39 protein-coding genes, 1 riboswitch and 1 other annotated feature are annotated in these 41,146 nt (G+C 38.7%); of the genes, 8 read left to right on the top strand and 31 right to left on the bottom strand.

What is annotated here, in order from left to right:
- Positions 1 to 121: 121 nt before the first annotated feature.
- The 11 genes from AC5KOD_RS07885 to AC5KOD_RS07835 form a co-directional block, all read right to left on the bottom strand.
- Positions 122 to 2,527 carry an FtsK/SpoIIIE family DNA translocase gene (locus tag AC5KOD_RS07885; RefSeq protein ID WP_496914001.1) on the bottom strand — a complete coding sequence of 802 codons (2,406 nt, stop codon included), beginning with the start codon at positions 2,525 to 2,527 and terminating at the stop codon, positions 122 to 124.
- A gap of 103 nt (positions 2,528 to 2,630) precedes the next feature.
- Complete coding sequence (locus AC5KOD_RS07880) at positions 2,631 to 4,712, bottom strand: DNA topoisomerase 3 (protein WP_496914000.1); 2,082 nt, start codon at positions 4,710 to 4,712, stop codon at positions 2,631 to 2,633.
- Positions 4,660 to 5,019, bottom strand: coding sequence for a DUF1033 family protein (locus tag AC5KOD_RS07875; protein WP_496913999.1), 360 nt, complete (start codon positions 5,017 to 5,019; stop codon positions 4,660 to 4,662). Before AC5KOD_RS07875 ends, AC5KOD_RS07880 begins: the two co-directional genes overlap by 53 nt.
- A 193-nt stretch (positions 5,020 to 5,212) precedes the next feature.
- Positions 5,213 to 5,341, bottom strand: a complete 129-nt coding sequence (locus AC5KOD_RS07870; RefSeq protein ID WP_496913998.1) for a hypothetical protein — start codon at positions 5,339 to 5,341, stop codon at positions 5,213 to 5,215.
- Between the two features lie 451 nt (positions 5,342 to 5,792).
- Complete coding sequence (locus AC5KOD_RS07865) at positions 5,793 to 6,638, bottom strand: MetQ/NlpA family ABC transporter substrate-binding protein (protein WP_496913997.1); 846 nt, start codon at positions 6,636 to 6,638, stop codon at positions 5,793 to 5,795.
- A 49-nt stretch (positions 6,639 to 6,687) separates the two neighbouring features.
- Positions 6,688 to 7,377, bottom strand: coding sequence for a methionine ABC transporter permease (locus AC5KOD_RS07860; RefSeq protein WP_496913996.1), 690 nt, complete (start codon positions 7,375 to 7,377; stop codon positions 6,688 to 6,690).
- A complete protein-coding gene (locus tag AC5KOD_RS07855) occupies positions 7,374 to 8,405 on the bottom strand; it encodes a methionine ABC transporter ATP-binding protein (protein ID WP_496913995.1) in 1,032 nt (343 codons plus the stop codon). The genes AC5KOD_RS07860 and AC5KOD_RS07855 overlap by 4 nt, the downstream gene beginning before the upstream one ends.
- 72 nt (positions 8,406 to 8,477) lie before the next feature.
- Positions 8,478 to 8,733: a binding site (T-box leader), on the bottom strand.
- A 39-nt stretch (positions 8,734 to 8,772) separates the two neighbouring features.
- Positions 8,773 to 9,105: a glycine cleavage system H family protein gene (locus AC5KOD_RS07850; RefSeq protein WP_496913994.1), complete on the bottom strand. Its 333-nt coding sequence runs from the start codon at positions 9,103 to 9,105 to the stop codon at positions 8,773 to 8,775.
- A 24-nt stretch (positions 9,106 to 9,129) separates the two neighbouring features.
- Positions 9,130 to 9,486 carry an arsenate reductase family protein gene (locus tag AC5KOD_RS07845; RefSeq protein ID WP_496913993.1) on the bottom strand — a complete coding sequence of 119 codons (357 nt, stop codon included), beginning with the start codon at positions 9,484 to 9,486 and terminating at the stop codon, positions 9,130 to 9,132.
- A 101-nt stretch (positions 9,487 to 9,587) separates the two neighbouring features.
- Positions 9,588 to 10,769 carry an FtsW/RodA/SpoVE family cell cycle protein gene (locus AC5KOD_RS07840; protein WP_496913992.1) on the bottom strand — a complete coding sequence of 394 codons (1,182 nt, stop codon included), beginning with the start codon at positions 10,767 to 10,769 and terminating at the stop codon, positions 9,588 to 9,590.
- Between the two features lie 86 nt (positions 10,770 to 10,855).
- A complete protein-coding gene (locus AC5KOD_RS07835) occupies positions 10,856 to 11,848 on the bottom strand; it encodes an alpha/beta hydrolase (protein WP_496913991.1) in 993 nt (330 codons plus the stop codon).
- Positions 11,849 to 12,214: 366 nt separating this feature from the next.
- Between AC5KOD_RS07835 and AC5KOD_RS07830 the strand changes: the two genes are divergently transcribed.
- Positions 12,215 to 12,469, top strand: coding sequence for a double zinc ribbon domain-containing protein (locus tag AC5KOD_RS07830; protein WP_496913990.1), 255 nt, complete (start codon positions 12,215 to 12,217; stop codon positions 12,467 to 12,469).
- A 227-nt stretch (positions 12,470 to 12,696) separates the two neighbouring features.
- The gene (locus AC5KOD_RS07825) at positions 12,697 to 12,924 is read left to right on the top strand and encodes a hypothetical protein (RefSeq protein WP_496913989.1); all 228 of its coding nucleotides are present in this window, start codon (positions 12,697 to 12,699) and stop codon (positions 12,922 to 12,924) included.
- Positions 12,925 to 12,983: 59 nt separating this feature from the next.
- Here AC5KOD_RS07825 and AC5KOD_RS07820 read toward each other — a convergent pair whose 3' ends face one another.
- From AC5KOD_RS07820 to AC5KOD_RS07730, 19 genes are all read right to left on the bottom strand, one after another.
- The gene (locus AC5KOD_RS07820) at positions 12,984 to 13,298 is read right to left on the bottom strand and encodes a DMT family transporter (protein ID WP_496913988.1); all 315 of its coding nucleotides are present in this window, start codon (positions 13,296 to 13,298) and stop codon (positions 12,984 to 12,986) included.
- Positions 13,298 to 13,639 carry a DMT family transporter gene (locus tag AC5KOD_RS07815; protein WP_496913987.1) on the bottom strand — a complete coding sequence of 114 codons (342 nt, stop codon included), beginning with the start codon at positions 13,637 to 13,639 and terminating at the stop codon, positions 13,298 to 13,300. The genes AC5KOD_RS07820 and AC5KOD_RS07815 overlap by 1 nt, the downstream gene beginning before the upstream one ends.
- An 89-nt stretch (positions 13,640 to 13,728) precedes the next feature.
- Positions 13,729 to 13,824, bottom strand: a riboswitch (guanidine-I (ykkC/yxkD leader).
- Positions 13,825 to 13,947: 123 nt separating this feature from the next.
- A complete protein-coding gene (gene upp / locus AC5KOD_RS07810) occupies positions 13,948 to 14,577 on the bottom strand; it encodes a uracil phosphoribosyltransferase (protein ID WP_209530904.1) in 630 nt (209 codons plus the stop codon).
- Positions 14,578 to 14,678: 101 nt separating this feature from the next.
- Entirely contained in the window at positions 14,679 to 15,917 is a 1,239-nt protein-coding gene (glyA, locus tag AC5KOD_RS07805) for a serine hydroxymethyltransferase (protein WP_496913986.1), read from the bottom strand.
- A 187-nt stretch (positions 15,918 to 16,104) separates the two neighbouring features.
- Entirely contained in the window at positions 16,105 to 17,124 is a 1,020-nt protein-coding gene (locus tag AC5KOD_RS07800) for an L-threonylcarbamoyladenylate synthase (RefSeq protein WP_496913985.1), read from the bottom strand.
- A 180-nt stretch (positions 17,125 to 17,304) separates the two neighbouring features.
- Positions 17,305 to 18,150, bottom strand: coding sequence for a peptide chain release factor N(5)-glutamine methyltransferase (prmC, locus tag AC5KOD_RS07795; protein ID WP_496913984.1), 846 nt, complete (start codon positions 18,148 to 18,150; stop codon positions 17,305 to 17,307).
- Positions 18,143 to 19,216: a peptide chain release factor 1 gene (gene prfA / locus AC5KOD_RS07790; protein WP_496913983.1), complete on the bottom strand. Its 1,074-nt coding sequence runs from the start codon at positions 19,214 to 19,216 to the stop codon at positions 18,143 to 18,145. The genes prmC and prfA overlap by 8 nt, the downstream gene beginning before the upstream one ends.
- A gap of 101 nt (positions 19,217 to 19,317) precedes the next feature.
- Entirely contained in the window at positions 19,318 to 19,887 is a 570-nt protein-coding gene (locus tag AC5KOD_RS07785) for a thymidine kinase (RefSeq protein ID WP_496913982.1), read from the bottom strand.
- A 126-nt stretch (positions 19,888 to 20,013) separates the two neighbouring features.
- The gene (locus tag AC5KOD_RS07780) at positions 20,014 to 20,511 is read right to left on the bottom strand and encodes a GNAT family N-acetyltransferase (protein ID WP_496913981.1); all 498 of its coding nucleotides are present in this window, start codon (positions 20,509 to 20,511) and stop codon (positions 20,014 to 20,016) included.
- A gap of 58 nt (positions 20,512 to 20,569) precedes the next feature.
- A complete protein-coding gene (locus AC5KOD_RS07775; protein ID WP_496913980.1) occupies positions 20,570 to 20,953 on the bottom strand; it encodes a DUF488 domain-containing protein in 384 nt (127 codons plus the stop codon).
- A gap of 108 nt (positions 20,954 to 21,061) precedes the next feature.
- On the bottom strand, positions 21,062 to 22,615 hold the full coding sequence (locus tag AC5KOD_RS07770) for a cell division site-positioning protein MapZ family protein (RefSeq protein WP_496913979.1): 1,554 nt from the start codon (positions 22,613 to 22,615) through the stop codon (positions 21,062 to 21,064).
- 184 nt (positions 22,616 to 22,799) lie between these two features.
- Entirely contained in the window at positions 22,800 to 24,275 is a 1,476-nt protein-coding gene (locus tag AC5KOD_RS07765; RefSeq protein WP_496913978.1) for a sensor histidine kinase, read from the bottom strand.
- Positions 24,272 to 24,934, bottom strand: coding sequence for a response regulator transcription factor (locus AC5KOD_RS07760; RefSeq protein ID WP_496913977.1), 663 nt, complete (start codon positions 24,932 to 24,934; stop codon positions 24,272 to 24,274). Before AC5KOD_RS07760 ends, AC5KOD_RS07765 begins: the two co-directional genes overlap by 4 nt.
- Before the next feature lie 98 nt (positions 24,935 to 25,032).
- The gene (locus AC5KOD_RS07755; protein ID WP_496913976.1) at positions 25,033 to 26,415 is read right to left on the bottom strand and encodes a PASTA domain-containing protein; all 1,383 of its coding nucleotides are present in this window, start codon (positions 26,413 to 26,415) and stop codon (positions 25,033 to 25,035) included.
- Positions 26,408 to 27,082: an ABC transporter ATP-binding protein gene (locus tag AC5KOD_RS07750; RefSeq protein ID WP_496913975.1), complete on the bottom strand. Its 675-nt coding sequence runs from the start codon at positions 27,080 to 27,082 to the stop codon at positions 26,408 to 26,410. The genes AC5KOD_RS07755 and AC5KOD_RS07750 overlap by 8 nt, the downstream gene beginning before the upstream one ends.
- Before the next feature lie 16 nt (positions 27,083 to 27,098).
- Positions 27,099 to 28,586, bottom strand: coding sequence for an ABC transporter permease (locus tag AC5KOD_RS07745; RefSeq protein WP_496913974.1), 1,488 nt, complete (start codon positions 28,584 to 28,586; stop codon positions 27,099 to 27,101).
- Positions 28,587 to 29,229: 643 nt separating this feature from the next.
- The gene (locus AC5KOD_RS07740) at positions 29,230 to 30,942 is read right to left on the bottom strand and encodes a DNA-binding protein (RefSeq protein ID WP_496913973.1); all 1,713 of its coding nucleotides are present in this window, start codon (positions 30,940 to 30,942) and stop codon (positions 29,230 to 29,232) included.
- 124 nt (positions 30,943 to 31,066) lie between these two features.
- Positions 31,067 to 31,405, bottom strand: coding sequence for a hypothetical protein (locus tag AC5KOD_RS07735; protein ID WP_496913972.1), 339 nt, complete (start codon positions 31,403 to 31,405; stop codon positions 31,067 to 31,069).
- 21 nt (positions 31,406 to 31,426) lie between these two features.
- Positions 31,427 to 33,802 (bottom strand): ABC transporter ATP-binding protein/permease, encoded by a 2,376-nt coding sequence (locus AC5KOD_RS07730; RefSeq protein WP_496913971.1) that lies wholly within the window; start codon positions 33,800 to 33,802, stop codon positions 31,427 to 31,429.
- A gap of 126 nt (positions 33,803 to 33,928) precedes the next feature.
- Here AC5KOD_RS07730 and AC5KOD_RS07725 point away from each other — a divergent pair, with 126 nt between their 5' ends.
- The 5 genes from AC5KOD_RS07725 (at position 33,929) to AC5KOD_RS07705 (ending at position 39,378) form a co-directional block, all read left to right on the top strand.
- The gene (locus AC5KOD_RS07725) at positions 33,929 to 34,603 is read left to right on the top strand and encodes a response regulator transcription factor (RefSeq protein ID WP_496913970.1); all 675 of its coding nucleotides are present in this window, start codon (positions 33,929 to 33,931) and stop codon (positions 34,601 to 34,603) included.
- Positions 34,600 to 35,667, top strand: a complete 1,068-nt coding sequence (locus AC5KOD_RS07720; protein WP_496913969.1) for a HAMP domain-containing sensor histidine kinase — start codon at positions 34,600 to 34,602, stop codon at positions 35,665 to 35,667. Before AC5KOD_RS07725 ends, AC5KOD_RS07720 begins: the two co-directional genes overlap by 4 nt.
- A 94-nt stretch (positions 35,668 to 35,761) precedes the next feature.
- Entirely contained in the window at positions 35,762 to 37,162 is a 1,401-nt protein-coding gene (locus AC5KOD_RS07715; RefSeq protein WP_496913968.1) for a TrkH family potassium uptake protein, read from the top strand.
- Positions 37,163 to 37,358: 196 nt separating this feature from the next.
- Entirely contained in the window at positions 37,359 to 38,702 is a 1,344-nt protein-coding gene (locus tag AC5KOD_RS07710; RefSeq protein ID WP_496913967.1) for a MurT ligase domain-containing protein, read from the top strand.
- 1 nt (position 38,703) lies between these two features.
- A complete protein-coding gene (locus AC5KOD_RS07705; RefSeq protein WP_496913966.1) occupies positions 38,704 to 39,378 on the top strand; it encodes a type 1 glutamine amidotransferase in 675 nt (224 codons plus the stop codon).
- 65 nt (positions 39,379 to 39,443) lie between these two features.
- On the opposite strand, the gene AC5KOD_RS07700 is transcribed toward AC5KOD_RS07705, so the two are convergent.
- Complete coding sequence (locus AC5KOD_RS07700) at positions 39,444 to 40,319, bottom strand: YitT family protein (RefSeq protein ID WP_496913965.1); 876 nt, start codon at positions 40,317 to 40,319, stop codon at positions 39,444 to 39,446.
- 266 nt (positions 40,320 to 40,585) lie between these two features.
- Here AC5KOD_RS07700 and AC5KOD_RS07695 point away from each other — a divergent pair, with 266 nt between their 5' ends.
- Positions 40,586 to 40,981: an NUDIX domain-containing protein gene (locus tag AC5KOD_RS07695; RefSeq protein WP_496913964.1), complete on the top strand. Its 396-nt coding sequence runs from the start codon at positions 40,586 to 40,588 to the stop codon at positions 40,979 to 40,981.
- The last annotated feature ends 165 nt before the right edge of the window (positions 40,982 to 41,146 follow it).

Raw genomic sequence — 41,146 nt, 5'->3', positions numbered from 1 at the left:
TAAGCGATCAAACAAGACTAATTCTCCCAATAATCTAAAAAACAGAAGACTGAAAATCATTTTTACGATTTTCGGTCTTCTATTTTATTTATCCTGAGACTTATGTCCCAAGCTCTTTTACTTATACATCTAAACTTTCTTGTCCTGTTGGATTTGCAAGTTCATCATCCTCTGGTAAGAATGTTACTAATACCTTCCGTGGTTTACTGCCCTCAGGAGGTCCAACAACTCCCTGCTCTTCCATCTGATCGACAATCCGAGCCGCACGGTTGTAACCTACGCGGAACCGTCTTTGCAGCATAGAAATACTAGCTGTTTCCATTTCAATAACTAACTTAACAGCATCCTCATACAATTCATCGAGAGGCTCTCCACTACCAGCACCGCCACTTGGCTCATCACTCGGCATCATACTTTCTTGGTAGTCAGCACCTTGTTGCTCCGTAACGAAACTAACAATGTCCTCAACTTCTGAATCAGAAATGAAGGCACCTTGAACACGTATTGGCTTATTCTCACCCATCGGCAAGAAGAGCATGTCCCCACGACCAAGTAGTTTTTCTGCGCCGTTACTGTCGATAATGGTTCGTGAGTCTGTCCCACTGGATACCGCGAAAGCAATTCGCGATGGAACATTGGCCTTGATAATCCCTGTAATAACGTCAACACTCGGACGCTGAGTTGCCAAGATCATATGAATCCCTGCAGCACGTGCCATTTGCGCCAAGCGCGTAATCGCATCCTCAACTTCGTTACTTGCAACCATCATCAAATCGGCCAACTCATCAACTATGACCACAATAAAAGGTAAAACTGGTCGATTTTCCCCATCCTCCATATTGTACTGCATCACCAATTGATTGTAGCCTGTCACATTTCTCACTCCACTACCGGCAAACAATTCGTAGCGCCGCTCCATCTCACTTACAACCTTATGGAGAGCTTGTGCTGCTTTACGAGGATTAGTCACAACTGGCGTCAACAGATGAGGAATGCCATTATAAACATTTAATTCCACCATCTTAGGGTCGATCATCATCAACTTCACTTCATGTGGCTTAGCTCGCATTAAAATACTGGTAATAATACCATTAATACAGACTGACTTACCACTCCCAGTAGAACCGGCAATTAGTAAATGCGGCATCTTAGCCAAATCAGCCGAGATGACACTTCCCGAGATATCGCGACCTAAAGGTACCTCTAATAAATTTTCATCATGCTTGGGTTGTGCTTCAATAATATCGCGGAATGAAACTGTACTGACCGCATTATTAGGCACTTCAATCCCAATTAAAGATTTGCCAGGTATTGGCGCCTCCATCCGAATATCCTTAGCTGCTAAAGCCAAGGCCAAATCATCAGTCAATCCAACTATCTTACTGACCTTCACCCCAACTGCTGGCTGAATTTCATATTTTGTGACAGAAGGTCCCAAACTTGCTCGCACGACCTTAGCATCGACGCCAAAACTTTTAAACGTATTTTCAAGTACGGCCACATTTTTTTCGATTGACGAGTATTCCGCACTTTGATCAGTTAGCGGAATTTCATTCAGCAAATCAGAGGGAGGTAATAAATAATCGCGATCCTCTGTCTCCTCAGGAATTTCAAACTCTAATTCTTCATCAGAGGGTTCCCCCTCTTTTTTACTAATCGTTCGCTTAACAGGTTCTTCCACTTCCGATTGGTACTTAGTTTGATAACTATCAATTTCTAGCGCCAATTGCTCTGGCTCATCATGCTTTTCAATAATAGTTTCAGCCGCTTCCGAGCGTGCCAGCTCCTCACCAGGGGAAAGATCTCTGACATCATTTTTCCTAATTTCTTCAGCCGCCGCTGCATCAACTATTTTTTGTTTTTCAGCTTCTTCGGCCTTTTTAGCTGCTTTAATTGAGCGTTTTTCTGCAAGCTTTTCTTGTTGGCTACTCAAACTATCTCCCAGTTTATTTCCACCAATCTTCAAGAAATCGACCACTTGGAACCAATGAATATCGGCAATTAAAAAGATACCTGCCACCATCAACAAGCCCGCAATCAAATATGTTCCTAATTGTGACACTAAGAAATAGCTACTTCCATAAAGGACAGCTCCAATCATTCCGCCACCAACAGACTCTTTGATCACGTTTCCTCTAATTTCAGTGAATAGCTTTTGCCATGTCACACTGATAATATTGACATCTCCTGACACTTGTTTAAAGAGCCAAGCATGAAGGAGCATGAGTAATCCGCAATAAAACATTACACCACCGACTGCCAATTTTTTCTTTTTAAATGATAATTCTTTCCCCATAAACACTAAAAGCAAACCGTATATAATCAGCAGTACACCCAAAAATGGATAGGTGTTGCCCGCAATAAAACGAAACACATTTGCAATTAAAATACCGAGAAAGCCAAGCTTCAACGTACCGAATACCCCAAACAGCACAAACGCAATCCCAATAAACAAATAAATCATTCGTTCATGTTGGGCTTGTTGCTTTTTCGTCTTCTTAGCACGTGTATTTTTCTTCTTCGCCATCTCAAACCTCCTTTTAAGCACTCACTACTTTATTAAGCAGTCACTTCCTTATTATACACGAAAAAGGGGTAGGACAAAAGTCCTCCCCACTACTGCTTTTAGCTTAATTATCTTTCATCGCTGCCTTAAGCGCTAAGGCTAAGGGACTTTCTTCTGGCTCCACTGACTGACTGTATTGCTTGAGAAGTTTTTTCTCTTCATGCTTTGTCATTTTTTTCTTACGTTCTTTGCCAGTTGGAATTTTTTCAGTAATCACACAGAATTTACACTTGAAGAATTCACCATTCTTCCCTTCATGAATTTCCATCTTACGATGACATTGTGGACAACGCTTATTAGACACTTTCGGATCTTTCCGGCGACGATAAGAACAAGTGTCGCTCGTACAAACAAAGAGTTTGCCATCCCGAGTGTTTCGTTCCCTTAAAGGTGAACCACAGTCTGGACATTCTTTCGACGTGATTGAAAAATCCGTGTACTTTTTATCACTAACCTTGATCTCTTTAACAAGTCTCTCAGTATCTCGTTCAATCTCTTTAATAAACTCCTGACTCTTTCGTTTGCCATGAGCAATTTCTTCTAAAGCCTTTTCCCACTTCTCAGTTAAATCAGGAGACACTAATGAAGGATTGACCAATTTAAGAAGTTGCTTACCTTTAGGACTGACCTTTAAGCGACTGTTATTCCGCTCCATTAGTTCTGATTTAATTAATTTTTCGATGATTTCTGCTCTCGTAGCAGGTGTTCCTAAATTATGCTTCTCCATTTGCCCGAGTAACGTCCCTTCATTCAAAGGACTAGATGGAGTCGTCACTTCTTTATTAATAGCAAAGTTAGCTGGCAAAGTCATTCCTTCCTTAAACTCTACCTGCTTGTCACTTTCTTCTTTAGCACTGGTTTTCCAGCCCACTTCTTCAATTTTACTTTGGCGGAAGATAAAACTTTCTTTTCTTACCTTAGCTTCAATTGTCTGTTGATTAGAAACATGAGCATCAGCAAACAAGCCTAAAAATCTCAACGTGATCATTTGATAAATCTTTTGCTCATCATTGTCCATCTTTTCAGCTCGCGGAGCCTGTTCAGTCGGAATCAACGCATGGTGATCTGTAACTTTGCTGTCTTGGAAGACCTTTGTCACTTTAACTTGAGCGCCAGTTCTAAGATATTTTTTTGCCTCCTCAGGGTAATAACTTGCCACAGCTTGAAGTCGTTCTTTCATCGTCACCTTCATATCAGTCGTCAAGTATTTAGAATCCGTCCGGGGATAGGTCACTACCTTATGAATTTCATATAAACTTTGAACAAGGGACAGTGTTTTCTTTGCAGAAAATCCATAACGTTGATTAGCATCTCGCTGAATTTCAGTTAAATCATAGGGCAATGGCGCTGGTTCAGTCTTAGTCTTATTTTTGACACTCACTACTTTTGCGCTTTGACCTTTTAAAGAAGCTAAAAGCTCATCAGCTTGCTCCCGCTCTTTCAGTTGACGGGGATTCTTTAACTGCAAACGTCCCTTAGCACCTTGATAAATCAAATCAATGGTAAAGAAATTCTCTGGACGAAAAGTCTCAATTTTCTCTTCTTGACTGCGTACTAATGCTAAAGTAGGCGTTTGAACCCGACCAGCAGACAAGCTATCTTCATATTTAACTGTTAAAGCACGGGTGACATTCAATCCTACAAGCCAGTCAGCTTCGGCTCTGGCTAAAGCAGAATGATATAAATTGTCATATTTTTGACTCGGCTCTAGCTTTTTAAATCCATCTTTGATTGCCTTAGTCGTTTGAGATGAAATCCACAATCTCTTAACAGGTTTGTTAAAACGAACGTATTCTAATATCCACCGCGCGACCAACTCACCTTCACGTCCAGCATCTGTTGCTATAACCGCTTCTTTAACATCTTTACGTTTTGCTAATTGACTGATAGCTTTTAACTGATGACCTGTTTTTGGCAGAGGTTTTATCCCCACCTGTTTAGGGATCATCGGTAAGGTATCCATCGACCAAGCTGACCATTCTTTGTTGTAATCCTCAGGCATCTTCAAGCCTAATAAATGTCCCAACGCCCACGTCACAATAACGTTTGGCCCTTCAATGTAACATTTGCTCTTTTGGGTTGCCCCAAGTACTTTAGCAAGATCTCTTGCAACACTTGGTTTTTCCGCGATAATTAGTTGTTTCATCAATATCCTTTCCATCCTCTGATAATTTTATGCAATTTTTCAGAAGCATTAACCCTTTATATTGTTGGAGATCCTCATCACAGTCATCGCAATAAGCAAATTCTCCGTCATTCCAGAAAGCCGTCAAAAAATCTGACTTCTCTCTCATCATACTATATTCTTGCTTTAATTGGGAAAATTTTTCTTGATAGGCATCTTTAGCAGCTGTTAACGTATCAAATACTTCCTCTTCAACAATGCCCTCTTCCCAATCATCAAAAAACCACCAAGGCTCATTTTCACTATACGTTGTAATTACTTGATACATTTAGTTTCATCCTATTCTCATTTTATTCACTGTTAATAGTCTAGTCTCTTTTGGTCATTTCTGCAAACTTTTGAATTGAAAAAAGCCTCACGTATTAAGAATAGCATGACTTAACTGACAACATTAATGTATTTTAGTGTTAAAGCATTGAAAAATAATCGTCATTGTCAAACCTGCCATAACCAACTTCTACTTAGATGCCATCTAAAACTGCCCCTTCCTTGAGAGAAAAATAAGACGTATCTTGTAAAAATCTCATAAATTGCATTAACGACTTCATCACTGTTTGAAGCGGAATCAGCATAGTTGCTACAAATCGCATAAAAATAATCCTACTAACTTTGGTATCAATTTTAATCAATAATCCATGCTATCACTAAAGACAACTCCACACTCAGCAATATAACGATGTACTAAAATCTTGCATATTCATCGTTTTCGGAAGATCTAAGGCATTTTCGTATGATTTTTTTCGATCCTTAAAAGAGGGTGAGACTTTTGTCTCACCCTCCACTTATTTCGCGAATATTATCTGATAAATGCGCTCCAAAAGTCAGCTCACTCCACCACGTTTCGTTATCTTAAACGCTACGCATATAAACTTACAAGCCGTTATTCTTAATAGTTTACTGCTTAGAAATGAGCGCTATCGAAGAGTGTAAAAGTATCGAAATTTACATAGCGCTAGGATCAATTTATTAAGATCAAAAGTTTATCCACAATTTCGTAAAAAAATTAACAAAATTTGCTACTTTTTTCTCATCTATTTACTTTTATTCACTAACTGGTTTAATCTTGCCATCCCATTTCTTCGTAATCCAATCTTGGGTTTCTTTAGAGCGCAAAGCTTTAAACAAGGCCTCAATAGCTGGATCATTCTCATTATCCTTACGAACAGCTAGGATATTTCCATAAGGTGAGTTATCTTTTTCAACAATCACACCATCTTTTTCAGGTGACAATCCAATACCACCAGCAAAGTTAGCGTTAATCGCAACTAAATCGGCTTCATCGTTCTCATATGTAGCTGCTAACAACTCCGGATTAACATCGTGATTAAACTTCAGTTTCTTAGGATTTTTGTCAATGTCATCAAAGGTCGCAGTCGTTAAGTCTGTTCCTTTTTTAACTGTTACTAATCCCTCATCCTGTAGCATTGTAATAATTCTTCCCCAGTCTGATTCAGAATTACTTGTAATGATTGTCGCGCCTTCTTCTAAGTCTTTGATATCTTTAATTCGTTGTGAATACAAAGCCATCAATTCAATATGAATCGCGCCTTTATTAACAAAATCATCATAGCCACTCTCTTTAACCGTTAAATCAAAGAATGGAATATGCTGAAAATAGTTGGCATCAATTTCCTTTTCCTCTAAAGCTTTATTTGGCAATACGTAATCATTAAAAGTTTCAATTTCTAACTCTATGCCTTCTTTTTCTAATTGCGGCTTAACAAACTCTAAAATTTCAGCATGAGGCGTCGGTGATGCCCCAACCTTAAGCGTTGTTTTTCTTTCAGCAGAACTACTGCTTGCCGTCGTTTCTTTTTTGTTGCCACAGCCGACTAAAGCTAAGGCTAGTGCTGATACTGCTAAAATCCCGAATACTTTCTTTTTCATCATAGTTCCCTCCATTTTCTTTTAAGCTCTTATCTAATTATCTATATAACTAACGCTTATCCATTCGTTTAACAGCAAAGTCACCAATGCCCTGAATAATAAACACAATTACCAATATCCCAATCGTCGCAAAAAGTGTGACCGTTGGTTTGTTGCCTGTAAATCCCTCACGGTAGGCCAAGTCTCCTAAACCACCGGCACTGATCGCACCTGCCATAGCCGTAAAGCCTATCATCGTAATCGTTGTTACCGTCGCACCAGAAATCAAAGCTGGCAAACTTTCGGGAATCAACACTTTAAAAATAACTTGCAAACGATTAGCCCCCATCGCGTCCGAGGCTTCTAAAACACCACTGTCTACTTCTCTAAATGCCATTTCAACTAAGCGACCAAAAAATGGTGAGGCTGATATAACGAGTGGAATAATCGCTGCTTTTGGTCCTAAAAAGGACCCCATTAAACTTTTAGTAATGGGAATTAATAAAATAATCAAAATAATAAATGGCACTGAGCGACAAATATTGCTGATTACTGAAATCACATTGTATAGAATCTTGGATAGTGGGTTTTCTTTATTTTTGCCTAAATAATAAAGTAATAAGCCAAGCAACAGTCCCACGACAATCACAAATACCATGGATACACCCGTCATATAAAGAGTTTCTTTCGTTGCTTTAATGTATTTTTCTGAATCTAATTGACTAAAGTCAAAATACTGTTCTCTTAATGTTTTATTCACGCTTGTCCAGCCTCCACTCCAACGCCTTCCTCTTTAAAGAACTGGATTGCCTTATCGATCTCTTCCGCAGTTCCTGTCAGCTCAATAATCAACGTCCCAAACGAGCTTTGCTGAGTCTGTTGAATCTGCCCTTGAATCACATTAACATCAATCTGACAGTGACGAATAACTTTCGATATAATTGGACTACGTGCTTTATTTCCCTCAAATGTTAGCTGAACAATTTGTCCAGTGAAGGTTTCGGCCAAATAACTCAAGGCATCTGGGTTATTTCCCGTTTCCGGCACTGTTTCTTGCTGAACAAATCGTTTAGTGACCTCTTGTTTTGGGTTACTAAAAACCTCTAAAACATCTCCCTGTTCAACAATTTTTCCCGTTTCCATAACAGCTACTTTATGACAAATTTTGCGAATAACATGCATCTCATGTGTAATTAACACAATAGTCAATCCTAATTGTTGGTTAATCGATGCAAGTAGTTCTAAGACCTCATCAGTCGTTTGAGGATCGAGAGCGCTCGTCCCTTCATCGCACAGTAATATTTTGGGATCATTGGCAAGAGCTCGAGCAATCCCTACTCGTTGTTTCTGCCCACCAGACAATTGACTAGGATAGGCCTCTTCCCGACCTTCTAGCCCAACTAATTTAATCAACTCGCGAGCTTTATTTTCACGATTAGCTTTCGATAAGCCACTTAACTCCAAAGGCAGGGTAATATTATCCATCACCGTCCGTGACCAAAGTAAATTGAAGTGCTGAAAAATCATCCCTATCTCCTTACGAAATTCTCGTAACTCTTTGCCTTTTAGCAATGCCACGTCGTGTTGATTGATTAAAACTTGACCTGAGGACGGTGCTTCTAGTCCATTTAGTAAGCGAACCAACGTACTCTTACCTGCCCCTGAGTAACCGACTATGCCAAAAATCTGTCCCTCTTCAACAGCAAAGTTTACATCTGAAACAGCTGTCACTGTTCCTTTCTTTCCTTTAAACTCTTTTGTTACCTGCTTCAAATTAATGAGCGCCATTAGATTTCACTCTTCTTTCTATTTGTCTCAATCACAAGGTTACAAAACAAAAAAACGTCCCCCTTGTTGTCTAACAAGGACGAACGTTTACCGTTTCGTGTTACCACCTATTTTTATTATTATCTCACGATAATAACCTCAATCAGTACGAGGCCTAATATCACCTGATACTGCTACACGTTAACGAGTGTCGACGGAATAAACTTACTAAAAGCTCATCTATTCAGCTCAAAGACCATCTTCCTTCTCAGTTCTGTTACCCTTTTTCACCAATCAGGGCTCTCTTTTAAACATGCTTGAGAAGTACTCTTCTTTTCAAAGCTTTTCTTTTTATTGTGTCTCATTTTAACAAGTTGCTTGAGTTTTGTCAAACTAAATCATTAAATTCTTTTTCATCACTCTCAGTCAATACGATAAGCCACGCATAATTTTCATTTTTCACATCTAAAACTGTACCATCATTTAAAGCTTCTTGATTAATTGATATGACAGTCCCAGAGACTGGGCTAACCAATTCTGTTACAGCTTTCTCAGCCTCTATTTCAGCAAAAGAATCTCCTGCTTTAAGCTTATCGCCAACTTTTGGCAGGCTTACAAATGACACACTGCCAAAATCATCCTGGCCTTCATTGGTTAAACCGATTGATAAACTATGACCTTCTTTTTTTACCCATAATTGCTTATTCACTATTTTTTTCATCACGGTAAAACTCCTATTTTAGGCTTATTTTAATAAATCAGCGTAATCTTGTTCTTTAAATCCTAAAAGAACTTGGTGACCCGCCTTCTCCATAATTGGTCGTTTGATTAGCATCCCATCTTTAGTTAGGCGTCCAGCAGCTTCCTCATTAGAAAAACCATTAACAATCTCTTTTAGACCTTGCTCACGGTAACGAATACCACTCGTATTGAAGAAACGGCGAACAGGTAAGTCACTAGCTTCCATCCAAGCAACGAGCTGCTCCTTAGCTGGTGGCGTCTCAATCATATCAATTGTATTGTAGTTAATCTTATTTTCATCCAACCAAGCTTTCGCTTTTTTACACGTTGAACACTTAGGATACCAATAAAAATTTACCATCTAATCCCTCTTTCCATAATTATCTATAAATAGTATAACATAAATCGGAGGTAAAGCTAAAAATAACCTAATCGTGGTTTCGAGCCACGATTAGGTTACGTTTATCTAAATTTTTGATAGTCATCTTGCTGGAAACGCATCGACATCACGAGGCCGACTCCCATCAAATTACCTAATAATGAGGAGCCCCCTTGACTAATGAAAGGCAAAGGAATCCCTGTTAGGGGTAATAGACCGATGTTAGCTCCGATATTCTCGAAAACGTGGAACAAGATCATCATAATAATTCCTGTCGCAATATACGCATAAAATTCATTATTTGTATCAAAACAGACACGAATCATACGATATATTAAGATAAAATACATAATAATCATGAGAGTTCCACCAATAAACCCAAAATTTTCACCAATCACGGTAAAAATCATATCTGACTCTCTGACAGGAACATAGACCTCAGAATTATTGAAGCCCTTGCCGAACAGCCCGCCAGAACCGATTGCCACCAAAGCTTGGGCTTGTTGATAAGAATTTCCTGATGCATCATGGAATGGGTCTAGCCATGAATCAATCCGTTGCAACTGATACTGTTTAACCCCTAGTGAAAATAAAAATTCTCGGCCCGGCTCTTGGGTCACGAGATAAAGAATCCCCGCAGCCAATAAACCAAAAAGCACAATGGTTGGTAGAACAATCTTCCAAGTGATTCCTGACATTAAAAAGACGCCACCTAAGATTGCCACATAAACAAGCATTGTTCCTAAATCCTGTTGAAATTGCAATAGTATAACAATCGGAATAGTAAATACAATCAACTTACCTATCAATAAAAAATCATTTTTCATCGTATGGAGATGCTTCAAATTATGCTGAGTCACTACGTAAGCTAGCATCAAAATATAAGCAATCTTCATCAATTCAGACGGCTGAAAGGTAAAACCGCCAAAGTTAAACCAGTTTTTAGAACCTGTTAAAGCATATAGATTCTCATCATGAAACCAAATTAAAGCGGTCATCAGACCTAATCCCAGTAAATAAAATATTGGCGTCATTTTCCACAACAACTTGGAGGAAAATTGCATCAAAATAACAACAGAGAAGGCCCCTATCAAAATCCATAATACCTGCTTCAGCATAGGCGTCATAATATCTGTTGTTAATTGATCATTGCTGAGCGCTACATAAAGAGCCGCTAATCCCATTAATGACAGGACAAAAACAGGTAAAATAATCCCATAGTCAATTCGATTATCTAAACTATATTTGTATCTCGCTTTTTCCATTTTCCATCTCTTTCCTATTTCATTCACATTTTATTATAACGGAAGTTTTATCCTTCTTCTTCTCAATTGATAAATTTAAGAAAAGTTTAGAAATCAATTTTCTTTAAAAATTCAACTAGCGAGGTAAATGTTTGTTGTGATTGAGGCAAAGTCATATCAAATTGATATTCATGAATTAGTTCGCCGTCACTTAAGGGATAAAAAGCTGTTGTTACGTTTGTTCCTTGTTTCTCAAGCTTTGTAGCAAACAATTTGGCCTGTTTCTCAAAAGACATTTTGTTACCGTCTGTTATAAATGTTGGCGGAAATCCACCGCTAACTTTTTCTAATAAATCGGCTTCTCTAGCTATTTTTGATTTAGCCCAATTAACATCACTAGTATATGCCCATCCAATATTACGAAGGAAATAATCAGCTACGAATAATTGGGACATATTCGTCAATTCATTCAATGAAAACGGCGAACAAAATAGAACCACTCCCTTGATCGATTCTTTTGGTACTTCTTGCAGAAAATTTAATTCTCGGCTGTAATCATCATTGACTTGAATGTTGATAAACTGAGCAGCAATTTGACCGCCTGCTGAATCACCGGCAATAATGAGTCTACTTAAATCTAAGGAATAGTCAGAGGCAACCTTCTTCAATTCTCTGTAAAGATCATTCATCTGGACTAAAGGTCCTGGATAACGCGTTTCTGGTGCTAAGCTGTACTCCATATTAACAACGGCATATCCCTCTGCCGCAAGCATGTTGGCATAAATCCCAACATCCTCCTTCTGACCTCCGACATAAGCTCCTCCATGGACCCATAAAATAACAGGAAAATTAGCTCCTTCTTTAGGTCTAACTAAATCATACTTATTTTGCGGGATTAAGGAGTCATAGCTCAGATTCGTTTCAATCACAGTTTTGTTCACCATTTCTTCGTAGCCCTTCGGCTCTTTTGCAGATCCACCACCAGCAAAAATACTATGAACTAAATCTGTTGTAGGATATGGCGTAAATAGCAGTATCGCTAACGCAAAAAAAAGACAAACACCTAAAACGATTCCAGTATCTTTCAACATTTCTTTCATTTTCTTAAATCCTCGTTCAACTATTTTTAGGCTAGCAAATAGCCTGATTAATCATAAAAAAACTCACCTCTAACATTATTTCACGAAAAAAATTAAAGAGGTAACTTTTTAAAATTATAGCATAATTTTCCTTTCAATTCTCGCTTAAACCTAAAATATCTCCAAATTAAGCAGAAATTAGAGCTTTAAGTAAGAAGTGTCTGAAAACTACGATTACATCTAGATTTCCGATAATTATTACTCGCACTTAAAATAGGTAAAATTAAGGCAACTAGTTATCAAAGCCAACTGAAAAAATACTCAATAGCTTTCTTCCCTTTTAAGACGGAACTTGTTATAATTTAGCTAAAAGAGGAGGTTAACAAAATGATTAACACGTCTAATCGATTTAATCCCTGTCAAGCCTGTGGCAATGACGATATCTCCGATGTCGCAAACTTCTGTATTAAGTGTGGCACAACCTTGTATAACACATGTACTAGCGAAGATTGCGGACACACTAACCCAGCTGCTGCTTATTTTTGTGAAACTTGTGGCTCATATACCAATAAACTCGTCATCGAGAGCGCACTATCAGATAAATCTCCTGATGAATTAGCCTTAGAATTAAAAGCGATTTAATCCGTTTTAACTAGTAAACTGATGAGCATAAATACTTTTGATCTCTTCTTAAACATCCAAATTTGCCTAAACAGTAAATAAGACATGTAATTTCATATTTATCTAACAAATATTGCTTTTACCAATTTTAAAATTCACAAATGGAATTTTAGTTAAATTTATGGTATAATTGTTAATGGTAACATGTCGTGTTTTTCTTTGAAGATAGAAAGGAAGTGGCTTTTCTAATGTTTAGACCTACACAAAATATTGCCTCTGAAGTTGGCAAAAACTTTTTACCAGATACTAAAGTATCTTTTTATTTTCGCGGAGATTTAGTTAATGGCACTATTGTCAAACAAATGACTAATTCAGCAATTGTCGCGATTAAGGAAACCAGTGAGAACAAAGAAATTATGTTTCATACAAACGGCAATATAGTTGTCAGCTATGATGATCTAGCCATAAAAAATTAGATAAAAACTCTTGCTCTTTTCATAAAATGAAAAGGCAAGAGTTTTTCTGTTTATTTTAATCATGAAATTAACTTAAGGCCTACAGCAGCACCTAAAATCATTACTATACAAATAATTCGCTTAATATCCTTTGACTCACCGTAAATTAGCATCCCAAGTACCGCACCACCAGACGCGCCAATCCCCGTCCAGACAGCGTAAGCTGTTCCCATTGCGAGTTGATCCATCGCAATAGACAACAAGACGAAACTAAGTCCAAAAGCCGCGATCAGCATCAGAAGCGAGGTCACATTTTTTTCTAAATTAAACTTATTAATAAGTGAGACCCCAACCATCTCAAACAGCCCTGCTGCAATCAAAACAATCCATGTCATTATTTCGTCACCTCCTGTCTCTTATCTTCTGGTGTCACTAATTTCAAACCAACTACTCCAGCTAGTAAGATAACGATTAACACAATTTTTGCCACACTCAGAGGTTGCCCAAATAATAGACCATCAAGTAGAACTGTTCCTGTCGTTCCTATGCCAACAAATACGGCATAAACTGTTCCAACTGGTAATTCTTGACTGGCCGATATCATTAAATAGAAACTTAAGAAAATTGCTACTAGCGTGACTCCCCATTCAAGAATGGAGGTTGAATGCTTTAAGCCAACTACCCACCCGACTTCAAACCCTCCTGCAATAATGACCTTAATCCAATTTTTATCCATCTTATTCCTACTCCTCACTCATTTAATTACTCGCTTTTCATCCCATTAATTCAAACAAAATAAGCCTGAAAGATTACTGAATTAACAGTATCTCCCAGGCTTTTATCCTTCCGTGACGTAACAAATCTATTACGAGTTTTCTCTCGGACCAGACCACTTTGTGCGGAACCCTAGAAAACATTTTTATGAAAATTTAAGTTATCATTCTATTATACTCAATCGAGCCTAAGAAGCAAGCCCTAAGGTGTTTTCACTATTAAAAAATAGAAAAAGAGCCAAACTACATGGCTCCTTTTTCGTAAGTGTTACTATTTTGTTCCAAACAACCGGTCACCAGCATCGCCTAAGCCTGGTACAATATAGCCATCATCATTCAAATGATCGTCTAAGCCCGCTGTGTATATGTCAACATCTGGATGAGCTTCTTGAAGAGCCTTAACGCCTTCTGGTGCAGCAACTAAACACACAAACTTAATATTATTACCACCACGTTTTTTAAGAGCGTCAACTGCCAAAATGGCTGAACCACCTGTTGCTAACATTGGATCGACAACAAATAATTGGCGAGTGTCAATATCAGACGGTAATTTAACAAAATACTCAACGGGTTCCCATGTGTCATGGTCACGATACATCCCAATATGACCAACTTTAGCAGCGGGAATTAACTCAAGCATTCCATCTACCATGCCGATTCCTGCACGTAAAATAGGTATAATCGCCACTTTTTTACCAGTCAATGTTTTTTGAGTTGATTTGCCCATCGGCGTTTCAATTTCAATATCCTCCAATGGCATATCACGTGACACTTCAAATGCCATTAGCATCGCTATTTCATTGACTACCTCACGAAATACCTTGGTCCCACAATTTTTATCACGGATGATGGTTAATTTGTGTTGAATTAACGGATGATCAATAACTTGAAATTTTCCCATAGCGATTCTCCTTTTTTTGAAGGTTTGATATCCCTCTTAGTTTTTGTCCTATCCTATTGTAAAGCAAAAATGAGTGATTGACTAGTCAATCACTCAAACTTTTAACGATAAAGTGGAAATTTCTCTGTAATTGCTTTTATTTCCTTAGAAACTCTGATTAACGCCTCTTCATCTTCATGATTTGTCAAGGCTGTATCAATTAATTCAGCTACTCGACGAACGTTAGCTTCACGTAACCCGCGAGTCGTAACAGCTGGCGTTCCAATACGAATACCGCTTGTTTTAAATGGACTCAGCACTTCAAAAGGAATCGTATTTTTATTTACAGTAATATGAACCTTATCAAGAATTTCTTCCGCTTCTTTTCCATTTAAGCCATAGCCAGTCACATCAATCAATAGCAAATGGTTATCTGTTGCGCCACTAATAACTCGAGCTTTAGGCGCCTGATTAAAGGTTTTAACCATTGCCTGAGCATTGGCAATCACTTGCTCTTGATAATCTTTGAAATCTTCGTCTAACGCTTCTTTAAACGCAACTGCCTTACCAGCAATCACATGCTCTAACGGACCTCCTTGAATACCAGGGAAAATCGCACTATTGATTTTTTTAGCTAGCTCTTCGCTATTCGTCAAAATTAAACCACCACGAGGACCACGTAACGTTTTATGTGTCGTTGTCGTCACAATGTCCGCATAAGGCATTGGGTTTTGATGCAAGCCAGTAGCAACTAAACCAGCAATATGTGCCATATCAACTAATAATTTTGCCCCAACTTCATCAGCAATTTCTCTAAAGCGTGCAAAATCAATATGACGGCCATAAGCGCTTGCCCCAGCAACAATCAATTTAGGCTTAACTTCACGAGCACGAATCCGAACTACTTCATAATCGATAACTTCTGTCACTGGATCAACCCCATAAGGGTGAAAATCATAAGTTTTACCACTAAAGTTAACGGGTGACCCATGGGTTAAATGTCCACCGTGAGTCAAGTCCATTCCTAAAACGGTATCTCCTGGTTCAATCAGCGTCATGTAAGCAGCTGTATTAGCCTGAGAGCCAGAATGAGGCTGTACATTGGCAAACTTCGCATCAAATAATTGCTTTGCTCGATCAATCGCTAGATTTTCAACTATATCAACAAATTCACACCCACCATAATAACGACGGCCTGGATAGCCCTCAGCATATTTATTAGTTAAAATACTTCCTTGTGCCGCCATAACAGCCTCTGACACAAAATTTTCTGACGCAATTAACTCGATATTTCGTTCCTGACGATTTTTTTCTTTCGCAACAGCATCCCACAGCTCTTGATCTTGATCTTTAAATCCCATTTTTACAACACCTCATTTTCTTTTCTACATTGTAACATAATCGCTATCTACGAATCAATTTGGTCAACCCTATTTTTCGTGAAATAAACAAATAATTGTGTTTTTTTTATAAAAAAAGACAATAAACAACTTTTTAACTAACATTTACATAAAAATAACAAAAAACCATTCGGTTTATCTATGATAATTAAAAGTATTCTTGGTTAGCAGCCTTCTTTAAGCGATTCATGTAAGCTAAACCGGCGCCTGTTTCAGGATAGGTCTGAGCAAAAATAACATCTATCACACTCTCCTGCTCATCTAGGGCCCGTAACCCAGCAAATAATCGCTGACTCGCAACAATGACATCTTCCTCTTGGCTCAGTTCGAATGTAGCATCGGCTGACTCTCCTAAGGAGGTCAAAATTTCTTTACTTGCTAAAATCCCCACTCGCCAATCATTTTTACGAGCCCAACTAAGAGCCTCTTGCCAGTTATTCTTTTGCCAGTCTATCAACAATACTCGCGCATTTGGTGAATAGTGTTGATATTTCATTCCTGGGGACTTTGGCGCTTCCTTTTCAGTAATCAAATGCTGATCAATCTCGACCTCTCCTACTACTTCAGAAAGCATCTCTTGAGTGACAACTCCCGGTCTTAAAATAACAGGTACCTCACCCGTCATATCTACCACTGTCGACTCTAGCCCAATCTTAGTCGGCCCATCATCCAAAATTCCCGCAATTTTGCCTGTTAAATCATGGTACACATGTTGAGCACTTGTCGGACTTGGTTTACCTGATGTGTTCGCGCTCGGGCCAACAAGAGGCACACCAGCTTCCGCTATTAATTTCAATGTCAGCGCGTTATTTGGCATACGAAAAGCCGCTGTGGATAACCCACCAGTTGCAACCGCTGGTAAACAGCCTTTTTTTATCTCGAAAATAAGAGTCAAAGGTCCTGGCCAAAATTTTTCCATCAACAATGTTGCTTTTTCAGATAGGTTATCCACAAAGGTCAAGACATCTGCTTCTCCCTTAACATGAATAATTAATGGGTTATCACTCGGCCTGCCTTTCGCTTGATAAACCTTCTGAATCGCTTGAGCATTAGTCGCATCCGCTCCCAACCCGTAGACTGTTTCAGTCGGAAAAGCAATCAGCTCCCCCTGACGAATAAGACGAGCTGCTTCGGGTAATGTTTCCCCATCATAATAACTTGTTTCCACAGGTTATCCACATCTCCTTTTTCAGATTATCCCAACTTAACAATTGTTTCATACGGTTATTAACACCTTGGGGATAACTCATTTGTCAAGTATTGATAACTCTGTTAATAACTCTAAAAACTGCTTTCATTCTTGCTATAATCATGTTTTTTAATTAGAATAATCAGTCATATTAATTTTTTATCCACAAACCTCAATCATTCGGTCCTGACCATTAATATCCTGATATACAATGACTTTTTTTAGTGGAAAAGCTTGCTGAAAAATTTGTTGAACTGCTTGACCTTGGCGATAGCCTATCTCCAAGTAAATTCTTCCTGTTGGTTTAATAACAGCCTGTGCCTCTTTAGCTAGAAGCTCATATAAAGCTAGCCCCTTATTTTCAGCAAACAACGCCAGTTTGGGCTCATAGGTTCTGACACTGACATCCATCTCCGACCATTCATCTTGCCCAATATAAGGCGGATTGGACACAATTACATCAAAAGTCTCTCCACTAACTGATGCTAATAGATCACTCTTCAACAAACGGACCTCTTGCTCAAGTGTCTTCGCATTCTCCTTCGCGACTGCTAAGGCTTGCCCAGAAATATCAACAGCCGTCACCTCCCAGTTAGGACGCATACGCTTCAAACTCAGCGCAATCGCTCCTGTACCGGTTCCCACATCGATCACTTTAAGTGAGTTTTGCTGATTCTTTTCCAAACAAAGTTGGACAAGCTCCTCTGTTTCAGGGCGAGGAATCAAGGTATCCTGAGTAACCTTAAAGCGTTGACCGTAAAACTCGCAAGAACCCACAATATATTGGGGCGGAATATCTTCGATAATTAAGGCTAGATCTGCTTCTAATTGAGTGATTTCCACCTCAGGCATGAGCTGACGATAGTGGCTGACTAAATCAGTCTTGGTCCAGCGTTTGCGCTCCAAAATCAAGTATTCAGCAATATATGGCTCTTTTTGATGCTCCACTAAAAAAGAAGAAGCCCAGTTAAGGACTTCAAAATAACGCTTATCAGATTTAGCCATTTTGCATTTCTTCCAATTTAGCTGTTTGATCGTAGATGATTAAAGCATCCACAATTTCATCTAGTTCCCCAGATAAAATTCGGTCTAATTTTTGAATTGTCAAACCAATACGGTGATCAGTTACCCGGTTTTGCGGAAAGTTATATGTCCGAATCCGTTCAGAACGATCGCCAGTCCCAACTGCGGACTTTCTACTAGCATCATACTCACTTTGTGACTCTTGACGTATTTGATCAAATACTCGTGCGCGCAAAATTTGCATCGCCTTTTCACGGTTTTGTAATTGAGAACGTTGATCCTGCATGGCAACAACAATCCCCGTTGGCAAGTGAGTCAAACGAACAGCCGATGCCGTTTTATTGACGTGCTGTCCACCTGCACCACTCGCATGGTAGATATCCACGCGAATATCTTTATCTTCTAGCTCCAACTCAACTTCTTCGGCTTCTGGCAAAACAACCACTGTAGCTGTTGAGGTATGAACCCGCCCTTGAGATTCAGTTGTCGGAACTCGTTGGACACGGTGAGCACCACTTTCATATTTCAATTTAGAGAAGACATTTTCACCTGTAATCATGGCAATCACTTCTTTATAGCCACCAATACCCGTAATATTGGCCTCTAAGACCTCAAATTTCCACCCTTGTGACGAGGCATAACTTTGATACATTTCAAATAAATCCCCTGCAAACAGTGCGGCTTCATCTCCACCTGCTGCGCCACGAATTTCCATAATGATGTTTTTATCATCATTAGGGTCCTTGGGAATCAATAACACCTTAATGGTTTCTTCCAATTCATCTTTTTCTTTTTTCAAATCAGATAATTCTTCTTTTGCCATCTCTTGCATATCGGCATCTAATTTTTCTCCAAGTAGCTCTTCTGTCTCCGCAATCCCTGCGACAACTTCTTTGTAACGGCGATAAACCGTAACTGTTTCACGCGTACTTGCTTCTTCTTTTGAGAGTTCCATAAAACGTTTCGTATCAGACACAACCGTCGGGTCACTTAATAATTCTCCTAGCTCCTCGTAACGGTCTTCAATTGATTGTAGTTGATCGTACATAGTTGTTCTCCTTTTTCTAATGAGTCTGGCCGGCTTCTTATTGCTGTGACAATCAGCGGCTCTTCTTTAATTAATTATCTAAAGGTGGATTTAAAGCTTCGCTACAAAGCCGGGTCCACGTAATGTTTGCGGCAAACAGGAAAATAAGACTCATTGCCGCCTATTTGAATCTGATCCCCAGTATAAACTGGTTTACCATCCAGCAAACGCAAATTCATAATTGCTTTACGATGACAGAACCAACAAATTGTTTTCAATTCTTCCAATTTATCAGCATACAATAACAAGTATTTTGAGCCTTCAAATAGTTCATTTCGAAAATCATTTTTTAAGCCGAAAGCCATCACTGGTATATCCAATTCATCAACAATTCTAGCAAATTGAACCACATGATGCTTTTCCAAAAACTGAGATTCATCAATCAGCACACAATAAGGAATAAAATCGAGTTGCTTAATAAATTGATAGACATCCGTCTCACTAAAGATAGGCGTCGCTTCTCGCGATAAGCCTATTCGACTTGATACTTTGCCAATCCCATCACGAGTATCAACTCCGCTCGTCATTAAGACCACTCGTTTATTTTGCTCTTCATAATTGTGAGCGACTTTCAAAATCTCTATCGTCTTGCCACTATTCATCGCACCGTATTTAAAAAATAACTGAGCCATTTCGTAAACCTACACTTTCATTTTCTCCCTATGTAAGTATACTTTAAAACAAGAAAAAAATCATCCTATTCAGTAATAAAATGGCGATTTATTCTTGTTTTTTCTCTCGTACAGAGAAGGTCTCAACTAATTTCGAAGTCGCTTACTAAGATATAAGACTAGCTCATCATCATTAAAACACGGGGCGTGGCAGCCTAGCAGTTGATCTTGATACCAGACACCACTACCATCTGGCTCATAACCTGACCGACTATATAATTTTTGAGCGGCCCCATAGCCACTATGAAGTCCAACACCAAGTGTTGCTATTTCACTAATTCCAATCACCCATTTTTCTGCCTCAGCCAATAACGCTCGTCCATACCCTTGGCCTTGGTAGTTTTCCAAGACATTAAAATCTTTAATTTCTGGATATTTTGTCGCAAAAGGTCCTGCAGTCGCCAATGGAATAACTGTGACATAGCCAATAAGTCCCCTCTCATCATACGCAACAAATACCACACGTTTGTTAGTTGTCTGCTCAGTATAATACGTTTGAAATAACTCCTCTGATTTCTCCCAGCCCTGCTCGGCAAATAGACGAGGAAATTCTTGGCTATCACTCTTTAGCATCTTTCTAATCATTCTGGACACCTACTTTTCACGTCTCTATTTTCTTTATATCAGGTCTTTACTAAAAGCGCTATTTCACGGTAAATCCAACCAAACCTTGATAGTTTTCAGCAATTAAATGAGCCAAAATCTGAACATGATTATTAACCGGGTCCTTCGCTCCATAGACTAATGTGATTGTTTCTAATTGACTCCTCTTTGCTAACTCTTCTAATAAAGTCTGGGCCTCTGGTCGCTCTCCCAATTGAGCTAAATAAAGCTTCTTAAACTCTCCTAATTTAGAAGCCTCATGATTGAACCATTTTCGTAACTCTGTTGTTGGAGTTAGTTCCTTCGCCCAATAATCAATTTTAGCCTGCTCCTTTTTGACTCCACGAGGCCATAGACGATCAACTAATACTCGGTAACCATCCGTTTCTAACGTCTCACTGTAGGCACGTTTCAAATAAATCATCTGAATCTCTTCCTCCTTTTATGCAGTAGATAGATAATCGTGTCAAATTAGCTAAATGTAAAAGAGGCTGGAACAAAAGTAACTTCTGCCCCAACCTAGTTAACTCATTTAATTTGGTCCTTCGCCTTTAAACCAACCAGTCTTAGCGTTGATTGTTACCAAGTAAATCGGTAATTCAGAGTCAGAACGATTTTTTAACAATGATGATTGTGTCGATGTCGCGTATAGATCATAATAAGCTTCACCATTTATAATGATACGTTGGCGCAATTCATAGCCGCCTTCAACGATATAACCACGTCTAATACATTCGTTAAGAACTTTGGCTTGAACACCTTCAGCCCATGACCAGTCGCCATATGTTGTACCACTACTTTCATTTGGTAGCGCAATACCACCGCGATTACCAGTTCCTTGACCAGAAGTATCTGCCGGTGCTTGAGGCTGAGTAGCCTGAGCATCTAATTGTGCTTGTGCTTGTGCAACGGCCGCTTTCTGCTCATCTTCTTTACGCTGTGCCTCTGCTTTTTCTGCTGCAACAATTACTGCGTCAACCTTAGCCAATTTAGCGTCATAATCTTTTTGCAGATTTGTATCTTTCAAGTTCTTAACCGCTTCTTTTGCTTCATCATATTGTCCGCGAGTTGCCTCTTTTTTAGCGTCATCTCCATAGACCTTCGCCAGAAGATCCTTCGCTTTCTTATTAGCTGCAACTTGATCGCTTGCTACCTTCAAGCCTTTATTTATTAATTCTTCAAATTTATCAGCTGGTTTTTCAATCGCTTTTGGCACAGTTGCCTCTGCTTGTTTTAGCACACTCTTCTCAGCCAACTTGTCGCCTTTAATAGCAGGTTCCTTAAACAGATTGTTAACTGATGCTAATAGCTCACCTCGTTTAGTTAAATCTGTCATAACCGGTTCAAGATCACTCACATATTTTTTTTCTTTAAAATCAGCCAGCTTCTCTTCAAGTTCTTTTAGTGTATCTTGGCTAAACTCTTCACTCAAAAAGATTTTTTCTTCATTTAAATACAATTTATCCAGATCATTTTCAAGCAATGCTGCCGCTTTTTTATCAGCTGCAACTTGATCCGCTTCTTTTTTAGCCTGATACTTGGTGTAACCAAACACACTTCCACCAATAACTAAAAGAATCACTACAACTAAACCAATCAACTTGTTGTAATTTTTTTTCGGTGGTGTCGGCTCACTCGTGTTTCTTTGTGGCTCTGGTTCTTTCTTCTCTGGTACTGCACTATCATTAGAAGCGGGGTCTGCCGATCTCGCATAAGGGTCTTCTGGAATTACTTCCTTCGTTGCAAACCGTTCAATTGTCGGTTCTGCCTCTGGCTCAGCAACAGGTTCAACAACCGGCTCCTCAACCATTTCTACAGGAGTAGGTACTTCTGCTTCAATAATAGGTGACTCTTCCCCAACACTCTCCGGCTCAACAGCCTGTGGCAACTCTCTTTCTAGTTGCTCCGCTAACTCTTGCTGAATTTCCTCTAAAGGTTCAACTTCTTCTTGATTAACTGTTTTTTCAGCAGCTAACTCTTTTGTGAAATCTTGAAACGTTGGTTCAAATCGATCACAATTAGGACAGTATTCTTCATTTTTTGTGGAGACATAGCCACAATTAGGACATTTTTTTCCTTTTTCCATTGTTTTATCACATTCCTATTTTAATTTTTCGGATTTTTTGAAATTGTAAATCAAGACTAGTTTATCATAAAATTGTGCTATTTTGTTAACTAAATTTCCCAACTCCCGCAAATCAGCAGTTAAAATGAAAAAACATTAAGGCCCTAACCTTGATGATAACTAGGCAGGCACTTAATGTTTAAATTTACTTAAGCTTTATCTTAAAAATATATTCTGAGGTTATTTCATTCACTTCCCACTCATAACGATAGCCATATTGAGTCAAAATCGTATCCACAATGTAAAGGCCCAAGCCATGACTTTGCTCAAACTCACTACTCGACTCTGTTTCAAAGGTGACAAATGGTGCAAAGATATTGGTCTCTTTAATGCGGGAAACCTCTTTTACTTGATTGCGAATCTGCCATTCCTCTTCAGTCGATATCACCACGATTTTACCTTGAGCAGGTGTGTACTTAACCGCATTTCCAACCAAGTTTGACAGCACCTTTTGGAGATTGCGCTTAGGGATTTGGACTAAGCCATTTTTTAAATGGCTCGTCTCTATCACAATGCCTTTATCCTCCAGCATATACTCATAAATCTCAATAACCTCTTCTGTCGCTTCTTTTAATTCCATTTGCCCTGAAAACATTACCGATTCTATCCGAGAAACTTCCAACATTTCATTCACTAAACGGCTCATACTCTGTAAGCGAGTATAACAGGCTTGTAGATAATGCTCGTGGTCTTCGTAGCCCTCTACATTGGCCATCATCCCTTCAAGCATCGTGGTCATTGCCATAATAGGTGTCTTTAACTCGTGAGTAGCTCCTCGCATAAAGACCTGACGATCCTCTTCTAACCGTTTAACAGTAGTCATCTCTTGATTCAATTTTTGTAAGGTAAATTGTAATTCTTGGTACATGTGATGAACACTGTTCTCTAGGTCTTGAATCTCATCGCCATCAGTCGCTTCATAGATCACAGGAACTGAGCTCGTTGACATAGCGTGAACGGTCTTGTTAAGTCGTGTAATTTTACGAGAAAAATAACGGGCATAGATAACTGAAATGACCGATGAAACAAACAGCCCGATGACAATGAAATAAGGAATGATGAGTAAAAAAACTCCCTTGATTTCATCTTGATTAACCGCAACAGGATAAAAAATTTCTACTTGGTACTTCGCCCCCTGATAAGTAACTGTTTTTTGACTTATTAGTGGCTCTGTTTGCTCAATGGTCTCGTCCCCTCTAAACTCAAATTCAGGTACTATTTCTATCGCATCAACTACCTCTAAATTTCCTTGAACGAGAGAATCCTCGGTGATGGAATCTGACATTGGTATTTCCGATTTCTGAATAGACAAGGTCGATATTTCTGGATAAATAACCTGATCCTTATACTTGATAAAAACGACATATCCTGCAACCATGTACTCACCAAGAAACTCTTGATTAATCCCTTCCTTTTCGACACTCTTATAAATCAGTTCCGCATTGTCTTCGAATTTTTTTTCCTGAGCACTTTCTAAAAATCGTGTAGCAAAGACTGAAAAAATCAGAAAGAATACCCCAATCGTAATCAAAATGGTCACCGTCGTAATGACCCATGTTTTCCAATAGAGAGACGTTTTTTTTATCCGATTCCTAATTTTTTCTTTTATCTTAAGAATCATAAACGCTCCACCTTATAGCCGATTCCCTTCACTGTTTTAATACAGTCAAGTGGGAGCTTTTTGCGAATATTTTTAATGTGAACATCGATATTTCGGCTATCACCGAAATAATCATACCCCCAAACCACGGTTAGTAGTTCTTCTCTAGAGTATACTTTGCCGCTATTTAGTAGCATCGTTTGTAAGATTTCAAATTCCTTAACCGTTAAATCGATCCCTTGTTCTTGATAATAAACCTCATAATTATTAACCAATAACCGCAACTCATGATACTGAATTTCTTTTTTCTGCTTCTCATATACTCGTCTCAGCAGAGACGCAATCTTATGAACTAAGATGGTCATCGAAAAAGGTTTAACGACGTAGTCATCAACACTTTGCTCAAAAGCATCTAGTTGAATTAATTCATCATTCAGCGCACTAATAATTAAGATTGGCACATCAGATTTCCGACGAATCCACTCCAAGACCTCTTCACCACCGATCCCTGGCAACATCATATCTAATAAAACTAAATGAAAATCAATCTCGGCAAATTCCTGCAATGCCTCTTCACCAGTTTCTACAGCAATCACCTGATAGCCTTCACGCCGTAAAAAATTGGTCATTGCACGGCGAATCTCTTTTTCATCTTCTACTAATAGAATCGTGTAAGTCATCTTGATAACTCCTTTTACTTGTAGGTCTTTGACACGTCACTCACAATTAATTGTTCCTTTATCATACTACATTTTTTCTGCTGAGACTTATTATTTTGTTAATTTCCGTTACTTATTCTCACTTCAACGGTGTAATCGAGAGGGACATAGACATTGTACGCACTCATACTCACGACCGTTCCCTTTTTCTCTTCTGAATTCACATACTTGATCGTGTAGTTAATGTTAGCCCCCTTTGAATGGTACTCGTCATAAAAAATCTTTTGCAAGGCGCCTTCTGTTTCTCCAGTAACATCCTTTAAATAAGGTCTTCCTTCAGAATAAGTCACCGACATCGCTAAATCATCTTTTTCCGTCAATACAGTTCCAGCCTCAATCGTTTGCCAAATTAATTGACCATAAGGGGCATCAGTGCTGTATTGATGTTTGACTGTCACCTGCAAGCTCTTTTGCGCAGCAGCTTCCTCAGGGGTCAATGTGCCGAAATCAGGTATGGTAATTGGTTTCCCTGCGGACACTTCGACTTCCATCTTAGTTTGCTTGGCAACTTTTTCCTTTGCAGCAATTGACTGCTTGATTATTTTACCGACTTCTTGATCCTGAGAGGCGACATCCTTATAGGTCATCTCAATACTATTGGTCTTCGCCCAAGTTTCAACATCACTTTTCATTTTGCCACTAAAATCAGGTACTGAAATATCTTTTTGATAGACCTCTTTCCCTTTAGAATAATAGAGAGTCCCACTATCTTTACGCTTAAAGGACTCTTTGGTGGCATCGCCTTTTAACTCCATCCGTAATAGCTTGCCCTTTTCCACTTCACCATTGTACTCGGTGACAAGTTTTAAATTATCGGTTTTATTCTTAGCGAGCCATTCCTCAGCTGCAGTGTGAGTCAATTGATTAAAATCAGGTAACACCACTTTCTCCTCTGGATCGGCCCCCTGACTGATCATAAAGGTTAACTCTTTGCCTTTACGCACCTTCTCACCTTTAGTAACTGGTTGCTTCAACACTTGATTGGCCTCTTTGTCTAATGAATATTCTTGCTTGGTTACAACGGTTATTTTATTCTGAGCGGCCCATTTTTGGACATCACTAATTGCCTTCCCTTGGAAATCTGGCATCTCAACATGAGTCATTTGATAAATTATTACAGTCCCGACTGTAATAATTATTATTCCTAATAAGCCAAGTAATGTCCATTTTTTTCGTTGCCGTTTTTTAAATGTTGGATCATGTTCTGTTTCTTCTTGAGAGTGACGAGACGTTATTTCCGCTACAGGTTGCGAACGTGTTACTCGTTGCGGGAGTTCACTGGGACTCTCAGTCGAACTCTGCTCGGTTGTTTCAGATGTTTCAGATGCTTCAGCCCCCTCGGTATCCTCTCCTCGCTCCTCTTCGACTGAATCAGGTGACTCTTTTTTGGCAACATTTTTTTCGTAATCACCTGATTGAAAATTAGATAAAAAACTACTCATATGGCGTCAACTTACCTTCCTTTAAGTAAAAAGTTTGATCAGAGGATGCAGCTATCTCTTGCGAGTGGGTAACTACAATCACGCATTTATTATGAATATGAGCCAACTCTTTGAAGATTTTTACAATCTCTTGTTCCATCCCTTCATCTAAATTTCCCGTAGGCTCATCAGCTAAAATAATATCAACATTTGTTGCTAAAGCTCTAGCAATCGCTACCCGTTGCTGTTCACCACCTGAAAGATGGGTAACAGCTCGGTCAGCCTTGGTTCTGACAATGCCTATATAATCAAGCAAGTTATAGGCGACATCCTTTTGATTGTCTGGCAGTTCGTTATCTGTAATTGCCATTGCCAACAACACATTTTCAACTGCAGTTAAATAGGGAATCAAGTTAAAGCTTTGAAAAATAATTCCAATTTTATTTCGGCGATACTCTTCAAGTCCAATTTGTTTAATGTCTTGCTGTTCATACAGAATCTCACCATTTTTAGGGGAATCTAAGGCACTAATTAATGAAAGATAGGTTGTTTTTCCAGAACCCGATTGCCCTAAGATGGTATAGAATTTTCCTTTATCAAAGGTGTTACTCACATTATTCAAAATAGTTCGTTTACGATCGCCATCTTGATAAAAATAATCTAATTGCTTCGTCTCTAAAATTGTCATAATTGTATTTTCCTCTCTACATCATAATTTTCTTCGGATTTAATCGAATCAGATAAACCATTGGAGCAATCGTCGCAACTAAAATTGTTCCTAAACCAACTAAGAAGAAACTAATGACATACTTACTACTTAATTTAACTTGATATTCTTTGGTAACATCATCAGCCGAAAGATTGCTACTGCTTTGATTGCCTCCCATGACCATCATCGTGCCACCAGCTTGGGCATCTTCCTTTTCAGCTTCCGCTTCAATTTGATTTTGGATCATTGAGCCAGAAATTCCCTTAGCTAAATAATTACCTGAAAACAATGACAAACTAATCGCGATAATTGCCACTACTACCACTTCTATAATCACTTGACCTAGCACTCGCTGACGCTTTTCACCAAGAGATAAATAAATGCCAAATTCATGCTTCCGGTCTCTCAAGAAGAGTAAGACGACTAAGCTGACGATTAACAATGAGGCGCCAACTGCTGCTACTAAAATATAGCCTGATAATTTTGACATTGATTTAATCGGTGCTGCGATTGAATTATATTGATCTGTTGAGGCCGTTAATTTGTAATCCTTAGGAACTAGCGGTGACATTTCCTTTTTAAAGGCTTCAGCAGCCTCTGGACTTTTCAAAATAAAGGTCGGTAAATAATAGGCTTCGCCATTTTCAGACGAGTCTGGACTTACTTTCGCCATTTCTTCATTATAAAAAGCATTTTCTTTTGTTGCTAAACCATTTGGCACGTATAAAGTGTTTTGGAATTGTGTATTATTAAAACCTGCCATTGGGTCCGCTTGTTTCGTTTCACTATCTGTTTTTTTCTCAGCCTCTATTGGTTCAAATATCCCAATAATTTCAATCGGAACATCACGACTAGCCACTGGCTCAGCTTGGGGATTAAAGCCTTGACTAAAATCAAACACGTTATTTTGATAGACTATTTTATCGCCAACGCTTAGATTATTTTCTTCGGCAACCTTTTTAGAAATAAGCCCCACACCGCTACCTTTTTCAATCTCTTCTTCTGTAAAGGCTCTACCATCTACTAATGCTGATTTCTTTTCTTTAAAGTCCAAGATTGGCGCATATTGAACACCTCTCATTTTTATTTCCATGCCTTTAACTTCACCACTTATCATAACGTCGTTCTTTTTTTCTGGGGCAAAAGCCTTGATATCTTTAAGCCCACCGTATAATTCCAGATTATAATCGTAATGCTTTACGTAATCAGATTCCCCAATTTTTTTTATCAATTCTTCCTTTAGCGGCTCCATTTTAAACTGCTCGCCATCTGCCATCGCAGATTCGATTGCTTTTGGGTCAACATCTATAGAAGCCGTCCCACCTAATTGCTTTTTGATACTCTTCTCTACATTTTGTGTTGCCTGTTGAATAGAAATTGCCCCTGCGATTAAATTACCTAAAATAAAAACAACTGAAAATAAAATTAGGGCTCTGCCTTTCCTTCTTGTAATGCTTAAAAATGCTCGTTTTGTAAAATTCATCTTGTAGTATTGCCTCCTTTATTAATCTACTAGCATCTTAACAAGCCAATATGAAGCTCATGTAAAGATAAAGTGTAGTGATGATAAAGTTGACTGAATCCTTATTTTTCCATTTTTTAACTTATTCTTAAAAAAACGTTTACAATAGGTGGTTTTTGTGGTATCCTTCGGTAAATAAAAAAGCCTACTCTTCAATTAAGATAGTAGAGATTGCTACATTTTATGATACTCTTCGTTGACTTTTAAAACCCTCGGGCTATGATATGACTGACTTTTGCTTTTTTACTTGAAAGCTATTTGAGCAATTTTACTACCTTAGTGTAATGTGACTGTTCTCGATACTCTTCGTTGACTTTTAAAGCCCTCGGGCTATGATGTGACAGGCTTTTACTTTTTTACTTGAAAGCTATTTAAGCAATTTTACTACCTTAGTGTAATGTGACTGTTCTTGATACTCTTCGTTGACCTTTAAAGCCCTCGGGCTATGGTGTGACTGGCTTTTACTTTTTTACTTGAAAGCTATTTGAGCGATTTTTCTACCTTAGTGTAATGTGTCTGTTCTTGATACTCGACTCAAACGTTTTTCTAATCCCATCATTAATAAATTCAAAAAAGCAGCTGAGATTTTTCCCAGCTGCTTTTTTTATTTTAGTTCAAACCCATCTATATCAAAACTTTCGACATATCCTTGTACCTGATTATCGACCATTTTAGCAGTAAAACTAACTTGATCACCTTTTTCTAAGAAGCCAGCTACTTGATAGTCATTTTCATTGACGATATACAACAAGCCATCCTCTAAAACAAATTTAATGATTGTCGCCTCACTCGTTACCATCGGTGCTGTTAAGCGAACGACTTTGCCACTAACTGTTACTTCCTTCACTTCCGATGTCGCACTGACATTGGTTTTCTTTTCTGCTAATTTTAAGCGGTAAGTTTGTAGTGTTTTATCGACCGTATCCTCCATTGCTAAGATGTCACTATCAGTGGCATTCACATACGCAATCTTTTTGAAGATACCGTTTTTGTCTAACATTGATACCACCCAAGTTGGAACCCCATCAATGTTATATAATAGAGGCATATTCCCTTCTAGTTTTTTCTCAGGAAACACAAGATCAACTAAATTAATTAACCCTTCACTGTCCATCATATTTTTCTTGCTATAATAGGTAATTTCACCTGTTCGAGCATTAATAAAAGAGTAGCCAATAGCTGAATCATCTGAACTTGATGGTGATGTAAAATCTGTAAAGTAAAGCATCTCACCCTTTTCATTAAAGATCGGCGTTACTTCATCTTCTGTGCCATTTTCCGTTGCCAATTTAACACCTTTTTTAGCCATTCGGCTGTTCAACCAACCGTTCTCATATTTTCCGTATACGCTATTCATCTCACTCGCCATTTCCGGGGAAATCGGCGCGTCGATGTATTCAGGTACATCATTCAAATCATAAACGGCAACCTTGCCATCAACTGTATCTAACACAGCAATTTTCATTTTTCGGTAGTTAGGATTCTCAGAAATCCCCCGCGGTTTATATAAATTTTGGACGTAGTAAGCATGCCCATCATCAGCGATTTCTAGCTGAGGTTCACCAATTGATTTATAAGTCGCTGTTGCAAAATAGATCTTTCGTTCAACATCTTTAAAGAAATAAGCACTAGGAATATAAGCCATTTTAGTTTTAACAGGCTCTGGTTGAGCGTAAACATCTGTGGCAGACATCTTCAAATAACCTTCTGATGCGCCCCCCTTGAGCCAACGCCAAAAGCCTTTAAATTCTAGTGGCGCAATATAAACCACCTCATTATTAACCTTCTGAACTTGTAGCTTACCCAAATCATAGAACTGTTGATTTTCAAATTGATTCATTGATTTTTTCATCTTATTGCGAACTGTTTTGGGAGGGATCGTCACTGGCGTATCCGCCTTATCAAGCTCTGGTGTATCTGTTCCCTCAACCAAATTTAATGTGCCATACACTTGTTTTTTACTGTAAATATCGTAACCAAAGGATGCACCGATCAATAAAACGCAAGCCACGATTAACAGAGCCACTTGTTTACTCAGACTCTTCTTACGGTCAATTACCAGCTCATCTACTTCATTAACTAAATAAACAATGCCAATTCCAAGTAGCCCTAATACAATATTTGTCATTAAATAATTAAACAAGGATTTACTTGGTAAGATAATCCAAATATAGACACTATTAATAAGTGTAATTAAAACAAGTAGTCCAATTAATATCTGCCACTGCCTTTTAGCTAGTGATCCTTTCTTTTTTACTAGATAACTTCCAACAATAATCAGTAATAAGATACTACTAATGCCTAACTGACTTAACATTTGTTTTTCCTCCTAATTAAATACAAAAACTCAAGTAGCTTCAGCTGTTACTCGCTGTCTACTTGAGTTTAAGTGTACCGTTTTTTTAGTCTTAACACAATCCGTCTCTAGTCTAATTATTTAGCTAATACTCGTTGATAACCGATTTTAATGTCGCGAAGGTTGCCTCTTTTTCTAGTAAAATAGCGATTGGATTTCCCCAGTCTGTAAATAGCACTAATTCCTCCTCACGTTTTCTCATAAAATACTGAAGTTGGTGAATTAGTTTACCAGTTTTTGTTGACTTGCTCCCCTTTGGTTGGTAATAATCAAAAAGTTGACTTCTGATTTGTTCCATCGTCTCTTCTAACTGATAGTAATAACTGATGAACCTGTCAGGCTCATCTAATGTTGGACTCGTCGTCACCTCAACTTGTTCAAGTAGTATCGCTAACTCGTTTAACAGCGTCATTTCATTAACCATCGTCCTGTGTTCCTTTCTTACTTAATCAGCACTTAGCGCTTCTACTGGGTCCTTTTTGGCCGCCATTCGAGCTGGTAACATTCCTCCCAACATGGTCAAAGCAATACTAACTACTGCCAATAAAAGAGCGTGAACTGGATCTAGTTGAGCGACATTCGCCATATCCGTCATGGATTCTAGAACACTGTTGACGGGAATGGTTAAAAGATAGGCTAGTCCGATACCTAACGCACCAGAACAGGTACCAATGATAAAGGTTTCCGCATTAAAGACACGCGTAATATCTTTTTTACGCGCTCCTAACGCACGTAAAACACCGATTTCTCTTGTTCGTTCCATTACAGAAATGTACGTGATAATACCGATCATGATCAAGGATACGACTAAGGATATTGCGGCAAAAGCCACCAAAATAATGGTGATGGCATCCAACACACTGCCCATCAATGACGTAACCGTTGCTGCCATATCCGTATATTCAATTCGCTCCTCTTCACTCTTCCCTTTGTTCCAGTCGTCAATATAGGCCAAAATGTCTTCTTTGGCAGCAAAATCTGTCGGATAGATGGTAATCATATCTGGACTGTCACTGTCACCGAATTTCGTCAATAGATGCTCTTTCGTAATACTACTGACGGCTGGGGCCATCGCTGTAACCGTTTCATTTGACATACGGCGATTAGTATCTGGCTGTACTGCTTCGGCCACAAATGATTCTCCTGTCATTACGTTATAATCTGCTTCACGCTGTGCCTTAACAATCGCTGACTCTTTTGCTAAGTCCATCATCTCTGTTCCAAAGGCTGATGAATATTTTATTCCCTCTGACAAACCTGAAATTTCTAATTCTTCTTTTCCCCGTATCACTCCTGTTACAGTCAAGGTCTTAGTGCCTTGATCTGCATAAAGAGTGGCTAATGTGTCAGTCTCCGCACCTTTAAAATACGTGCCCTCTTGCTGATAGTAAGCATCATTTGGAATAGCCTTTAATTGATAGCCAATCAACTCTTCGAAGCTCAGCGTAGCCCCATCTGAAAATCCTAGATTCATCAATAACTCGTTACTCAATTGATTATTTTCGCCCACTACTACGATTAGCTGGTCCTGCTTTTTGGGATAGCTTCCCGCTAATAAATCAAAGTTCTGTTTTAAAAAGCCACTTTGATCTGACGTATTAGGCATCGGGTAACTAACAAAATTAATGGTCTCCTGGTTGACCACTTTGACCTCTTCTCCTTGCTTTTGAAGAAGATTAAACCCACTGTTATAGCCATAATTAATGCCTGAAACTTTCTCAGGGGCTAATTTAGCTAGGTAGTCTAAAAAATCAGAGTTTAACTGATTATTATGTGGTTCCTGATCTGCTGATACTTTTTCTGCATAAATTTTTTGACTATTACGCTGCGCCTTTAACTTTGCCGATTCTTTCTCTGTCCCAAAAGGCTGTTGCGGTGGCCCAAACGTGGCTGTTGAAGCTACTTTGGAAATAGTTATGGGATACCCTGAAAGTGTGTCATTTTCAACAGAATTAATCTGTTTGTCAAAGCCGTTAGATAAAGCGAGAACTAACGCAATCCCAATAATGCCAATACTAGAAGCGAAAGCAATCAAACTCGTTCGCCATTTTTTGGTTGTGATATTTTTACCCGATAGCTTTAAAGCGTTCCAAAAGCTCATACTGGTTCGTCGCATCTGATAAGTCGTAGACGCTACAACCTCTTCCACGGGATTAGAATCATGAACAACTTCCCCGTCACGAAATTCAATAATTCGTGTGGCATATTCTGCTGCTAACTCTGGATTATGAGTTACCATAATCACCAATTTATCATGAGCAATTTCCGCAATCAGTTCCATGATTTGACCGCTAGTTTTAGTGTCAAGAGCTCCCGTTGGCTCATCTGCCAAAATAATATCGGGGTCATTAACTAAGGAACGAGCAATTGCGACCCGTTGCATTTGGCCACCTGATAATTGATTTGGTTTTTTGTGTAGATGCTCGCTTAAACCCACTCGGTCTAAAACAGATAAGGCACGACTTTTTTGTTCCTCCTTAGGTACTCCACTCAAGGTCATCCCCATCATCACGTTGTCCATAATAGACAGATGGCTTATCAAGTTGTAGCTTTGAAAAATAAACCCAACACTGTTGTTACGGTAAGCGTCCCAATCCTTATCCTTGAATGTCTGGGTCGATTGCCCGTTAATCAACAGCTCCCCCTCATCGTATTGACAAAGTCCACCAGCAATATTAAGGAGTGTCGTTTTACCGGAGCCACTCGGTCCTAAAATAGCAGCAAATTCACTTTTACGAAAAGTTAAATTCACGCCGTTGAGAGCTGTTTGCGTCACGTCTCCAGTGGTATAATGTTTATAAATCGATTTAAGTTCTAACATAGTTTTCTCCTTCTATCAGTTGTTAATCGTGAGTTTACCTTTGTAAGATAAACTCAATGTTAACAAGCTAAGGGAACACGAAAAAATCAGACTAAAGTCTGATTATATGAAAGGAGTCGTTTAAAAATGGCCACTATCTTAATCGTCGAGGACGATCCTCATACACAAGAATTAATGAGTATCTATTTAAGTAAAAATGGGTTTCAAACTGTAACTGCTAATAATGGCAAGGAAGCTTTAGAATTGATTGAGCAGCAACCTATCGCCCTTGCTTTAGTTGATATTATGATGCCTAAAATGACAGGCTATGAGTTTACAGAAACTCTGCGTCAGGCCAATTATCAATTGCCAATTTTGATGGTCACTGCTAAGGAAACCCCAAGTGAAATGAAAAAGGGCTTTTTAGTTGGTACTGATGACTATATGGTAAAACCAGTCGATCAAGAGGAAATGTTGCTTCGGATAAAGGCTTTACTACGACGCTCCAAAATTGTAGCTGACAGGCGAATTACCATTGGCGACGTGTCTGTTGATGCTGATAGCTTACAAGTCACTAAAGGTGAACAGAGATTGACCTTACCCCAAAAGGAATTCTTTCTGCTCTTTAAGCTACTGTCTTATCCAGGAAAAATTTTCACTCGCGTCCAATTAATGGATGATATTTGGGGCTATGATACTCAAACGGATGCTAAAACTGTTAATGTGCACATCAATCGATTACGAGAAAAATTTGCCGATTTCCCTGAATTTACCATCGTAACTGTTCGCGGATTAGGGTATAAAGCGGAGCGTGTCATATGATGAAACACAAGAAACGTTTTTCACTGACGATTGGCTTAGTTTTCTTTGTTTTCTTCATGATGATTATCTGTTTTTTAATAGTCGGTGGCTTAATTTTGATTTTAATTAAAACTAAGCTCATTAATTTTGTGCCTCGTTTTTCTCCTCCTTATCGGATTTTGGGGCCATTTATTATCATTTTTATTTTTAGTCTATTAATGGGCACCATGCTGACCATGCTTTTTAGCCGAAAAATGTTAGATCCCTTTAAGCGGGCAATAACAGCAATCAACCAGGTTGCCAGTGGCGATTTGGACACCACTCTACATTACGAGCGAGCGCCTTACGAGTTGATCGAATTAAGCCATAGCTTCAATCGTATGACTAAGGAGTTAAGTGGGATTGAAACCTTGCGCAGTGATTTTATCAATCACTTTTCTCATGAATTTAAAACACCGATTGTCTCTATTCAAGGCTTTGCAAAGCTCCTAAGGGACCCTGAGTTAAGCGAAGCTGAGCGCCAAAAATATATTGAGATTATTATCCAAGAATCTAGCCGTTTAACAACCTTATCAACCAATGTCTTAAACTTAACAAAGGTTGAGACTATTGAAATTTTAACGGAAAAGAAACAAATTCAGTTGGATGAACAATTGCGACAGGTCATCCTGTTACTTGAACCAAAATGGCAGGCTAAAGAAATTGAATTTGAGCTAAACTTACCTGAGACTCTCATCACCTCAAGCGATGATCTGCTACAACAAGTTTGGATTAACTTAATCGATAATGCGATAAAATTTTCACCTCAAGCAAGTGTTATTAAAGTGGAGCTGATTGACAATGATACACAGGTTGTCGTCACCGTAAGTGACAGTGGAGTAGGGATGGATAACGCCACTCAATCTTATCTTTTTAATAAGTTCTATCAAGGAGATGATTCTCATACAACTGAAGGAAACGGCCTTGGCCTTTCAATTGTGAAACGAATAGTTGAACTTTGTCAGGGACAGATTGAGCTGAAAAGTGAGCCAAATCAGGGCAGCTCTTTTGCCATTTCTCTACCTAAAAACCCAACTAATCACTAAACTGACTCCTTCAAGCGCTAAAAATATCCAATTGCGATTTTTAGCTCACATGATATACTTGATTCACTAGTGATTATTGAAAGGGACCTTAAACATGGCCAAACATCGTTTTTTTTATGGGTATAAACGTGATTTTGCCCGCTTTATATCGTCGCACTTGTCGAGTATTCAACTGATTGTCATCTATTACGCAATCCTAACAGTTATTTCCTTCGCATTATTGAAGCTACCTTTTTTCCGTCATTCAGGCGTACATACCACGCTTTTAGACGATTTATTTATGGCAATTAGTACCGTCAGTGTGACTGGCCTAAGCACCTTTAATATTAATGAAGTATTCAATGATCGAGGCGTTTTACTGCTTGAAGTGCTGTTTCAAGTGGGTGGATTAGGAATTATGATGGTCTCAACCTTCTTCTTGATTGTTTCAAAACGCAAGATTTCCTTAAAACAGCGACAGCTGATTATGACCGATATGAACCAGCCAAAACTCAGTGGTATCGTTCGTTTAATCCGCACCACTCTCGGGATTTTATTATGGATTCAGTTACTTTTTGGCGGGATTTTCTCCGTGCATTTCTATCTTTCCAACCATCATGCAACGATTCGTGATGCGATTTTCTATGGATTTTACCAATCCATCTCGGCTGTAACCAACTCTGGCTTTGATGTGACTGGTGCCTCCATCACGCCTTACGCGGATGATTATTTCTTTATTATCTGCATCATCATCTTAATTATGATTGGTGGCATTGGCTTTCCGGTTATTATGGAAATTAAAGAATGGCTCTTTTTTAAAAAGAAACGTCGAGGCTTTCCTTTCCGTTTTTCATTGTTCAGCAAACTAGCAATTTGGGCGTTTCTCATTCTCTTTCTTGTCGGCACAGTGCTTATTTATTTTTTAGAGCGGCAACATCTTTTTGCTGATATGGATGAAACCCAGCGTTGGATAACGTCAATGTTTTACTCCATGACTACTCGTAATGCTGGTTTACAAATGAATGATTTAACAACTTTCCAAACGCCGACTTTATTAGTTTTTTCGACTCTGATGTTTATCGGCTGTAGCCCAAGCTCAGTTGGGGGTGGCGTGCGAACAACTACTGTCGCAATAGTCGTTTTATATCTATTTTCCTTCATCAAAAGTGAAGAGAATATCAGTATTTTCGGTCGACGCATTTCTGAGGAGGATATAAAAAAAGCCATTGTGGTCTTCAATCTATCGCTACTTATGTGCTTCTTCTCAGTCATGACCTTGGCGGCAACTGAGAAGCACTCACTGATTTCCATTGTCGTCGAAGTTGCTTCTGCCTTTGGAACAACGGGGCTCTCTATGGGTATCACTGATGACTTATCAGTGATCGGTAAAATTATTATCGCTGCTCTGATGTTTATCGGGCGGGTGGGCATGCTTTATACCTTGATGCTTTTTGTACCTAAAGAACTACAGGATAAGGGGTATCTCTATCCGACTGAAAAAATTATTATTGGCTAAGCTTCGCTAACAAAAGAGCACCTTTAAGTGAATACAACTAAAGAGAGTCAGTCTTAATAAAAACTAGTTTTTTATTAAGACTGACTCTTCCTATAACCAAAAGCATTAAAAAAAGACTAAATATATGGTATGATGAGTTGGATATAAAATTAAGTTTTCGATGACTTAACGTCATTGTTAGCAGGAGGAATTAAGCATGACCTTAAGAAGTCAGTTAGCCACGTTGGTAGGAAAATCAAGTCAATGGTTTTTACAAACCTTTTTGAAAGGTGGGAGCAGTTTACCTGGTAAACTCGCCTTGACAATTGATCCCAATATTTTAGATAGCTTAGCTAAAGATTTTGAAGTGATTGTTGTCACTGGGACAAATGGAAAAACCTTAACAACGGCTTTAACTGTGAACATTTTAAAACAAGAATTTGATAATGTGCTGACTAACCCCACTGGAGCAAATATGGTCCAAGGGATTGTTTCAACCTTTCTTTCTGCCAAAAATAAAAAAGGTCAGAAAAAATTTGCAGTACTCGAAATTGATGAAGCTAGTCTGAGTAAAGTAACGGAACATATTAAACCAAAACTTTTCTTGTTTACTAATATTTTCCGAGATCAAATGGATCGTTACGGTGAAATCTACACGACTTATCAATTAATTGTTGACGGTGCGGCGAAAGCCCCTGATGCAACTATTTTAGCTAATGGCGATCTGCCAATTTTCAATTCAATTGAGACAGTCAATCCTCGTCGTTATTTTGGTTTTAATCATCAAGCTGACGGTGAATTAATGGCACACTACAATACAGATGGGGTTGTCTGTCCAAAGTGTCATCACATCCTACACTATCACATGATTACCTATAGTAACCTTGGTAAGTACTATTGCCCAAATTGTGACTTTAAACGTCCTGAGCTAGATTATCAGTTAACCGAGCTCGGACAAATGACTAATACATCTGCCGAATTTACTATTGATGCTGAACCTTACACGATTGAAGTTGGTGGCTTATACAATGTATATAATGCTTTAGCAGCAACTGCTGTAGCTGAATATTACGATGTCTCACCAGAAAAAATCCGCGCAGGTCTCGCATATGATGAAAAGATTTTTGGTCGCCAAGAAGTGATTACAATTGATGGCAAGCAGTGTACTTTAGTTCTTGTAAAAAATCCAGTCGGTTTAAATCAGGTAATCGATATGATTGACCTAGCACCAAAGCCTTTTTCACTCGTTAGCTTACTTAACGACAACGATGCCGATGGTATTGATATCAGCTGGATTTGGGACGGCAATCATGAGGCCTTTGCCGAAATGGGTATCCCTCAAATCATTACCGGAGGAATCCGCCGAGAAGATATGACTCTTCGTCTGAAAGTAGCCGGCATTCCTGACGATCAGATCAAAGAAATCGATAGCCTAACAGGTGTCATTGATGAGATTAAACAGCTACCGACCGAACAAGTCTTTATTTTAGCCACGTACACAGCAGTTCTGCAACTCCGCAAAGAATTAGCGAATCAAGGCTACATCAAAGGAGGAATGTAAGATGGAATTGGAAATTAGAGCCTGCCATCTTTATGGCAATCTGCTTAATACTTATGGCGACAATGGAAATATGTTGATGTTGGCCTATGAAGCTAAACAATTGGGTGTGTCCTTTACATCAGAAATTATCAGTGTTTATCAAGACTTCAAGCCTGAGAATTATGATTTTGTTTTCTTCGGTGGAGGACAAGATTTTGAGCAACTGATCGTCTCAAAAGACTTACAATCAAAAAAAGAGCCTCTGACTCGCTATATCGAAGAGGACGGAGTCATGCTAGCCATTTGTGGTGGGTACCAAATGCTTGGTCATTACTATATGGGAGCTCACGGAGAGAAAATCCCTGGGATTAGCGCACTCGATCACTATACGTTAAGCCAAGACAATAATCGTTTTATTGGGGACGTTGAAATCTACAATGAGGCGTTCAAAGAAACCTACAAAGGCTTCGAAAATCACAATGGCAAGACTTATCTTGGTAAAGGCGAACGTCCTTTAGGCCTGATTAAGGCTGGCTACGGAAACAACGGAGAAGACAAATCGGAAGGTGCTATTTACAAAAATACTTTTTGCAGTTACTTCCATGGGCCTCTCCTTGCCCGCAATCCCCACTTAGCAAAACGATTAATTCATCTCACTTTAACAAAAAAATATGGTGAAGACGTCTTTACCGATTAATTTGATAAAAAAAAACCAGTAGCAAGGAGAAAACAGCTCCCTTTCTACTGGTTTTTTTAAATCATTTAAATTTCATTAGGATTCTCTTCGTGCTCAAAAAACTCACGAGTAAAGCCTTCACCAATAACGCTTTGAGCATCATTGATAATCACAAAAGCAAGTGGATCAATCTCGTCAATCAGCTTTTGAATAGGCAGTAACTGCTGACGACTGATCACAACGTATAACATCTTCTTTTCATTCTTTTTGTAATGACCAGTGGCATTAATAATCGTAATTCCACGTTCTAATTGTTGGCTAATTTCTTCTGCAATTTGCTCATGTTTTTCTGAAATAATGGTGACAGTTTTCTTAGGGTTGCCCCCTTCTAAAATGAAATCCAATAATTTCGTTGAAACGGCTAAAGAAACAATCGTAAACATCATACTTTCCAAACCAATGACAAACACTGACGGAATCACCACAATTAAATCAAAAAATAAAAGAGCATAACTCGTGTTCCACCCTAAATACTTATTGGCTAATTTAGCTAATATCGCACTCCCTGCCGTCGTTCCATTCCCTTTCATGATTAAGCCCATACCGACACCCATCAGTGCTCCCGCGCCCATCGAGGCAATAATGACCTCGCTTGTCTGGACGACCAATTGATCCGTCAGTTTCAAGAAAACAGACATGGCTACCACTGCATAAAGAGTATAAAAAACCGTTTGTCTATCTAAAAATTTATAACCAATCACTAATAACACGGCATTAATAAGGACGTTGGTTAACGCTGGAGACAAGCCGTTCGTATAATAAAGTATCATCGTTAAGCCAGTTACCCCGCCTTCGCCTAAATTATTTGGCAAGGCCAGTGAATTAACCGCAATCGCAAAAATAAACGCTCCTAAGGTAATTTTAATCACATTGAATAGTAATTGTTGGTATTTTTTTTCCATCATATCCCCCCCTAAATAACAAACCTAAACTCACTCTAACTTTGACAAAAAAAAGTGAAAAAATTAGAATAACGGGTCACAAATAAGACTTTTTGTCCGCAAAAAAAGACGCAAATTGACGTCTTCTTACAAGATACTAAATCTTTCTGAGTTTTGCAACTGATCTAGCTTTTTTTCTTAGATTCTGAGATTATTCTTATTTATTTAACTATGCTAAAATAAGGCTAATAATTAGCTATACTTGCCATCAAAAAGGAGGATGTGTTATGCAAATTGAACCCCGAGTCGGTGTTGGCGCCATACTTTTCAATGATCGACATGACGTCTTACTTGTTCTAAGAAGAAAAGCTCCTGACGCAAATCATTGGAGCTTACCTGGAGGCAAAGTTGACCTCTATGAAACAATTGAAGAAGCAGCCATTCGAGAAATAAAAGAAGAATTGACGGTCGATATCAGCTTAAGCAAATTAGTCTGCGTCACAAACCATATTCTAAAAGAAGCAGATACTCATTTTGTTTGCCCAACATTTTTAGCCACCATAACCGCAGGTATAGTTCACAACAATGAACCTGATAAACTTGCCGCAATCGAGTGGTTTCCTCTTGATCAGCTACCGTCTCCCTTAACCTTTACAACCACGAACGCCTTGAAATATATATAAAAAAAGGACGAGACTTTTATCTCATCCTCTTCTAATTTTACGAATATTATGTGACAAACGCGCTCCAAAAGTCTGCTCACTACGTTTTACTACGCTACGCTTCGTTGTCCTAAACTTCTAAGCAACTAAAGTTGCAAGCCATCATTCTTTGGGCTTTAGCCCTTA

The sequence above is a fragment of the Vagococcus sp. WN80Y genome (genome assembly GCF_059621045.1).
The sequence above is the reverse complement of the archived record's forward strand: the minus strand, read 5'-3'. Positions and strand labels throughout refer to the sequence as shown.

Coding starts and splice junctions, on each gene's coding strand:
- AC5KOD_RS07700 (WP_496913965.1), bottom strand. CDS start 40,319: ATGGAAAAAAAATACCAACAATTACTATTCAATGTGATTAAAATTACC.
- AC5KOD_RS07765 (WP_496913978.1), bottom strand. CDS start 24,275: ATGATTCTTAAGATAAAAGAAAAAATTAGGAATCGGATAAAAAAAACG.
- AC5KOD_RS07735 (WP_496913972.1), bottom strand. CDS start 31,405: ATGGTTAATGAAATGACGCTGTTAAACGAGTTAGCGATACTACTTGAA.
- AC5KOD_RS07725 (WP_496913970.1), top strand. CDS start 33,929: ATGGCCACTATCTTAATCGTCGAGGACGATCCTCATACACAAGAATTA.
- AC5KOD_RS07715 (WP_496913968.1), top strand. CDS start 35,762: ATGGCCAAACATCGTTTTTTTTATGGGTATAAACGTGATTTTGCCCGC.
- AC5KOD_RS07780 (WP_496913981.1), bottom strand. CDS start 20,511: ATGATTAGAAAGATGCTAAAGAGTGATAGCCAAGAATTTCCTCGTCTA.
- AC5KOD_RS07710 (WP_496913967.1), top strand. CDS start 37,359: ATGACCTTAAGAAGTCAGTTAGCCACGTTGGTAGGAAAATCAAGTCAA.
- AC5KOD_RS07705 (WP_496913966.1), top strand. CDS start 38,704: ATGGAATTGGAAATTAGAGCCTGCCATCTTTATGGCAATCTGCTTAAT.
- AC5KOD_RS07830 (WP_496913990.1), top strand. CDS start 12,215: ATGATTAACACGTCTAATCGATTTAATCCCTGTCAAGCCTGTGGCAAT.
- AC5KOD_RS07875 (WP_496913999.1), bottom strand. CDS start 5,019: ATGTATCAAGTAATTACAACGTATAGTGAAAATGAGCCTTGGTGGTTT.
- AC5KOD_RS07885 (WP_496914001.1), bottom strand. CDS start 2,527: ATGGCGAAGAAGAAAAATACACGTGCTAAGAAGACGAAAAAGCAACAA.
- AC5KOD_RS07760 (WP_496913977.1), bottom strand. CDS start 24,934: ATGACTTACACGATTCTATTAGTAGAAGATGAAAAAGAGATTCGCCGT.
- AC5KOD_RS07770 (WP_496913979.1), bottom strand. CDS start 22,615: ATGGAAAAAGGAAAAAAATGTCCTAATTGTGGCTATGTCTCCACAAAA.
- AC5KOD_RS07740 (WP_496913973.1), bottom strand. CDS start 30,942: ATGTTAAGTCAGTTAGGCATTAGTAGTATCTTATTACTGATTATTGTT.
- AC5KOD_RS07855 (WP_496913995.1), bottom strand. CDS start 8,405: ATGGCGCTCATTAATTTGAAGCAGGTAACAAAAGAGTTTAAAGGAAAG.
- AC5KOD_RS07745 (WP_496913974.1), bottom strand. CDS start 28,586: ATGAATTTTACAAAACGAGCATTTTTAAGCATTACAAGAAGGAAAGGC.
- AC5KOD_RS07695 (WP_496913964.1), top strand. CDS start 40,586: ATGCAAATTGAACCCCGAGTCGGTGTTGGCGCCATACTTTTCAATGAT.
- upp (WP_209530904.1), bottom strand. CDS start 14,577: ATGGGAAAATTTCAAGTTATTGATCATCCGTTAATTCAACACAAATTA.
- AC5KOD_RS07775 (WP_496913980.1), bottom strand. CDS start 20,953: ATGATTTATTTGAAACGTGCCTACAGTGAGACGTTAGAAACGGATGGT.
- glyA (WP_496913986.1), bottom strand. CDS start 15,917: ATGGGATTTAAAGATCAAGATCAAGAGCTGTGGGATGCTGTTGCGAAA.
- AC5KOD_RS07785 (WP_496913982.1), bottom strand. CDS start 19,887: ATGGCTCAGTTATTTTTTAAATACGGTGCGATGAATAGTGGCAAGACG.
- AC5KOD_RS07750 (WP_496913975.1), bottom strand. CDS start 27,082: ATGACAATTTTAGAGACGAAGCAATTAGATTATTTTTATCAAGATGGC.
- prfA (WP_496913983.1), bottom strand. CDS start 19,216: ATGTACGATCAACTACAATCAATTGAAGACCGTTACGAGGAGCTAGGA.
- AC5KOD_RS07755 (WP_496913976.1), bottom strand. CDS start 26,415: ATGAGTAGTTTTTTATCTAATTTTCAATCAGGTGATTACGAAAAAAAT.
- AC5KOD_RS07870 (WP_496913998.1), bottom strand. CDS start 5,341: ATGCGATTTGTAGCAACTATGCTGATTCCGCTTCAAACAGTGATGAAG.
- AC5KOD_RS07845 (WP_496913993.1), bottom strand. CDS start 9,486: ATGGTAAATTTTTATTGGTATCCTAAGTGTTCAACGTGTAAAAAAGCG.
- AC5KOD_RS07880 (WP_496914000.1), bottom strand. CDS start 4,712: ATGAAACAACTAATTATCGCGGAAAAACCAAGTGTTGCAAGAGATCTT.
- AC5KOD_RS07835 (WP_496913991.1), bottom strand. CDS start 11,848: ATGAAAGAAATGTTGAAAGATACTGGAATCGTTTTAGGTGTTTGTCTT.
- AC5KOD_RS07840 (WP_496913992.1), bottom strand. CDS start 10,769: ATGGAAAAAGCGAGATACAAATATAGTTTAGATAATCGAATTGACTAT.
- AC5KOD_RS07815 (WP_496913987.1), bottom strand. CDS start 13,639: ATGGATAAAAATTGGATTAAGGTCATTATTGCAGGAGGGTTTGAAGTC.
- AC5KOD_RS07730 (WP_496913971.1), bottom strand. CDS start 33,802: ATGTTAGAACTTAAATCGATTTATAAACATTATACCACTGGAGACGTG.
- AC5KOD_RS07720 (WP_496913969.1), top strand. CDS start 34,600: ATGATGAAACACAAGAAACGTTTTTCACTGACGATTGGCTTAGTTTTC.
- prmC (WP_496913984.1), bottom strand. CDS start 18,150: ATGGCTAAATCTGATAAGCGTTATTTTGAAGTCCTTAACTGGGCTTCT.
- AC5KOD_RS07820 (WP_496913988.1), bottom strand. CDS start 13,298: ATGACATGGATTGTTTTGATTGCAGCAGGGCTGTTTGAGATGGTTGGG.
- AC5KOD_RS07825 (WP_496913989.1), top strand. CDS start 12,697: ATGTTTAGACCTACACAAAATATTGCCTCTGAAGTTGGCAAAAACTTT.
- AC5KOD_RS07850 (WP_496913994.1), bottom strand. CDS start 9,105: ATGAAAAAAATAGTGAATAAGCAATTATGGGTAAAAAAAGAAGGTCAT.
- AC5KOD_RS07865 (WP_496913997.1), bottom strand. CDS start 6,638: ATGAAAAAGAAAGTATTCGGGATTTTAGCAGTATCAGCACTAGCCTTA.